Annotated in this window: 63 protein-coding genes (2 of these 63 cut by a window edge); 26 read left to right on the forward strand and 37 right to left on the reverse strand. The window is 62.2% G+C overall.

Annotated features, from left to right (window positions below):
• Positions 1–305: the 3' end of an ion transporter gene (locus tag KUD11_RS06925; RefSeq protein WP_109385404.1), read on the forward strand. It extends 508 nt beyond the left edge of the window; the window shows 305 of its 813 coding nt (coding positions 509–813); the start codon falls outside the window, past its left edge; its stop codon occupies positions 303–305.
• A 109-nt stretch (positions 306–414) separates the two neighbouring features.
• Here the strand turns inward: KUD11_RS06925 and KUD11_RS06930 are convergent, their stop codons facing one another.
• From KUD11_RS06930 to fghA, 7 genes are read right to left on the reverse strand one after another with little or no spacing between them, the layout of a single operon-like run.
• Positions 415–1,323 (reverse strand): alpha/beta fold hydrolase, encoded by a 909-nt coding sequence (locus KUD11_RS06930; RefSeq protein WP_109388113.1) that lies wholly within the window; start codon positions 1,321–1,323, stop codon positions 415–417.
• Positions 1,320–2,231, reverse strand: coding sequence for an ornithine cyclodeaminase family protein (locus tag KUD11_RS06935; RefSeq protein ID WP_109385402.1), 912 nt, complete (start codon positions 2,229–2,231; stop codon positions 1,320–1,322). Before KUD11_RS06935 ends, KUD11_RS06930 begins: the two co-directional genes overlap by 4 nt.
• Positions 2,228–2,845, reverse strand: coding sequence for an HAD family hydrolase (locus KUD11_RS06940; RefSeq protein ID WP_109385400.1), 618 nt, complete (start codon positions 2,843–2,845; stop codon positions 2,228–2,230). The genes KUD11_RS06935 and KUD11_RS06940 overlap by 4 nt, the downstream gene beginning before the upstream one ends.
• Before the next feature lie 3 nt (positions 2,846–2,848).
• Positions 2,849–3,811 (reverse strand): DMT family transporter, encoded by a 963-nt coding sequence (locus tag KUD11_RS06945; RefSeq protein ID WP_109385398.1) that lies wholly within the window; start codon positions 3,809–3,811, stop codon positions 2,849–2,851.
• 16 nt (positions 3,812–3,827) lie between these two features.
• Positions 3,828–4,274 carry a YaiI/YqxD family protein gene (locus KUD11_RS06950; protein ID WP_109385396.1) on the reverse strand — a complete coding sequence of 149 codons (447 nt, stop codon included), beginning with the start codon at positions 4,272–4,274 and terminating at the stop codon, positions 3,828–3,830.
• Positions 4,271–5,701 carry a Si-specific NAD(P)(+) transhydrogenase gene (gene sthA / locus KUD11_RS06955; RefSeq protein WP_109385394.1) on the reverse strand — a complete coding sequence of 477 codons (1,431 nt, stop codon included), beginning with the start codon at positions 5,699–5,701 and terminating at the stop codon, positions 4,271–4,273. Before sthA ends, KUD11_RS06950 begins: the two co-directional genes overlap by 4 nt.
• 4 nt (positions 5,702–5,705) lie before the next feature.
• Positions 5,706–6,539 (reverse strand): S-formylglutathione hydrolase, encoded by an 834-nt coding sequence (gene fghA / locus KUD11_RS06960; RefSeq protein ID WP_109385392.1) that lies wholly within the window; start codon positions 6,537–6,539, stop codon positions 5,706–5,708.
• Positions 6,540–6,741: 202 nt separating this feature from the next.
• Here fghA and KUD11_RS06965 point away from each other — a divergent pair, with 202 nt between their 5' ends.
• Complete coding sequence (locus KUD11_RS06965; RefSeq protein ID WP_109385390.1) at positions 6,742–7,365, forward strand: TetR/AcrR family transcriptional regulator; 624 nt, start codon at positions 6,742–6,744, stop codon at positions 7,363–7,365.
• A gap of 80 nt (positions 7,366–7,445) precedes the next feature.
• Here the strand turns inward: KUD11_RS06965 and KUD11_RS06970 are convergent, their stop codons facing one another.
• From KUD11_RS06970 to ffh, 16 genes are all read right to left on the reverse strand, one after another.
• On the reverse strand, positions 7,446–8,630 hold the full coding sequence (locus tag KUD11_RS06970; RefSeq protein WP_109385388.1) for an amino acid aminotransferase: 1,185 nt from the start codon (positions 8,628–8,630) through the stop codon (positions 7,446–7,448).
• Positions 8,630–9,487 carry a 3-mercaptopyruvate sulfurtransferase gene (sseA, locus tag KUD11_RS06975; protein ID WP_109385386.1) on the reverse strand — a complete coding sequence of 286 codons (858 nt, stop codon included), beginning with the start codon at positions 9,485–9,487 and terminating at the stop codon, positions 8,630–8,632. Before sseA ends, KUD11_RS06970 begins: the two co-directional genes overlap by 1 nt.
• Before the next feature lie 86 nt (positions 9,488–9,573).
• Positions 9,574–9,828, reverse strand: a complete 255-nt coding sequence (locus KUD11_RS06980; protein ID WP_109385384.1) for a hypothetical protein — start codon at positions 9,826–9,828, stop codon at positions 9,574–9,576.
• A 9-nt stretch (positions 9,829–9,837) separates the two neighbouring features.
• Positions 9,838–10,314, reverse strand: coding sequence for an SsrA-binding protein SmpB (smpB, locus tag KUD11_RS06985; protein WP_109385382.1), 477 nt, complete (start codon positions 10,312–10,314; stop codon positions 9,838–9,840).
• A 186-nt stretch (positions 10,315–10,500) separates the two neighbouring features.
• On the reverse strand, positions 10,501–10,722 hold the full coding sequence (gene rpmE, locus KUD11_RS06990; RefSeq protein WP_109385380.1) for a 50S ribosomal protein L31: 222 nt from the start codon (positions 10,720–10,722) through the stop codon (positions 10,501–10,503).
• Positions 10,723–10,733: 11 nt separating this feature from the next.
• Entirely contained in the window at positions 10,734–11,117 is a 384-nt protein-coding gene (rplS, locus tag KUD11_RS06995; RefSeq protein ID WP_109388111.1) for a 50S ribosomal protein L19, read from the reverse strand.
• A 246-nt stretch (positions 11,118–11,363) separates the two neighbouring features.
• Positions 11,364–12,197, reverse strand: a complete 834-nt coding sequence (gene trmD / locus KUD11_RS07000; protein ID WP_109385378.1) for a tRNA (guanosine(37)-N1)-methyltransferase TrmD — start codon at positions 12,195–12,197, stop codon at positions 11,364–11,366.
• Between the two features lie 187 nt (positions 12,198–12,384).
• On the reverse strand, positions 12,385–12,900 hold the full coding sequence (gene rimM / locus KUD11_RS07005) for a ribosome maturation factor RimM (RefSeq protein WP_109385376.1): 516 nt from the start codon (positions 12,898–12,900) through the stop codon (positions 12,385–12,387).
• Positions 12,897–13,040: a hypothetical protein gene (locus KUD11_RS07010; protein ID WP_181375362.1), complete on the reverse strand. Its 144-nt coding sequence runs from the start codon at positions 13,038–13,040 to the stop codon at positions 12,897–12,899. Before KUD11_RS07010 ends, rimM begins: the two co-directional genes overlap by 4 nt.
• 1 nt (position 13,041) lies before the next feature.
• Positions 13,042–13,671 (reverse strand): 5,6-dimethylbenzimidazole synthase, encoded by a 630-nt coding sequence (gene bluB / locus KUD11_RS07015; protein WP_109385374.1) that lies wholly within the window; start codon positions 13,669–13,671, stop codon positions 13,042–13,044.
• A 16-nt stretch (positions 13,672–13,687) separates the two neighbouring features.
• A complete protein-coding gene (gene rpsP, locus KUD11_RS07020; RefSeq protein ID WP_109385372.1) occupies positions 13,688–14,125 on the reverse strand; it encodes a 30S ribosomal protein S16 in 438 nt (145 codons plus the stop codon).
• A 48-nt stretch (positions 14,126–14,173) separates the two neighbouring features.
• Complete coding sequence (locus KUD11_RS07025; RefSeq protein ID WP_109385370.1) at positions 14,174–14,470, reverse strand: chorismate mutase; 297 nt, start codon at positions 14,468–14,470, stop codon at positions 14,174–14,176.
• A gap of 50 nt (positions 14,471–14,520) precedes the next feature.
• Positions 14,521–15,126, reverse strand: a complete 606-nt coding sequence (locus KUD11_RS07030; RefSeq protein ID WP_109385368.1) for a GNAT family N-acetyltransferase — start codon at positions 15,124–15,126, stop codon at positions 14,521–14,523.
• Positions 15,127–15,666, reverse strand: a complete 540-nt coding sequence (locus KUD11_RS07035; RefSeq protein WP_109385366.1) for a GNAT family N-acetyltransferase — start codon at positions 15,664–15,666, stop codon at positions 15,127–15,129.
• On the reverse strand, positions 15,663–16,232 hold the full coding sequence (locus tag KUD11_RS07040; RefSeq protein WP_109385364.1) for a GNAT family N-acetyltransferase: 570 nt from the start codon (positions 16,230–16,232) through the stop codon (positions 15,663–15,665). Before KUD11_RS07040 ends, KUD11_RS07035 begins: the two co-directional genes overlap by 4 nt.
• 130 nt (positions 16,233–16,362) lie before the next feature.
• Entirely contained in the window at positions 16,363–17,889 is a 1,527-nt protein-coding gene (ffh, locus tag KUD11_RS07045; RefSeq protein ID WP_109385362.1) for a signal recognition particle protein, read from the reverse strand.
• A gap of 305 nt (positions 17,890–18,194) precedes the next feature.
• Here ffh and KUD11_RS07050 point away from each other — a divergent pair, with 305 nt between their 5' ends.
• Entirely contained in the window at positions 18,195–19,079 is an 885-nt protein-coding gene (locus KUD11_RS07050; protein ID WP_109388109.1) for a LysR family transcriptional regulator, read from the forward strand.
• Between the two features lie 20 nt (positions 19,080–19,099).
• On the opposite strand, the gene KUD11_RS07055 is transcribed toward KUD11_RS07050, so the two are convergent.
• Positions 19,100–19,444, reverse strand: a complete 345-nt coding sequence (locus KUD11_RS07055; protein ID WP_109385360.1) for an ArsR/SmtB family transcription factor — start codon at positions 19,442–19,444, stop codon at positions 19,100–19,102.
• Positions 19,445–19,675: 231 nt separating this feature from the next.
• Here KUD11_RS07055 and KUD11_RS07060 point away from each other — a divergent pair, with 231 nt between their 5' ends.
• The 5 genes from KUD11_RS07060 (at position 19,676) to KUD11_RS07080 (ending at position 22,388) form a co-directional block, all read left to right on the forward strand.
• Positions 19,676–20,053 (forward strand): AtpZ/AtpI family protein, encoded by a 378-nt coding sequence (locus tag KUD11_RS07060; RefSeq protein WP_109385358.1) that lies wholly within the window; start codon positions 19,676–19,678, stop codon positions 20,051–20,053.
• Positions 20,043–20,828, forward strand: coding sequence for a F0F1 ATP synthase subunit A (locus tag KUD11_RS07065; protein WP_109385356.1), 786 nt, complete (start codon positions 20,043–20,045; stop codon positions 20,826–20,828). The genes KUD11_RS07060 and KUD11_RS07065 overlap by 11 nt, the downstream gene beginning before the upstream one ends.
• A 94-nt stretch (positions 20,829–20,922) precedes the next feature.
• Positions 20,923–21,159, forward strand: coding sequence for a F0F1 ATP synthase subunit C (locus tag KUD11_RS07070; RefSeq protein WP_109385354.1), 237 nt, complete (start codon positions 20,923–20,925; stop codon positions 21,157–21,159).
• Between the two features lie 92 nt (positions 21,160–21,251).
• Positions 21,252–21,809, forward strand: coding sequence for a F0F1 ATP synthase subunit B' (locus KUD11_RS07075; protein WP_109385352.1), 558 nt, complete (start codon positions 21,252–21,254; stop codon positions 21,807–21,809).
• A gap of 3 nt (positions 21,810–21,812) precedes the next feature.
• Entirely contained in the window at positions 21,813–22,388 is a 576-nt protein-coding gene (locus KUD11_RS07080) for a F0F1 ATP synthase subunit B (RefSeq protein WP_109385350.1), read from the forward strand.
• A 222-nt stretch (positions 22,389–22,610) separates the two neighbouring features.
• Here KUD11_RS07080 and KUD11_RS07085 read toward each other — a convergent pair whose 3' ends face one another.
• The 4 genes from KUD11_RS07085 to KUD11_RS07100 all read right to left on the reverse strand — a co-directional run bounded on the left by KUD11_RS07085 (position 22,611) and on the right by KUD11_RS07100 (position 26,705).
• Entirely contained in the window at positions 22,611–23,270 is a 660-nt protein-coding gene (locus KUD11_RS07085) for a LysM peptidoglycan-binding domain-containing protein (RefSeq protein ID WP_109385348.1), read from the reverse strand.
• Between the two features lie 282 nt (positions 23,271–23,552).
• Entirely contained in the window at positions 23,553–24,827 is a 1,275-nt protein-coding gene (locus KUD11_RS07090) for a bifunctional folylpolyglutamate synthase/dihydrofolate synthase (RefSeq protein ID WP_109385346.1), read from the reverse strand.
• Positions 24,824–25,753, reverse strand: coding sequence for an acetyl-CoA carboxylase, carboxyltransferase subunit beta (gene accD / locus KUD11_RS07095; protein ID WP_109385344.1), 930 nt, complete (start codon positions 25,751–25,753; stop codon positions 24,824–24,826). The genes KUD11_RS07090 and accD overlap by 4 nt, the downstream gene beginning before the upstream one ends.
• 61 nt (positions 25,754–25,814) lie before the next feature.
• On the reverse strand, positions 25,815–26,705 hold the full coding sequence (locus tag KUD11_RS07100; RefSeq protein ID WP_109385342.1) for a CPBP family intramembrane glutamic endopeptidase: 891 nt from the start codon (positions 26,703–26,705) through the stop codon (positions 25,815–25,817).
• A gap of 133 nt (positions 26,706–26,838) precedes the next feature.
• Here KUD11_RS07100 and ilvD point away from each other — a divergent pair, with 133 nt between their 5' ends.
• From ilvD to KUD11_RS07120, 4 genes are all read left to right on the forward strand, one after another.
• Positions 26,839–28,566, forward strand: coding sequence for a dihydroxy-acid dehydratase (ilvD, locus tag KUD11_RS07105; protein ID WP_109385340.1), 1,728 nt, complete (start codon positions 26,839–26,841; stop codon positions 28,564–28,566).
• On the forward strand, positions 28,547–29,293 hold the full coding sequence (locus KUD11_RS07110; RefSeq protein WP_146190845.1) for a hypothetical protein: 747 nt from the start codon (positions 28,547–28,549) through the stop codon (positions 29,291–29,293). Before ilvD ends, KUD11_RS07110 begins: the two co-directional genes overlap by 20 nt.
• Positions 29,294–29,356: 63 nt before the next feature.
• Positions 29,357–30,127, forward strand: coding sequence for a DUF6478 family protein (locus tag KUD11_RS07115; RefSeq protein ID WP_109385336.1), 771 nt, complete (start codon positions 29,357–29,359; stop codon positions 30,125–30,127).
• A gap of 14 nt (positions 30,128–30,141) precedes the next feature.
• Positions 30,142–30,516, forward strand: a complete 375-nt coding sequence (locus KUD11_RS07120; protein WP_109385334.1) for a hypothetical protein — start codon at positions 30,142–30,144, stop codon at positions 30,514–30,516.
• 314 nt (positions 30,517–30,830) lie between these two features.
• Here KUD11_RS07120 and KUD11_RS07125 read toward each other — a convergent pair whose 3' ends face one another.
• Positions 30,831–32,000: a DNA recombination protein RmuC gene (locus KUD11_RS07125; RefSeq protein ID WP_109385332.1), complete on the reverse strand. Its 1,170-nt coding sequence runs from the start codon at positions 31,998–32,000 to the stop codon at positions 30,831–30,833.
• Positions 31,997–33,856, reverse strand: coding sequence for a DNA mismatch repair endonuclease MutL (gene mutL, locus KUD11_RS07130; protein ID WP_109385330.1), 1,860 nt, complete (start codon positions 33,854–33,856; stop codon positions 31,997–31,999). Before mutL ends, KUD11_RS07125 begins: the two co-directional genes overlap by 4 nt.
• A gap of 92 nt (positions 33,857–33,948) precedes the next feature.
• On the opposite strand from mutL, the gene KUD11_RS07135 reads away from it, so the two are divergent.
• On the forward strand, positions 33,949–34,323 hold the full coding sequence (locus KUD11_RS07135) for a rhodanese-like domain-containing protein (protein WP_109385328.1): 375 nt from the start codon (positions 33,949–33,951) through the stop codon (positions 34,321–34,323).
• 33 nt (positions 34,324–34,356) lie between these two features.
• Here KUD11_RS07135 and KUD11_RS07140 read toward each other — a convergent pair whose 3' ends face one another.
• The 3 genes from KUD11_RS07140 to KUD11_RS07150 form a co-directional block, all read right to left on the reverse strand.
• Positions 34,357–35,544, reverse strand: coding sequence for an acyl-CoA dehydrogenase family protein (locus KUD11_RS07140; protein ID WP_109385326.1), 1,188 nt, complete (start codon positions 35,542–35,544; stop codon positions 34,357–34,359).
• A 181-nt stretch (positions 35,545–35,725) separates the two neighbouring features.
• Positions 35,726–37,054 carry an ammonium transporter gene (locus tag KUD11_RS07145; protein ID WP_109388107.1) on the reverse strand — a complete coding sequence of 443 codons (1,329 nt, stop codon included), beginning with the start codon at positions 37,052–37,054 and terminating at the stop codon, positions 35,726–35,728.
• A gap of 26 nt (positions 37,055–37,080) precedes the next feature.
• The gene (locus tag KUD11_RS07150; protein ID WP_109385324.1) at positions 37,081–37,419 is read right to left on the reverse strand and encodes a P-II family nitrogen regulator; all 339 of its coding nucleotides are present in this window, start codon (positions 37,417–37,419) and stop codon (positions 37,081–37,083) included.
• 260 nt (positions 37,420–37,679) lie between these two features.
• On the opposite strand from KUD11_RS07150, the gene KUD11_RS07155 reads away from it, so the two are divergent.
• The gene (locus tag KUD11_RS07155) at positions 37,680–39,845 is read left to right on the forward strand and encodes a transglycosylase domain-containing protein (RefSeq protein ID WP_181375288.1); all 2,166 of its coding nucleotides are present in this window, start codon (positions 37,680–37,682) and stop codon (positions 39,843–39,845) included.
• A 24-nt stretch (positions 39,846–39,869) separates the two neighbouring features.
• Here the strand turns inward: KUD11_RS07155 and KUD11_RS07160 are convergent, their stop codons facing one another.
• Both KUD11_RS07160 and KUD11_RS07165 read right to left on the reverse strand, forming a co-directional pair.
• Positions 39,870–40,469, reverse strand: coding sequence for an MlaC/ttg2D family ABC transporter substrate-binding protein (locus tag KUD11_RS07160; protein ID WP_109385322.1), 600 nt, complete (start codon positions 40,467–40,469; stop codon positions 39,870–39,872).
• On the reverse strand, positions 40,459–41,220 hold the full coding sequence (locus KUD11_RS07165; RefSeq protein ID WP_224380164.1) for an MlaA family lipoprotein: 762 nt from the start codon (positions 41,218–41,220) through the stop codon (positions 40,459–40,461). The genes KUD11_RS07160 and KUD11_RS07165 overlap by 11 nt, the downstream gene beginning before the upstream one ends.
• 331 nt (positions 41,221–41,551) lie before the next feature.
• On the opposite strand from KUD11_RS07165, the gene KUD11_RS07170 reads away from it, so the two are divergent.
• Genes KUD11_RS07170 through KUD11_RS07185 form a run of 4 tightly spaced genes read left to right on the forward strand, consistent with a single transcriptional unit; the run spans position 41,552 to position 44,324 of the window.
• Complete coding sequence (locus KUD11_RS07170) at positions 41,552–42,013, forward strand: RidA family protein (protein ID WP_109388103.1); 462 nt, start codon at positions 41,552–41,554, stop codon at positions 42,011–42,013.
• Positions 42,010–42,780, forward strand: coding sequence for a glycerophosphodiester phosphodiesterase family protein (locus KUD11_RS07175; protein ID WP_109385318.1), 771 nt, complete (start codon positions 42,010–42,012; stop codon positions 42,778–42,780). Before KUD11_RS07170 ends, KUD11_RS07175 begins: the two co-directional genes overlap by 4 nt.
• Before the next feature lie 48 nt (positions 42,781–42,828).
• Positions 42,829–44,028, forward strand: coding sequence for a GNAT family N-acetyltransferase (locus KUD11_RS07180; RefSeq protein ID WP_109385316.1), 1,200 nt, complete (start codon positions 42,829–42,831; stop codon positions 44,026–44,028).
• The gene (locus KUD11_RS07185; RefSeq protein WP_109385314.1) at positions 44,025–44,324 is read left to right on the forward strand and encodes a 4a-hydroxytetrahydrobiopterin dehydratase; all 300 of its coding nucleotides are present in this window, start codon (positions 44,025–44,027) and stop codon (positions 44,322–44,324) included. The genes KUD11_RS07180 and KUD11_RS07185 overlap by 4 nt, the downstream gene beginning before the upstream one ends.
• Before the next feature lie 79 nt (positions 44,325–44,403).
• On the opposite strand, the gene KUD11_RS07190 is transcribed toward KUD11_RS07185, so the two are convergent.
• Positions 44,404–44,892 carry a peroxiredoxin gene (locus KUD11_RS07190; protein ID WP_109385312.1) on the reverse strand — a complete coding sequence of 163 codons (489 nt, stop codon included), beginning with the start codon at positions 44,890–44,892 and terminating at the stop codon, positions 44,404–44,406.
• Between the two features lie 91 nt (positions 44,893–44,983).
• Here KUD11_RS07190 and KUD11_RS07195 point away from each other — a divergent pair, with 91 nt between their 5' ends.
• A complete protein-coding gene (locus KUD11_RS07195; RefSeq protein ID WP_109385310.1) occupies positions 44,984–46,195 on the forward strand; it encodes an NAD(P)/FAD-dependent oxidoreductase in 1,212 nt (403 codons plus the stop codon).
• A complete protein-coding gene (gene rsmD, locus KUD11_RS07200) occupies positions 46,192–46,755 on the forward strand; it encodes a 16S rRNA (guanine(966)-N(2))-methyltransferase RsmD (protein WP_109385308.1) in 564 nt (187 codons plus the stop codon). The genes KUD11_RS07195 and rsmD overlap by 4 nt, the downstream gene beginning before the upstream one ends.
• A 3-nt stretch (positions 46,756–46,758) precedes the next feature.
• Here the strand turns inward: rsmD and KUD11_RS07205 are convergent, their stop codons facing one another.
• Positions 46,759–48,066, reverse strand: coding sequence for a glycerate kinase type-2 family protein (locus tag KUD11_RS07205; protein ID WP_109388101.1), 1,308 nt, complete (start codon positions 48,064–48,066; stop codon positions 46,759–46,761).
• 124 nt (positions 48,067–48,190) lie between these two features.
• Between KUD11_RS07205 and crcB the strand changes: the two genes are divergently transcribed.
• The 6 genes from crcB to KUD11_RS07235 form a co-directional block, all read left to right on the forward strand.
• Positions 48,191–48,568 (forward strand): fluoride efflux transporter CrcB, encoded by a 378-nt coding sequence (crcB, locus tag KUD11_RS07210; protein ID WP_109388099.1) that lies wholly within the window; start codon positions 48,191–48,193, stop codon positions 48,566–48,568.
• The gene (locus KUD11_RS07215; RefSeq protein WP_109385306.1) at positions 48,565–49,605 is read left to right on the forward strand and encodes an RluA family pseudouridine synthase; all 1,041 of its coding nucleotides are present in this window, start codon (positions 48,565–48,567) and stop codon (positions 49,603–49,605) included. The genes crcB and KUD11_RS07215 overlap by 4 nt, the downstream gene beginning before the upstream one ends.
• On the forward strand, positions 49,602–50,285 hold the full coding sequence (locus KUD11_RS07220) for an HAD-IA family hydrolase (RefSeq protein WP_109385305.1): 684 nt from the start codon (positions 49,602–49,604) through the stop codon (positions 50,283–50,285). The genes KUD11_RS07215 and KUD11_RS07220 overlap by 4 nt, the downstream gene beginning before the upstream one ends.
• The gene (locus KUD11_RS07225; RefSeq protein WP_109388097.1) at positions 50,282–50,995 is read left to right on the forward strand and encodes an ATP12 family chaperone protein; all 714 of its coding nucleotides are present in this window, start codon (positions 50,282–50,284) and stop codon (positions 50,993–50,995) included. The genes KUD11_RS07220 and KUD11_RS07225 overlap by 4 nt, the downstream gene beginning before the upstream one ends.
• A 211-nt stretch (positions 50,996–51,206) precedes the next feature.
• Entirely contained in the window at positions 51,207–52,226 is a 1,020-nt protein-coding gene (locus tag KUD11_RS07230; protein ID WP_109388095.1) for an amino acid ABC transporter substrate-binding protein, read from the forward strand.
• A 203-nt stretch (positions 52,227–52,429) separates the two neighbouring features.
• Positions 52,430–53,058: the 5' portion of an amino acid ABC transporter permease gene (locus KUD11_RS07235; protein WP_109385304.1), read on the forward strand. Its footprint extends 592 nt past the window's final position; only the first 629 of its 1,221 coding nucleotides appear in the window; its start codon is at positions 52,430–52,432; the stop codon falls past the right edge of the window.

A 53,058-nucleotide genomic window follows, 5' to 3' on the forward strand; every position in this document is an offset into this window, starting at 1 on the left:
GTTACACGCTTTTCCAGATTATGACGCTTGAGAGTTGGTCTATGGGGATCGTGCGGCCGGTGATGGAGACCTACCCTTGGGCGTGGGCGTTCTTTGTGCCGTTTATCATGGTCACGACTTTTGCCGTAGTGAACCTTTTGGTGGGTCTGATCGTGAACTCCATGCAAGATGCGCATCAGGCAGAGGCGATCGCTTCCACGGACGCCTACCGCGACGATGTGATTGCGCGGCTGGGGGAGATGGAAGAGAAGCTGGCGCTTTTGTGTGACCGGCAGGGTGTTGGCGACGCGGGCAAACGCGACTAAAGCGTTTTGAATTATACTTGCGGCACGAAGATAATTTGAAACGCAGGCGGACCCTATATGTTGCGAGCGTTTCGAGAAAAGCTGTGCCTCTGGTTTGTCTCGAAATACGTTAGCGGATCAGGAATTCGTTGAGTGCGGATGTGACCGCATCGGTGTTGGCGAAGGGCAGGTTGTGGCCTGCGTCGGGCACGACGCGGTGCTGGGCTGAGGGGTTCCACTCTGTGAGCTTGTCTTGGCCGCTGAGCGGGATGATTGGATCCTGCGCGCCCCACAGGGCCAAAAGCGGCAGGCCATGGGCGGCGATTGCGCAGTGGCGATCCTCAAACTGCTCATCAAGGATACCGCGCAGCGATGACAGGACTGCGCCGCGAAAGCCGCGTCTGCGGAGCTGCGCCAGTTGCAGATCTGTGATGTTTTGCACGGTGCTGGGCTGGTCGCGTTCCGCTTCGAGTGCGCGGCGCAAGGAGCGGCCATAAACGGCGTGCATCGCCCAGCTGCCCAAGAGCCCGGTTTGGGCCATCAGCCGCCCCGCAGGGCCCAGATCATGGCCGAGGCCGGCCGGAGCGATGAGGACCATCTGGCGTATTTTTCTCATATTTTCAGCGGCATAAGCCGGTGCGATCATGCCGCCCATGGAGTATCCCAGAAGGGTGATGTCGTGCGTGATGCCTTCGTGGTCCAAAAGATCGCCAAGCTGCCGTGTGAAAAAAGCACTGTCTTGCAGGCCGCGCGGGGCGCTGGAATATCCCCGCCCATAGAGGTCATAGACCAGCACGCGAAAGCCCATCTCTCCAAGCGCACGAGCCACCGGACCCCAGACGAAGCTGGGCGTGGAGAGGCCATGGACGCAGACCGCCACGGGGCCTTTGGAGGCCCCTAGCCATTGATAATGCGTCTGCCCTTGGGAGAGGGTGGCGAACTTGCCGGGGGCGTCTTTGAGGCGCGGGCCGGGCCGCAGGGTTTCGCGTGCAAACGGGGCCAGCGCCGCCGCAGCGACGAAGGCCAGCGGCCAGATCACGCCGCCTGCCACGCGTCGAGGATGTAGCGCGAGGTCATCAGATCCAGATGCGCGCCCCCGCCGTTTTTGAAAAGCGTGATCTCGTCATCGCTTTGCCGGATGAAATCGCCCTCGTAATAATCCGCAAGGATATGGTCGCGCGCAATCGCGCCTGTCTCAAGCGGGATCTTGATCTCGCCGATATGGCCCAGCGTGGTGTCGAAGCTATCAACGAAAACGCGGGCGCGCATGAGGGCGGTGTCGTCCACCTCGCGCATATCGGGGCGGTATGCGCCGATGAGGTCCACATGCTGGCCGGGGCGCAGCCAGTCACCATGGATTAGCGGCTCGGTGCTCATCGTGGCCGAGGTGATGATGTCGGCGGCGCGCACGGCGGTCTCTAGATCGTCGGCCACCATCATGCCGGGGCAGGCTTCGGCCATTGCGTCCGCATTTGCCTGGGTGCGGTTCCAGAGGGTGAACTCGGCACCCGGAAACCCTGCACGATAGGCTTGCCAGAGATTGCGGCCCACCGTGCCTGCGCCCACGATCAGGATCTTGCGGCTATCGCGACGCGCAAGGCGGCGGGCGGCAAAGAGGCTGTCACCGGCTGTTTTCCACTTGGTCACGAGGTGAAAGTCGATGATCGCGGCGAGCGTGCCGCGCGCATCGTCGAAAAGGCTCACCGCGCCGTTGATCATAGGCGCGCCTTGTGCCGGGTTGCCGGGAAAGACGGTCGCGCATTTCACGGCCAGCCCAACGCCGTCGATCCAGGCCGAGCGGTTCAGCAGCGTGTCATCGCCGCGATAGAGAAACGTATCGGCGATCTCGGCCTTGGGCAGGGCGTGGCCACGCTCAAAGGCCTCGCAAAGCGCCAACCAGTCGAGCTTGGCCTCTCCTTCGGCAAAGGGGATCATGGTGACGGTCATTGCGCATCCTTCTCGGGCAAAAGGCCGCGCGCGACGAGCGTTTGCGCAAAGCCTTCGGGGGTTTCAAAGAGGTGCGTCTGCCATCCGCGCGCGGCGGCTGCGGCGATATTCTCCCCCCGGTCATCGGTGAAGAGAAGTGCCCCGGGCGGCAGGGCGCAATCGGCCTCGACGGCTGCATAGATGGCGGGGTCGGGCTTTCGCATACCCATGGCACCGGAGATATAGCTGCGATCAAAGAGGCCCAGGGACGGGAACTGCGCCACGCTGAGTGGGAAGTTGTCGGCGCCGAAATTGGACAGGGCAAAGACGGGGATATGCCGCGCCTTTAGGGCCTTCAGGAGGCGCACGGATCGGGGGATTTCGGGCTGCGCCATGTCGGTCCAATGGTCACGGAAATGCAGGATTTCAGCCGAAAATTCGGGGTGCACCTGCGCGGTGCGTGCAACCTCCCCGGCGAAGTCAGCGCCTGCGTCGATCCGGTCCATCATCGCGTGCAGGTCCACGTCGGCGAACAGCGCGCGCCTGCGGGCCTCGCCCACCACGCCATCGAAATAGCACTCGGGCTGCCATTCGATCAGCACGTTGCCAATGTCGAAGATCACGGCTTGGATCATACGCTACCTCGGCGGTTGGGGCGATTTAGGCGTCTTGTCCTGCGCCGTCTCGCGCCACACCAGATAAAGCCCCGAGACGAGGATGAGCGCGATCCCGAACCACGCATTGGCCGTGGGCCATGTGCCAAACACCGTGACGCCCCACATGATCGCGAGCGGCATGGCGACATATTCGGATGGGGCGGCAAAGGCGGCCTCGGCCAGACGGTAGGCCTGCGAGATCAGCATCCCGCCCATCACACCCGTGACCCCCAGCATGATGATGATGGGGATGTCGCCGGGTGTCACCGGCGCCCATGCCCGCAGCAGAAATGACAGCGACGGGTGCGCGCCGGTCTCGAAATTGCCATGGCCGAAGGCAAGGCCGAACGCGGCGGAGGCGACAAGGAACGTGAAGAGGATGTAGAATGTCATGGTCGCGGCACTTTCGGTGCCACGGATCTTGCGGGTCAACATGTGCATTGAGCCGTAGAGAAGTGCTGCGAACGCGGGCAGCAGCGAGGCGATCTGAAACGCCGAGGTGCCGGGCTGCACGATGATGATAACGCCGACGAACCCGATGGCGATGGCCGCCCAGCGGCGCGGGCCGACCACTTCACCCAGCACAAAGACTGACAAGACAGCGATCAGCAGAGGCGAGACAAAGAAGATCGCGATGGCATCCGCGATGGGCAGGGCGGCAAGGCCCAGAAAAAGGCTCATATTGGCGAAGACCACAAAGCCGCCGCGCAGCAGATGCGCCTTGATCCGTGTCGTGCGGATCAGCCCCAAACCGCCTGCGAAAGGCATGATGGCGCAGGCGAAAAAGGCGAGGCCCACAAGGGTGCGCAGGAACACGATCTGATGCAGCGCGTAGGTGTCGCTGAGAAATTTGATGCCCATGTCATTGAACGAGAAACACACGATTGCGCAGAGCGCGCAGGCCGCCCCGATCAGGTTGTTGCGTCTTATCTCGACAGTGGACATTTACCCTCCCGGCGTCTCAGCGGGCGGCGATGCGCAGTGCCCGTTCCAGAGCATCCAGAAAGCGCGAGCGGTCGGCCTTTGTAAACCCCTTGCCGCCGCCCATGCGGAACGGATCGGCGGCGCGCAGATCGGTCATCAGATCGCGGGTCGCCAGCACATTGCCGATATTGGCCGCCGTCAGCGCCTCGCCATTATGTTTGAGCACCTGCGCGCCCGCTGCGACGCATTTCGCGGCCAGCGGGATATCCCCCGTGATCACAACATCGCCCGCGCCCGCGCGTTCGGCGATCCACATATCGGCGATGTCCGGCCCGTCGGGCACGATCACCGTCTCCACGAGCGGGTTTTGCGAGGGGCGCAAACCGCCGTTGGAGACCACATAGATCTGCACCTTGTGGCGGGTGCCGACCTTCTCCACCTCGGCCTTCACAGGGCAGGCATCGGCATCGACATAGATGCTCACTCGGCGGCCTCGTGTGGGCGTTTGACCTTGTATTCCTCGGGGATTGGCATCCGGTTGAACGCATCAAGCCCCGCGATCTTGTAGGCCTCGGCGAGGGTGGGATAGTTGAACGTGTTCTGCACGAAGTAATCCACCGTGCCTTTGAGGTTCAGCACCGCTTGGGCGATATGGATCAGCTCGGTTGCGCCTTCGCCCACGATCTGCACCCCCAGAACCCGGCGGGTTTTGAGTGAGAAGAGCATCTTGAGCATGCCATGCTCCAGCCCCATGATATGGCCCCGGCTGGTCTCACGAAAGCGGGCGATACCGACCTCGTAAGGGATGCCGCGCTCCTGCATTTCCTCTTCGGACATGCCGCAGGTGCTGATCTCGGGGACGGAATAGATGCCATAGGGAAACCACGGGCTCTCGGGCAATGTCGGCACATTGAGCGCATGGCACGCAGCGATACGCCCTTGCTGAACGGAGGTAGAGGCAAGGCTCGGGTGCCCAATCACGTCGCCTGCGGCATAGATATGCGGCTGCGTTGTCTGATAGGTCTTGCGGTTTACCTCGATGCGCCCGCGATGATCCGGCTCAAGCCCGGCCTTGTTCAGCGCAAGCTTGTCGGTGGCCCCCATCCGCCCGGCGGCAAAGAGCAACATTTCGCTACGCACGTGGCGGCCATTGCCAAGCGTCACTTCCACATGCCCGCCCGCATCCTCAATCCCCTCGATGGTCGAGCCGAGGCGCAAATCCACACCGTTCTCGCGGATCTGGTGGGTGAAGTCCTGAATGAGGGTCTTGTCGATGAAATCCAGAAAGCTGTCGCGCGGCTCGATCAGGGTGACGCGCACATCGAGGGCCGAGAACATGGTGGCGTATTCCACCCCGATCACGCCCGCACCGATAACCGTCAGACTGCGCGGGATGGTGGCGAGGTCAAGAAACTCATCGCTGTCCACGATGGTGCGACCATTGAAAGGCACGGTATCGGGGCGGTGCGTGCGCGTGCCGGTGGAGATAAGGAACTTGTCAGCGGTGAGGCGGGTCACATCATCCGCCGCCGTGGCGACCTCGATCTCATGGGCGCTGACAAAGCGCGCGAGCCCATAAAGCGTGTCCACATGGTTGCGGTTGAAATGATGCTCCAGCACGTCGACCTCGTAATCGAGCGTCTTGTGCAGCCGGGCTTTCAGATCGCCCGCGTCGATATCATCCTTCACCCGGTAGGAGCGCCCGTAAAAGCTCCGCTCGCGCCAGCCAGAGAGGTTCAGAACCGTCTCGCGCAGGGTCTTGGAGGGGATCGTCCCGGTATGCACCGAGACGCCGCCCAGACGGTCCTTGCGGTCGATGACCAGCACGCGGCGGCCCAGCTTTCCGGCTTGAATGGCAGCAGAGCGGCCCGAGGGGCCAGAGCCAATGATGATCAGGTCATAATGGCTCATGGCGTCAAACCGCGTAGAGCGCTTCTGCGTGGAAGGCGATGTGATCTTCTATGAAGCTTTGGACGAAGAAATAACTGTGATCATAGCCGGGCTGCATGCGGATGCTGCCTTGCTGGCGGCGTTTGGCTGCGGTCATGGCGAGGGTTTCGGGACGCAAAAGCTCTAGGAACTGATCGCTCGTGCCTGTGTCGACCAGCATCGGCCCGTCAAAGCCCTCAGCCTCCATCATCAGGCTCGCGTCATGTTTGGCCCATTTGGATGCGTCCGCACCAAGATAGGCCGTGAGCTGTTTGCGGCCCCAATCGGACGCCGCCGGGTTGCAGATCGGCGAGAAGGCCGAGACAGAGGCGAACCGCCCCGGCAGGCCCATCGCAAGCGTCAGCGCGCCATGCCCACCCATTGAGTGGCCGGTGATGCCTTGGCGCTCCATATCGACGGCGAAATTGGCCGCAATGAGCGCGGGAAGCTCCTCTGAGACATAGCTCCACATGTTGAAATGTGGGGCCCATGGGTCTTGGGTCGCGTCCACATAGAACCCGGCCCCCTGGCCCAGATCGAAGGCGTCGTCATTGGCCACACCTTCGCCGCGCGGGGAGGTGTCGGGAAAGACCAGTGCGATACCCTGCTCTGCGGCCCAACCTTGGGCACCCGCCTTGGTCATGGCGTTCTCATGGGTGCAGGTCAGGCCCGAGAGATACCAAAGTACCGGAACCGGGCCGAGCTTGGCCTCCTCGGGCAGGAAGAGGCCGAAAGTCATGTCCGTCTGGCACGCCTCGGAGCGGTGGGAATAGACGCCCTGCACGCCGCCGAAGCAGGCATTCTCGGATTGGGTTTGCATGGTGTGACTCCGCCGTTGGATAGTTTGACACCCTCGGTGTAGCAGCGCGGGGCGAAGGGGGAAACAGATGAATATCTGTTGAAGTCGTCGCGGGTGCGCGCACGTCTTATGGTTTGTGACGTGGTGCGATTTAGCACATCGGCGGGTTGCCGGGCAGCGGTGCGGGGGAGTAAGCTAAGGTGGCCCAAACGGGAGGCAGCCGATGACCGCACAGGCGGCTCAGATCAAGAAGGGCCGGAAATTCGACCAGGTGCTGGAGGGCGCGCGGGTGGTTTTCATGCGCGACGGATTTGAAGGTGCCAGCGTTGACGACATCGCGCGCGCGGCGGGCGTCTCCAAGGCGACGCTCTATAGCTACGTGCCCGACAAGCGGCTCTTGTTTTCCGAAGTGGCGCGTATCGAGTGCAACAGGCAAGCCAGTGCGGCGATTGAGGTGATTGACCCGGACGCCCCTGTGGACGAGGCGCTGCGCATGATCGCGGACCGGGTGGTGCGGTTTTTCCTGTCGGATTTTGGTACGCAGATGTTTCGGATTTGTGTGGCCGAGGCCTACCGCTTTCCCGAACTGGGCCAGCGGTTTTATGACAGCGGCCCCGCCTTGTTGCGCGCCCGGATGGGGGTGGTGCTGGAGGGTTACATCGAGCGCGGTGTGCTGGAGATTGATGATCTGCACATGGCTGCGAGCCATTTTGGGGAGCTGTGCAAATCAGATCTCTTTGTGCGCAAGCTCTGTGGGGTAGCGACCGATTTCTCCGAGCAGGAGATAGCAAAGGTCGTGGCCTCGGTCGTGCGGATGTTCCTGGCGCGCTATGCGGTGCGGACCTGACCTTGCGCACAGCGCAGGCATTGGGTCGGGTGCTGCGCGGCCTGCGTGAGCGCCATCATTTCTGACGCGCGCAACGCGGCCTAAACGCCCGCGTCAATCATCGCCTTGGCGAGGATCGGCACGGTTTCTGCGTTGAGCCCCGCGATATTGATACGGCTATCCCCGACCATATAGATCGCGCTCCGGGCGCGCATCGTCTCCACCTGCTCGGGCGTGGCGCCAAGGCGCGAGAACATGCCGCGATGCTGGGCAATGAAGGCAAACCTGTCCGAGCCCGAGAGGCGCTGCAGCTCTGCCGCCAGACCCTCGCGCAGCGCCAACATCCCCGTCCGGACCTCTTCCAGCTCGGCCTGCCAATCCGCGCGCAGGGCCGGGTCGGTGAGCACCCGCGTCACCAGCCGCGCGCCATGATCCGGCGGAAACGAGAAATTCTGCCGGTTGAGATGGGCAAGCGTGGCCTGTGCGAGCGGTGTCTTGCCGCTGTCTTGCGTGGTGGCGATCAGGAGGCCCGTCCGCTCGCGGTAGATGCCGAAATTCTTGGAGCAGCTGGCCGCGATCAGCGCCTCGGGGCTTTGTGCGACGACCCTGCGGGTCGCGGCGGCATCCGCGTGCAGCCCGTCGCCGAACCCCTGATAGGCCAGATCGACCATCGGCAGGGCGCGTTTTTCGGTGATCACGGTGAGGACCGCCTGCCATTCAGCGGTGTTGAGGTTCGCGCCGGTCGGATTGTGACAGCAGCCATGCAGCAAGACCACGTCGCCGGGGCGCAGCTCCGCAAGGCGGTCGAGCATGCCTTGCGCGTCTACACCGCCGGTCGCGCTGTCGAAATAGCGGTAGGGGATGGCCGTCATGCCGAGATGGTCAAGGATGCTGAGATGATTGGGCCATGTGGGATCCGAGACGAAAACACGCGCCTCCGGGTTTGCCATCTGAACAAGCTCGAACGCCTGCCTGACAGCGCCCGTGCCGCCGGGAGTGGCGGCAGCAGCGATATGGCTGCGCGGCAGGGTATCGGCGAGAATGAGCTCGATCATCGCATCCGCAAAGCCCGGATCGCCCGCAAGCGCGGTATAGACCTTGGTGCCCTCCTCCTCCCACCAGAGCTTTTCGGCGGCTTTGACCGCGCGCATAATGGGCGTGCGGCCTGTCGCATCTTTATAGACGCCCACACCAAGGTCGATTTTGACCGGCCGCGGGTCCTCGCGGAATTTCTGCATCAGCTCGAGGATTTTATCGCCCGGTTGGGCGGTCAGCTTACCAAGCATCAGGCGTCTCCAATGGACACGGGCACAGTTGGAAAGGCCCCCCATTCGGTCCACGAGCCGTCATAGAGCGCATGATCCGTCACGCCGATCCGCTCCAGCGCGAGGTTGATGATCGCGGCGCTGATGCCGGAGCCACAGGTGGTGATCACCGGCTTGCTCAGGTCCGCCCCGGCGGCCTCCAGCACGGAGCGCAGATCGTCCGGGCCCTTCATCGTGCCACGTTCGGTCAGAAGCTCGGTATAGGGCACGCTCTGCGATCCGGGGATGTGGCCCGCGCGCAGGCCCTCGCGCGGCTCAGGCGCCTCGCCCCGAAACCGGGCCGTGGCGCGGGCATCGAGGATCGTGGCGCTGCCGAGCTTGGAGGCGGTCGCGACTTGGGTCACATCGCGCACACGGTGGTTCTGGCGGCGCACGGTCATGTGGCGGTCGCGGATCATCGGCGGCATGTCCTCAACGGGGCGGCCCTCGGCCTGCCATTTGGGCAGACCGCCATCCAGCACCGCGATATTGTCTTGGCCCATCAGTTTGAAGAGCCACCAAACGCGCGGCGCGGAGAAGATGCCGTGGCTGTCATAGACCACCACCTGATGCCCGTCGCCCACGCCCATGGCGCGCATCCGGGACATGAATTTTTCCGTGGGTGGGACCATATGGGGCAAGTCCGAACGTGCGTCGCTCAAATCGTCGATATCGAAAAAGCGCGCGCCGGGGATATGGGTCTCGGCATATTCCGCGCGTGGATCGCGGTCGGTGCCCGGCAGGAACCAGCTTGCATCCAGCAGACGCAAATCGGGGTCCTTGAGATGGGCGGCAAGCCAATCTGTGGAGACTAGAATTCTGGGATCGTCCTGCGCCATGATGCCCTCCGGACCGGGAAAAAAAGTAGCGGAAAAAACGCTATCTGGTTACCGCGCAGGGGCGCGCGTGGCAAGCCCGCGTGGCCCTATTTGGACCCCATGCCGCGCGCGAACCCGGCCACAAGCAATAGACCAGCCCCGCCCGCAGCCCCGATGCCAATGGCCCAGAGCACCGTCCCCGGCCCCTCGGCCGCACGCCCCAGAAGCGGCAGAACCTGCACCGCAAGCCCCCCGCCCAGCATCCCCAGAAGCGTCTTGGCCCAAAGCGCAAATCGCGCGCGGCGCCGCCCTGCCAGAACGCCACCCACGCCGCCTGCGATCAGGGCAATAAGCAGATCCATCCCGCGCCCTCAGCCGTGATCTTTCAGAAGCCGCTGCTTCTGACGGGCCCAGTCGCGCTTGGCCTCGGTCGCGCGTTTGTCGACGTTCTTTTTGCCTTTGGCGATGCCGATCTTCATCTTGGCGATGCCGCGATGGTTGAAATAAAGAACCAGCGGCACAAGGGTCATCCCCTTGCGCTGCGTATCACTCCACAGGCGGGCAAGCTCGCGGCGCGACACCAACAGCTTGCGGCGGCGTTTTTCCTCGTGACCGAAGGTCTTGGCCTGTTTGTAGGGGGCGATATAGCTGTTCACGAGCCACAATTCGCCATCCTCGACCGAGGCATAGCTCTCGGCTATATTCGCGCCGCCCTCGCGCATGGATTTGACCTCGGACCCCTCAAGGATGATACCGCATTCGAGATCTTCCTCGATCGCGTAATCATACCGCGCGCGCCGATGCTCGGCGATGACCTTGTAGTTTCCGTCTTCTTTTACCTTTGCCATGGGGCGCATCTAAGCATGCGGGGCCGCACTGTCCACCCGGCGCAGGGCCAAGACACTCTCAGCCTTCTTTTTAGCAAAAATACTCCCGCCGGAGGCGTCCGCGCTCGGCTCCGCGCGGGCGGTCACAAAAAAACGCCGCCCGGCGGGATGCGAGGCGGCGTTTTAACACTTGGCAGAAAGACTGGCTTAGAAGCCGAGGCCTTCGTATTTCTTTTTGAACTTCGACACACGGCCGCCGGCATCCATAAGACGCGTGCCGCCACCCGTCCATGCAGGGTGCACGGTGGGGTCGATATCCAAAGAGAGCGTGTCGCCCTCTTTGCCATAGGTCGAGCGCATTTTCAGGATCGTTCCGTCGGTCATTTTGACGTCGATCATGTGATAGTCGGGATGGATGTCTTTTTTCATGGCTGAGATCCTTACGCTTTTGCGCCCGACTTGGGCTTGTAGTTGGATACTTCTGCGATCCGGGCCGATTTGCCGCGACGCGCGCGCAGATAGTAAAGCTTGGCGCGACGGACACGACCACGGCGGACCACGGTGATGCTGTCGATGTTGGTCGAATAAAGCGGGAAGACCCGCTCCACGCCTTCACCGAACGAAATTTTGCGGACCGTGAACGATCCCGCGATGCCGGTGCCGTTCTTGCGGCTGATGCACACGCCTTCAAAGTTCTGGACCCGGGTGCGGGTGCCTTCGGTCACTTTGAAGCCGACGCGGATGGTATCCCCGGCCTTGAAATCGGGAAGGTCTTTCCCGAGGGCGGCAATTTGCTCCGCCTCGATCTGAGCGATAATGTTCATCGCCATTCTCCTAATGTTGCTTGCGGTTATCGTCCGCAAAGTGTTTTGGCGCCTCAGAGCTCTCGGTCTTCGTTCGGGTCCCTTGGGCGCAGTTGCGTCCAAAGCCCGCCAGAGATCAGGTCGTCTTTATGTCGGTCTTCCAAAATGCCTGCCCATGATGGCCGTGACGCGTCTCCGGTCGAAGTGGACGGAATCGCCATTGGCCGGGCCTGCCCGGAATGCTGGGCGTAAAACAGGTCTGCGTGTTTATTTCAAGCGTTTTGTGCCGGGCTTTGCGGGGCTTCTGGCCTCATGCGCAGCCCAAAGGTCGGGACGGCGCTCTTGCGTCAGTGCCTCGCCTTGCGTGCGCCGCCATTTGGCAATCTCGCCGTGATGGCCAGACATCAGGACGGGCGGGATTTCGCGGCCCTGCCAGAGAGCGGGTTTGGTGTATTGTGGATGCTCCAGCAGGCCGTTGGTGTGGCTTTCGTCGGCCGCACTCGCCTCATTGCCCAAGATGCCGGGGCGCAGCCGCAGGGCCGCGTCTATCATGGCTTGCGCTGCAATCTCGCCACCGGTCAGTACGTAGTCCCCAAGGCTCACTTCACGCGCTCCGTAATGGTCGATCACGCGCTGATCAAGCCCCTCAAAACGCCCACAGATCAATGTCAGGCCCGGAGTTTGCGACAGCTCCTCGGCCATGGCCTGGTCAAACCGTTCGCCGCGTGGGCTGAGGTAAATGAGCGGCACGCCGGGGGCCGCGGTTTTGCGCGCGCTCTCGATGGCAGCGGCCATGACATCTGCGCGCAACACCATGCCCGCGCCGCCGCCGGCGGGTGTGTCATCGACATTGCGGTGACGGCCCTCGCCAAAGCGGCGCAGGTCAATCGCATCGAGCGACCACAGCCCGTCCTGAAGGGCGCGCCCGGTCAGGCTTTCGCCCAGGATGCCGGGGAATGCCTCGGGCAAGAGGGTGATCACCTGCACCGCCCACGCATCCTTGAGGCGCGGCGTCGGGGTGATCAACTCCTGCGGCTGCGCGTTTGCGCGGATGGACTTGCGGCCATAGGATTTCGTCAAAGGTTTGGGGGCGTCGCTCATGCCGGGTCGATACAATGTGCGCGGCGGGCTGGCAAGGATGGCGCGCCCGGGCAGGGATGCCCGTGACGGAAAAGTCCGGCCTTGGTCTTTGCCAATAACGGATAGTGCCATGTGCCGGGTACGCCCGCATCGCCGCGGATTCGCCCAGTGTGGCACAAAGCCCGGAGAAGTCCCGCTCGCTCGCGACTCAGCTTTCGGGCAAAAGCCCCTCTGGCGGGTCCGCGACAATGCGGCGTGACGCCAGATCGACGGTGGGCACAGCGCGCTTGGTGAAGGGCAAAAGCACCGTGTCCGCCCCGCCGGGCAGGGTCAGTTCCAAAAGGTCAGACGCGCCGTGGTTGAGCACAGATTTCACCCGGCCCAGAGGCACGCCGCCCGTGTCGAACACATCCAGCCCCACGAGGTCGGCATGGTAATATTCATCATCCGGCAGGCTGGGCAGCTTGGTGCGCGCCACAAAAAGCTGCACGCCGCGCAGGGCGTCGGCCTCCTCGCGGGTGCGCACGCCCGAGAGCTTCGCGGTCAGGCCGTTCTTGGCCTGCCCGGTGATGGTGGCGCTGAACGCGCGGCTGCCATCTTCAAGGCCAAGAGGGCCATAGCCCGCGATATCTTCGGGCCGCGCCGTGAAGCTCTTGAGCCGCACCTCGCCATGCACACCAAAAGCGCCCGCAATGGCACCCACACAGATCATATCATCGCTCATTGTGCGCCTCCCTGACAGATGCCGCTCGAGACGCTGCCGCCAATGGCGGTGCAGCGCTCGGAATGTTTGTATTTCTCATAGGCAAGCCCGGCCACAAAGACTGCACCAAGCAGCATGAGCGTGCGGATGGGGCGAAACATCTCAGCGCTCCTCCACGGTGAGGCTCTGGGTCCGGTCTTCCCAGCCTGCAATCTCAAGCTCAGGCGTGAGGCCCGTTGTCTCGGGCCAGCCGACACAGAGATAGGCCACAAGATCCCAGCCTTCAGGCACATCCAGATCGGCCGTCAGCCGCACCGGATCAAGGATCGACACCCAGCCCACGCCCAAGCCCTGCGCGCGCGCCGCGAGCCAGAAATGTGTGATCGCGCCCACCACCGAATAGCGGCGCATCTCGGGCATGGTGGCAGCACCAAGGCCGCTGCCTTTCGCGGTATCTTCGTCACAGAAGACGGCGAGTTGCACGGGGGCTTCGCGCATACCAGAAAGCTTCAAGCCGCTGTATATCTTTGATTTATCGCCGTGATAGCCGCTGAGCGCCTCGGCATTCGCGGCCTCGTAATTGGCCAGAGCCTTGGCGCGCGCCTCTTGCGATTTCACACGGATCACGCGCCACGGCTCGCTAAGCCCCACAGATGGAGACAGCATAAACGTATCGAGGCACTGCGCCAGCAATGCCTCGTCCACGTGGTCCGTGCGGAAGCGGCGCACATCGCGCCGCCACCGCATCAGATCAGCCAGGTCAGTTTGGAAATCCGGCGAGAATTGCGCCATTTCCCCTAAGCCCTGCTTAGCTCTCTGCCGCCGCGTCCTCGGACGGCGCTTCTTCTACGGGGGCCTCTTCGACAGGGGCCTCCTCGGCGGCGGGTGCGGCGGCTGCTTCTGCCGCTGCGGCTGCCTTGGCAGCTTTCTCTTCAACACGGTCCTGCGCCTTCTTGCCGGGTGTCCCTTTGTTGGGGTTGTTGCGATCTTTCTTCGCAATCACGCCAGCGGCTTCCAGCATACGCGACACACGGTCGGTAGGCTGTGCGCCTTCGTTCAGCCAGTACTGGATGCGCTCCATGTTCATTTTCACGCGCTCTTCGCTGTCTTTGGGCAGCAGGGGGTTATACGTGCCCAGCTTTTCGATGAAGCGGCCATCGCGCGGCATGCGGCTGTCGGAAGCGACGATCCGGTAGAAGGGGCGTTTTTTGCTGCCGCCGCGGGCGAGACGAATTTTCATGGCCATGTGAGGTATCTCCTATTGAATGGCTAACTGTAGGGGCGGAAATCCGCCCTACGATTGGTGGCTTTTGTGATGCTGAATGACTTCAGCGATGATGAAGTTCAGGAATTTCTTGGCGAATTCCGGGTCGAGGTCGGCCTCAAGGGCCAGGTCTTCGAGCCGTGCGATCTGCCGCGCTTCGCGGTCAGGATCAGACGGGGGAAGGTCGTGTTCGGCTTTCAGCTTGCCCACCGCTTGGGTGTGCTTGAACCGCTCGCCCAGAGTGTAGACGAGGATGGCATCGAGCCGGTCGATACTGTCGCGGTGGCCTTTGAGAAGGCCCTCTGCGCGGGTGCTGTCATCGGACATGGGATGTCTCCATATATGTCTCCGAGGCGGCATTGAACGGGGATGCAAGCTTAGTCAACGGGCATTCCCTTCGGACGCAGGGCGGGATCGCAGTAATGGTTGATCTCAAGCTCGATCCCGTCGGAAAGCTGCCCTGAGCGCAGGCGGTCCGGCGCGGGGTGGCGGTAGACCGCGTCATTGCCGTCGATTGTTTGGGCCGCATGGTCCTTCACAGCGCCCAAACGCTCGGCCAGTCGGATACTGTCGAGGTTCTTGGGGTCGATGTAGCTCACCGCCCCGTCCCAGCCCATGTGGTCGTAAAGGTGCCGGCGGGCGGCATGGGTAGCCTCCAGCGCATAGCCCTTGCCCGCTTCACCGGGCCAGATGATCCACGCGATCTCGCGCTCGGGCCAGCCCGCGGGGGACCAGCCGCCGGCCATGCCAAGCGTGCGGTCACTCTCGCGGTCATGGATCATCCACATTCCGAAGCCCCTGATGGACCAGTGGCCAATCTCGGCGGCGTAAAGCATCCACGCCTCATACTTGTTGAGCGGCCCGCCCATGAAGCGCGAGCGATAGGAACTGAACGTGGCTTTGAAATCGGGGTAATCCTCGGTCTCGGGCGCGCGCAGGATGAGGCGGCGTGTCTCGATCACTGGAATGTTTTGCGTGGGCATCTAGAGCGCCTCCGGGCTTGGATGGCGATAGACGAGCGTGCCGTCCCAATCGGGAAGCTGCGGCAAGGGGGCAGCTTTGTCGAGCGTGCAGCCGAGCCGCTTGGCCAGCGCGATGGAGGGTGCGTTGTCGGGGTCGATATAGCTGACGGCGGTGGTCCAACCTAGTGTCCCGTAGGCGTGTGCGCGGGCAGCAATTGCGGCCTCCTCAGCATAGCCGTTACCTTCATGAGCGGCGTCCCAAATCCCCCAGCCCAGCTCATGTTCGGGCCAGCCGTAGGGGAAGAAGGGGCCAACATCGCCGATGGCTGTGTCGGTGCCTTTGAGGCAGAATGAGAAGAGGCCAAAGCCATGTACGGCCCAATGGCCGATGAGCGAGCATGCATGCTCCCACGCGGCATCAGGTGCATAAGGCCCGCCCATGTATTTGGACCGCTCGGATGTCAGGAAGGGCTGAGATGTGGCCACGTCTTGAGCCGCAAAAGCCCGCAGGGTGAGGCGATCTGTTTCGATCACGGGGGTGTTCGGCAGATGGAGGCTCATGTGGTGGCCTCCGGGCTGCCATCTATATCGGCGGTGAGGCCCAGATCGGCGGGTGAGGGGTGACGGTAGAGGTCATCCTCACCCATCTGCACGTTCACATATGTGCGCTCATAGGTGCAGCCCAACCGCTTGGCCAGCGCCACGGAGCGCGTGTTGCCCGGCACGATATTGGAGGTGAGCGTGCTCAGCCCAAGCTCGGTATAGGCCCATACCCGCGCGCGGGTGGCGGCCTCATGGGCGATGCCGCGGCCCTCATAGCCTGCATAGACGACCCAGCCCAGCTCCGGCTCGGGCCAGCCTTCCGGGTTCCAGACGCCGGTGAGGCCGCAAGGCTGGTTCGTGGCGGTGTCCACGATGGTGAAATAGCCATATCCGCGCAGCGCCCAGTGGCCGATATTGAGCGCGAACCAGCGCCAGGCCTGCGGGCGATCATCCTCGGCCCCAAAGCCGCCTGCACGCTCGTGATCCAGAAGGAACGCACAAAGCGGCTCGAAATCAGCCGCTTGCGGCCCGCGTAGGGTGAGGTTTTCGCTGTGCAGCGTTGGGAATTTCAGCTCAAGCGTCATGGCGTGACCTCAAGGACGCGCTGCCGCGCGGCTTTACACAAGGCTTGTCGGTCGCGTCGCGTCATCGTGTGCGTCCGGGCCTGTGGTGCCGTGGTATTGGATATTTGGGACCAAGAAAAAGTCATGAGTGTTATTTCTTTTTCCCGAAGCCGGAGAGGCCGGGGGGCAGGCCGCCACCCATGCCGCCGAGGCCGGGCAATCCGCCCATGCCGCCCATGCCGCCGGGCATCTTACCCATCTGTTTGGCCGCCTGTTCAAGCGCCTTGGTATCCATGCCTGCGGCCATCTCCTCGGGCGAGGGGCCGTCTTTGCCGAACATGCCTTTCATGGCCTGTTTCAGCATGCCGCCTTTGCCCATCTTGCCCATTTTCTTCATCATGTCGCCCATCTGACGGTGCATTTTGAGGAGTTTGTTGAGCTCGGACACGTCTTGGCCGGAGCCGCGCGCGATGCGCTTTTTGCGGCTGGCCTGAAGGAGTTTGGGGTTGGCGCGTTCTTTTTTCGTCATCGACTGGATCAGGGCGATCTGTCGGGTGATGATTTTGTCGTCGATCCCGGCTGCGTCCATCTGTTTCGACATCTTCGCGGCGCCCGGCATCATGCCCATGACGCCTTCCATGCCGCCCATTTTCTGCATCTGCTCAAGCTGCATCTTAAGGTCGTTCATGTTGAACTGACCCTTGGTGAAGCGGCGCATCATGCGTTCGGCCTGTTCGGCCTCAATCGTGTCTTGGGCTTTTTCGACGAGCGACACGATATCACCCATGCCAAGGATACGGCCCGCGATCCGTTCTGGCTCGAAAGTCTCGATGGCGTCCATCTTTTCGCCCAAGCCCACAAAGCGGATTGGTTTGCCGGTGACGGCGCGCATCGATAGGGCTGCACCGCCGCGTCCGTCGCCGTCCATCCGGGTGAGGACCACGCCGGTGACGCCGATCTTGTCGTCGAATTCTGTGGCCACGTTCACGGCGTCTTGACCCGTGAGGCCATCGACCACCAGAAGCGTTTCGCGCGGGTTTGCCACGTCGCGCACGGCGGCGGCCTGCGCGATCAGTTCTGCGTCGATATGCAGGCGGCCCGCAGTGTCGAGCATGTAGACGTCATAGCCGCCGAGGCCCGCTTGGGTTTTGGCGCGTCTGGCGATGGCAACGGGGTCTTCGCCCTTGACGATGGGCAGTGTGTCGACGCCGATCTGGAGCCCAAGGATGGCCAACTGCTCCATCGCGGCGGGGCGGTTCACGTCGAGTGAGGCCATGAGGACGCGTTTGCCCTCACGCTCTTTGAGGCGTTTGGCGAGTTTTGCGGTCGTGGTAGTTTTGCCAGAGCCTTGCAGGCCGACCATAAGGATTGGTGCAGGCGGGTTGTCGATCTTGAGCGCGCCGGGGTCTTCGTCGCCGCGCAGTACATCCACGAGCGCATCGTTGACGATCTTGATGACTTGCTGGCCGGGTGTCACGGATTTCGTGACCGCTTGGCCCGTGGCCGCGTCCTGCACCCGTTTGACGAAATCGCGCGCAACTGGCAGCGACACATCCGCCTCAAGCAGGGCCACGCGCACTTCGCGCAGCGCGGTTTTCACATCATCCTCGGAGAGCGCGCCTTGCTTGGTCAGCCGGTCAAAGACACCGGAGAGGCGCTCAGAGAGATTTTCAAACATCGGGCGCGGGCCCCTTTCGGTTTGCGCCCTGGCCCAAGAGGTGGGGCACGGCGCGGCGGGTTCTCAAATGCTCCATAACAAGGCTTGCCCCCGTGGGCGCAACGCGCTGACGAGGGGCGATCCCGGCATGGGGCCAAGGGACCGGAAAGCATTGGTTTCCGGGATATGTGCTGCGCGTTTAGGCGCTCCGCGCAGGTGAGTCAAGCCGAGGGTGCGGTGGAGCGGTATTGCAAAATTGAACACTTTTAGGGACAATCACTCCCGGCGTGCGCAAATGCGCAGACATCTGCAATGGGAGATCTGGCTTGGACAATTGGGATGAAATCCGCACCGCATATAATGTGGCGCGTGTTGGCACTGTGAGCGGGGCCGCTAAGGTGCTCGGCGTGCACCACGCCACCGTGATCCGCCATATAGATGCGCTGGAGGAGCGGCTGGGTGTGAGGCTTTTTCAGCGCCATGCGCGCGGCTACACACCCACAGAGGCTGGCGATGATCTCTTGCGCGTGGCGCAAGCCACCGATGATCAGTTCGCGCAGCTCGCCGGGCGCATCAAAGGGCAGGGTGATGCGGTCTCGGGCGAGTTGGTCGTGACCTCACTGGGCGTGCTCAGCCATCTTTTGGTCCCCGTGCTGGCGGCGTTTCAGCGTGCATACCCTGAGATCATCGTGCGCTATCTCACGGGTGACAGGCTCTTCCGGCTGGAATACGGCGAGGCGCATGTGGCGATCCGCGCAGGCTCGGTCCCCGATCAGCCTGACAATGTGGTGCAGCCGTTTTTCACCCAGCAAACCTCCCTTTTCGCCTCGGAGGCCTATGTCGCGGCCCATGGCAAGCCCGACACAGTGGCCGAGATGAGCACGCACCGCTTCGTGAGCTTCGATGACCCCAAAAGCCGCGCGCCCTTTGCTAAATGGCTGCGCGAGGCGGTGCCAGCCTCCGCGATAACCTTTCGCAGCGATGATGTTCATGCGCTGCGCTGCGCTATCTCGGGAGGGGCCGGGATCGGCTTCATGTCGCGTATTCGCGCGCAGGAGATGGGCGGGCTGGTTGAGGTGCATCCGCCACTGCCCGAATGGAACACACCGCTCTGGCTGGTCACACATATGGACCTGCACCGTACTACCAAGGTTCAGACCTTTCTGGCCTTCCTCAAGGATCATGCCGCTGCGTGGGAGCAGCCTTGCTGAATGCTGCTCGGCTACCCGCGTCAGCGGTCTTCGATATCCACGTCTGCGCTAAGCTCGGCGGCCAAGAACCGCTCGAAATCATCGAGGTTCACAGGCTCAAACTGCCCAAACCCCTGCATCCAGACCGACGCCGCCTTCATCGCGCCCGGCTCCAGCTTGCACCATTTGACCCGTCCGCGCCGTTCCTGACTGATCAGGCCCGCGCGGCTCAGAATGCCCAGGTGCTTGGAAATTGCGGCAAGGCTCATCCCGAACGGCTCGGCCACATCCGTTACGGCCATATCGTCCTCGAGCAGCATCGCGAGGATCGCGCGCCGTGTCGGATCGCCGAGGGCTGCAAAGACAAGATCAAGCGATTGGGTCATAAGCCCGCCTAACCAAGCCCCAGAGAAAGATCAACCAAATGGTTGAATAACGTGTGGCGGCAAAATTGAGTCGCATCGCGCAGGTTCACCTCTGACGTGTTGCCTTCTTCTTAGAAAAAATACTCACAAAAACAGCGCTCTAACCAAAGTGCCGCACCGTCTGAGGCGCGCTTGACTCAATGCTCGTCGCGCAATAGCACTACGCCTACGTCCAACGGGGGAGAAGCGCGCGTGGATGACCGGGATCATAGCGAGCGCCTTGCGCAGCTGGAGGACCGAATTAAGGCGCTCAAAGCTCCGCAAGAGCAAAAACCCCACACGGAGGAGCATTATTCTCAGGCGCAGCATGCTTGGCGGATGGTGATCGAACTTGTCGCCGGTCTCTTGATCGGTTTTGGCATCGGATACGGGCTCGACAGTGTCTTTGGCACGCTCCCGATTTTTCTGGTGCTCTTTACATTGCTGGGGCTCGCCGCGGGCATCAAAACGATGATGCGCAGCGCTGAGGAGCTTCAGAGGAACCAGATGGCTCAGGGGGATGAAACCCGCCGAGCTGAACAAGACGCGGCCAAGACGGACGCAGACGAGAGGGCGAAACATGGCGACTGAGACACAAGGCGCGGAAAAGGCTCTGGAGCTGAAATTCTACCCGCTGGATCAGTTCATGGTCGAGCCGCTCTTTGGCGATGGCCCCGTTGGCCTTTTCACCGTGACAAACGTGACCCTCTGGATGGCTCTGGCGATCCTCGCCACGATTGGCCTTTTGGTGTTGGGCACGTCCAGGCGCGCCACGATCCCCTCGCGGGTTCAGTCTTTGGCAGAGCTTTCCTACGGGTTTATCCGCAAGATGGTTGAGGACGTGGCGGGCAAAGATGCGCTGCCGTACTTCCCTTATATTTTCACGCTCTTTATGTTCATCCTCTTCTCGAACTTCCTTGGGCTCATCCCCGGGGCGTTCACCACCACGAGCCATATCGCCGTGACAGCCGTTCTGGCCATGCTGGTCTTCCTCACCGTCACCGTCATGGGCTTCGTGAACAACGGTGCGACCTTCCTCAGCCTTTTCTGGGTGTCGTCCGCGCCTCTGGCGCTCCGCCCTATTCTGGCGGTGATTGAGGTGATTTCCTATTTCGTGCGCCCCGTCAGCCACTCTGTCCGCCTCGCAGGCTCCATGATGGCGGGCCACGCGGTGGTGAAGGTGTTTGCGTCCTTCGCACCCATGATCCTGATCTCGACCGGTATCGGCATCCTCGTGACGCCGATGTCGATCCTTGCCATCACGGCAGTCTATGCGCTGGAGGTGCTCGTATCCTTCATTCAGGCGTATGTCTTTACAATCCTGACCTGCGTCTATCTCAAGGACGCGCTGAGCCCACACCACTAGGCGCTCGCCGGGAAACCCAGAACAATCCCGGCGGGCCATCCTGCCGGGCAGACGATCAAACGAAACACCAAATTCCAACGTAAGGAGAAATCAAATGGAAGGTGATATCACACAAATGGGCCAGTTCATCGGCGCTGGTCTCGCATGTGTCGGCATGGGTGGCGCGGCCATCGGTGTGGGGAATGTTGTGGGCAACTATCTGTCCGGCGCCCTGCGCAACCCGTCTGCGGCTGCTGGTCAGACCGCGACAATGTTCATCGGTATCGCATTCGCGGAAGCTTTGGGGATCTTCTCGTTCCTCGTGGCCCTTCTGCTGATGTTCGCCGTCTAAGACCAAGCGACCGTTATCCTTACGGCCGGGTGGGCGCGCATGTCGTGCCCACCCCGCGCATACCGATAGCATCCCCGTAGGAGGAGCATATAATGGCAAGCGAAACCAGCGATCTCGCACAGTCTGCGGTCAGTAAGTGTATTGGCCCTGATGGCGGCGCCATCGGCATGCCCCAGCTCTGCGTGGAGTGGTTCGGAAATCAGATTTTCTGGCTGGCGATCACGCTGGTCATCCTCTTCTTCGTTCTGTCGCGCATCGCCCTGCCACGCATCGCGGCCATTCTGGCCGAGCGTCAGGGCACAATAACAAATGACATCGCCGCCGCGGAAGACCTCAAGGCCCGCGCCGTCGAGGCGGAAGAAGCCTACCAAAAAGCCCTCGTTGATGCCCGCGCAGACGCGCAGACCATCATCACCGAGACCAAGGCCGAGATCAAATCTGATCTTGATGCGGCCATGGCCAAGGCAGACGCGCAAATCTCTGCCCGCGCGGCAGAGGGTGAGAAAGCCATTGCCGAGATCCGCGCCAACGCGCTGCAAAGCGTGACCGCAGTGGCCAAAGACACCGCGAAAGAGATCGTGTCGGCCATGGGTGGCAAGGCAGATGCAAAAACCGTAACCGCGGCTGTGACCGCCCGGATGAAAGGCTGAGCCATGCGCAAGACTGCAAACACTCTGACCCTGACGGTGGCCTCCGTGATGCTGGCCACACCGGCCCTCGCGAAGGGGGATTATGGTTTTGTCTCCCTCCAGAACTCGGACTTCGTGGTTCTGGTCGCCTTCCTCTGTTTCTTTGGGATCCTCTTCTACCTCAAGGTGCCGGGCAAGATCGGCGGGATGCTGGACAGCCGCGCCGACGGGATCAAGTCCGAGTTGGACGAGGCCCGCGCTCTGCGCGAAGAGGCCCAGAGCCTTCTGGCGAGCTACGAGCGCAAGCAAAAGGAAGTGCAGGAGCAGGCGGCCCGGATCGTGGCGCAGGCCAAGCAAGAGGCCGATGCCGCCGCCGAGCAGGCCAAGGCGGATCTCAAAACCTCCATCGCGCGCCGCCTTCAGGCCGCCGAGGACCAGATCGCCTCAGCCGAAGGGGCTGCGATCAAGGAGGTGCGCGACCGTGCCGTGATTATCGCCATCGCCGCCGCGCGTGAAGTGATCGCGAAACAGATGACCGCGGCCGATGGCAACAAGCTGATCGACGATGCGATCGCCACTGTGGACGCCAAGCTGCACTAAGCCTCGGCTCAGAGCCAAGAAACAAAGCCCGCGCCTGGATTGGTGCGGGTTTTTTCGTTTCCGGTGAGAGGGTATAATGGTTCGGCGCGGATGGTTTCCGGCTCCGCGCCCGGCCTCTCTGGCCTGCCCTAAGACGTGAAAGGGGGCCGTTGGGTCGGCCCCTCAATCACTCTCGCTCGATAGTCTGCGCCGTTTGCCTGTCGTCCGTTGTTCATGTTTCCCTCAGAGCGCTGGCATGACCAGCGTCTGCCCAACCTTGAGTTGGGCCATTGCGCCCAATGCGTCGCGGTTGGCGTTGAAAATCTCCGTGCTGTACCTTGTCTGGCCGTAAAAGCGGTATGCGATCGTGGCGAGCGTATCGCCCGGCTGAACCACATAAAGTCCTGCGCCCGGCCCCTCCGTCAGGGCCCTTTCGGTGAGCGCGCTCAGCATAGCATTCGTGTTCACGCGTCCATCCGATGTGACGAGATCGCTCGGCATGGCCATGTCGCCGTCACGTGCCGCTTGATTGACCAGCGCGTCGATATATCCCTCCGACTGGCCCTGTTTCAGCGCGGTCATGATGATGTCTTCCAGCCCTGCGTCTATCGCGAGTCCGGTGGTGGTGGCTTCGGGGGCTGGTGCGGCCTGAGGCGCGGCTTCTGGGATCAGAGCAGGCTCGGGCACCAGAGTTGGTTCACTGCGGGCGGCGATCACACTGTTGACCTGCGGGATATTTTCCTCGGCCAAGACCGTATCAAGCCCTGTGTTGGCGCGGGTCACGCCTATTGCGGGGCCGGCAAGATCAGGGCTGGGCGCGCGAATACCCGCTGTGGGCTGAAACACGATCAGAGCGAGGGTAATGGCAAAAAAGCCGGCACTTATAAGAGCGATACGGATCATTTCGCCGCGCGGCCTGTCGGTAAGATGGCCATGCGGCCGCGCTTTGCTACGTGATGCATCGTGTCCGCTCCCCCTTAATTGCCACACTGTACAAGATCTTTGCGCCGGCCTGACCACGGTTCGCGCAAGTGGGGCAACATATAGGCGAAATGTCTTGAAACCGTCAATATAAAGTAGGGTCGCATAGGACGCGAAACCTCATGTTTTTCTCGTTCTTTGGGAAAAACTGAGTCGTTTCGGTAGCTTGCCAGTAACGGCTTCATGGCGAAATTTTACGTCAGCCTAGCCGTTTTCGCGCAAAATATAGCCTGCAAGGTAAAGAGAGCCGCAAATCAGCACGCGCGCTTTGGGATCTTGGGCGATGATTTGCGCCAGAGCGGTGCCCACATCAGGCGCCTCGGAGGCGGGCAGACCCACGGCGCGCGCGGCGGCTGCGGTGACATCTGCGGGCAAAGTGTTCGCCTCGCCGGGGATGGACACGGCGGTGAGGCTGGCGGCTTGTGCGGCGAGCGGGGTGAGAAAGCCTGCGATATCCTTGGTGTTGAGCATCCCGCAAATGAGGTGCGTGGGCCTTGGCGCGAGCGTCGCCATATGCGCGCCCAGAGCCTTGCCCGCAGCGGCGTTGTGCCCACCATCGAGCCATAGTTCCGCGTCGCGTGCGGCGGCAACCAGCGGGCCGGTCGCCAGACGCTGCATCCGGGCAGGCCACTCGGCCTGCGTCACCGCACCGTCAAATGCGGCTTCGTCCAGCCCTATATGCCGCAGCGCTGCCAGTGCGGCCCCTGCGTTCTCGATCTGATGCGCGCCGGGCAGGTTCGGCAGGGGCAGGTCCAGAAGCCCGGTCTCGTCCTGATAGATCAGGCGGCCCCGCTCCTCGCTGACATGCCAGTGCTGGCCATATGCCAAAAGCGGCGCGCCGAGGCTGGCGGCTGTGCTCTCGATTACTTCGGACGCGGCATTGTGTTGCGGCCCGACGATGCAGGGCACACCACGCTTGATGATCCCAGCCTTCTCACCTGCGATTTTCGCAATAGTGTCGCCAAGGAATTGTTCATGATCCATCGACACGGGCGTGATGATGGTGAGCGCGGGCGCGGGGATCACGTTGGTCGCATCGAGCCGCCCGCCGAGGCCGACCTCCAGCAAGGTGTAATCCGCCTTGGTGCGCGACATGGCCAAGAGGGCCGCGCAGGTGGTGATCTCGAAATAGGTGATCGTCTCGGCATTGTTGGCGGCATAACATTCATCCAAAGCCGCCGTCAGCGCGTCCTCGGTGATCAGCGTCCCAGCAAGGCGGATCCGCTCGTGAAACCGCGCGAGATGCGGCGAGGTATAGGCGTGCACGCTTTGCCCCGCTGCCTCAAGCCCTGCACGCAGCATGGCTTGGGTGGAGCCCTTGCCATTGGTCCCGGCGATATGAATCACGGGGGGCAGGGCATCCTGCGGATCACCCAAGGCATGCAGCAAGCGCCACATCCGGTCCAGCGTCAGGTCGATGATCTTGGGGTGGAGGGCCATCATCCGTTCAAGGATGACGTCAGAGGCTTGCGCGCTCATGCCTTTGGAGGCTCCTCAGGGGTGCGGGGCTCCATCTCCTCAAGCGTGGGAGGGGGCAGATCGCCCACCACGGCAGGGGGAAGGTCCAACAGCATCCGGGTGATCGTGATCAACTCTTCCCGCATCAGGGCGCGAGGCGTGACGCGGTCAAGCATCCCGTGATCAAGGAGGTATTCCGCGCGCTGGAACCCTTCGGGGAGCTTTTCGCGGATGGTCTGTTCGATCACGCGGGGGCCAGCGAAACAAATAAGCGCGCCCGGCTCGGCAATCTGCACATCGCCCAACATGGCATAGGACGCGGTGACGCCGCCCGTTGTGGGGTGCGTGAGGACCGTGATGTAGGGCAGGCCCGCTTCTTTCAGCATCTGCACCGCCACGGTGGTGCGGGGCATCTGCATCAGGCTGAGAATACCCTCCTGCATCCGCGCACCGCCTGCGGCGGAGAAAAGGATAAGCGGGCGGTTGAGCTTCACAGCCTCTTCTGCGGCGGCGATGATCGCATTGCCCACATACATGCCCATGGAGCCTGCCATGAAGGTGAAATCCTGTGCGGCGGCCACGATGGGCGTGCGGCCCATCTCGCCCGTGGCGACAAGCATCGCCTCGGCCTCACCCGTGGCCTTTTGAGCGGCCTTCATCCGGTCGGGATATTTCTTCTGATCGCGAAAACCCAAAGGGTCGGCAGGTGGCAGGGGCACGGCCACCTCGTTGAAGATGCCGCCGTCAAAGAGCGTACTGAACCGTGCGCGCGGCGTGATGTTCATGTGGTGGCCGCAATTGGAGCAGACGTTGAGATTTTGGCTCATCTCGCGGTGAAAGAGCATCGTCCCGCATTCGTCGCATTTGGTCCAAAGGTTCTCGGGTATCTCGCGGCGCGAGAAGATCGAGTTGATGCGCGGGCGCATGTAGTTGCTGATCCAGTTCATACCGGTCTGGTCCCTTTGATTGGCCTCGCTCTGAGATAATCGCCGCCGTCTGGAATTGCAATCAAACGCGCAACGCCACGCGTACCGCAAGCCATGAAGTGAAGATCATCAAGATCTCCACAGGCATCCATGCGCGCAAGAGCGCCATATCGGCCGTATCGAATGGCACAGTATAAAGCGCCAGCCCATCCAGATAGCCCTCGGTTCCGGTGATAAGAATACCGACAAAATTATTCACGAAATGCAGCGCGATGGCAGGGCCGAGCGTGCCTGTGCGCGCCGTGATATCCGCCGCCGCCACCCCAAAGAGCGCGGCCCAGATGGCGATCCATATCGCGCCCTCGCCCATGACGGACGGATCGTAATGCAGCGCCCCGAAGAGGATCGAGGGCACGATGATCCAGACCCAAGGAGGGGAGAACCGCGCGGCAAGCTGGCTCTGAATATAGCCGCGAAAGACAAGCTCTTCGGCACTGACCTGAATGAGCAAGCCCAGAAGGGCGAGGGGCAGGAGCAATAGCCACTGACGGCCACTCAGGCCCGCGGTGAGCGCCATCTCCTCTGGCATCGGCAGAAGCGAAACCACCCCGTACAAAAGCGCCAGCGCCGCCAAAGCGCGCACTCCTTGCCGCACGGCCGACCCCAGCGGCCCAATAAGCGACAGCATCCCGCGCCGATGCAGTAAAAGTGTCGCACTCCAAAGGGCGAGGATCATTGGCGCGAAGACAAAAAGCGTGGCCAGCGCACCCTCAGGGGTCGTGCCAAGGTCCATGCCCGTGCCATCCGGGCCCCATGCTTCGGGCGACAACATGCGCCGGACCAACCCGCTGTAGAAGACTGCAAGCCCTAGAAAAAGCGCCGTTGCGAGGGCAAGCCCCACCACAAGCCGCCAGAGCGCGGAGGTGCCGCGTGCCGGGGCGATCAGGGACTGGTGAGGCTCATATCCGTGCATGGATTATAGCTAGGGCATCGGGCCGGGTCATTCAAACGGCCAAACGGCGCTTTCAATCGGTCCGGTCTTGCTTGCGCGCCGCGCGCACCTCGCTTATTCCGAATAAAACTCCAGCTTTGCGAGGCCTCTTCAGATGACCAAGTTCGACAAATCCAAACTGCCCAGCCGTTATGTGACCGAAGGCCCTTCCAAGGCGCCGCACCGGTCATTTCTCTATGCGATGGGCCTCACGGAGCAGGAAATCCACCAGCCTCTGGTTGGCGTCGCCACCTGCTGGAACGAGGCCGCACCGTGCAACATCGCGCTGAACCGTCAGGCGCAAGCGGTCAAGGCTGGCGTGAAGACCGCCTTTGGGACACCACGCGAGTTCACCACGATCACGGTGACGGACGGGATCGCGATGGGCCATGAAGGGATGCGCAGCAGCCTCGCCAGCCGCGAGGCGATTGCAGACACGGTCGAGTTGAGCATGCGCGGCCATGCCTATGACGCGATTGTGGGCCTTGCGGGCTGCGACAAATCCCTTCCAGGGATGATGATGGCGATGGTGCGCCTGAACACGCCGTCCGTGTTCATCTATGGCGGGTCGATCCTGCCGGGCCGCTTTGAGGGCCGCGATGTGACCGTCCAAGATGTGTTCGAGGCCGTGGGTCAGCATCAGGCGGGGAACCTTTCGACATGCGAGCTGGAGAAGCTTGAGGCCGTGGCCTGCCCCTCGGCGGGCGCGTGCGGCGGGCAGTTCACAGCCAACACCATGGCCTGTGTATCAGAGGCGATTGGCCTTGCGCTGCCCAATTCGTCGGGGATGCCAGCGGTCTACGAGAGCCGCGACCAATATGGCGAGGCCTCGGGCCGGGCTGTGATGAACCTTCTGGAGAAAAACATCCGCGCGCGCGATATCGTGACCCGCAAAAGCCTTGAGAACGCCGCGCGCGTTGTCGCCTGCACCGGCGGGTCAACCAATGCGGGCCTGCACCTCCCGGCGATTGCCCATGAGGCGGGGCTGGAATTCTTCCTCGAAGACGTCTGCGACATCTTCAAAGACACGCCCTATTTCGTCGATCTCAAACCTGGCGGGCAATATGTGGCCAAAGACCTCTATGAGGTGGGTGGGATCATGGTCGTGATGAAGGAACTGCGCAAAGCGGGCCTGATGCACGAAGACTGCATGACGGCCACAGGGCGCAGCATGGGCGAAGAGCTTGACATGATCGAGCGCGAGGCGGACGGCAAAGTGATCCATCCCGTCTCCGCGCCGCTGACCAAGACGGGCGGCGTTGTGGGCCTCAAAGGCAACCTTGCGCCCGAAGGGGCTATTGTGAAGGTCGCAGGCATCGCCACGCAGCACCAGATTTTCAAAGGCCCTGCGCGGGTGTTTGAATGTGAGGAAGATGCGTTTGAAGCCGTGCAGTCGCGCGGCTATTCCGAGGGCGATGTGATCATCATCCGCAACGAAGGCCCCGCAGGTGGGCCGGGCATGCGCGAGATGCTCTCCACGACCGCTGCCCTCTCTGGCCAAGGCATGGGCAAGAAAGTGGCCCTCATCACCGATGGGCGCTTCTCGGGGGCCACACGCGGCTTCTGTGTGGGCCATGTCGGGCCGGAAGCAGCACTTGGCGGGCCGATCGCCCTCGTGCAGGATGGTGACGAGATCACGCTCGACGCGATCGCCGGGACAATCAGCATGGACGTCACCGACGAAGAGCTTGCTGTGCGCAAGGCCAAATGGAAAGGTCCGCGCAAGACGATCTATTCCTCCGGTGCGCTGTGGAAATACGCGCAGCTCGTCGGGGCCACCTATAAGGGCGCTGTCACCCATCCCGGTGCAGAGGCCGAAAGCCATGTCTACATGGACATCTAGGGTTCGGCGCATCGCGCTGGCGCTGGGGCTGATCCTGCCATTGGCGGGGTGCCTTGGCGCAAGCAGCGGTGTGATGAGCCTGCGCCCCAGCGAGCCGCTCAGGCCGGGTGGCGCGGCCACTGTCGGCTTTTTCAAGGGAGAGGTCGTCGTGCGTGCGCCCAAAGGCTATTGCGTGGACTCCAACAGCGTTCAGCGCAGAGGGAGTAGCCGGTTTGTCTTGCTCACCAGCTGTGCGCATCTCAGACAGAACGCGCCCCATGAGGTGCCCGCCTCGGTGATCACCGTCTCAGTTTTGCCGCGGGTGGCAGGTGCTGAGCAGCCCTCGTCGCGCGAGATGGCAGAAGCGGCGGGTGGCGGTGTTCTGAGCGCTGAGGACGGGGACGGGATCGCGCTGATCCATCTGGCCAATGGTGGATCGGGTGTGATCAATGGCGGCGCGGACGCACATTGGCGCGCGGCGATGGTCATAAACGAGCACCTGATTGGTCTGGCGGCCTATAGCCGGCCCGGCGGCGTGGCGACGGATGCGGGCGGGCGCGATGTGCTGATCGATCTGACGGAAGAAATGCGCGACGCGAGCCCGGTTCGCCTGCCGTGCGGCGCACCCGAAAGCGTTCAGGTGGAAGCTCTGACACCCGCTGCGAGCGGCGCTTCAGAGCCGCGCACGCCCGTGCCTGCGGGTGGTCTCCGGTCACTCTTGTCTGGATTGTTTCAAAATCCTGGTTAATCATCTGGCAGGATTTATACAGGCATATTAGAAACAAAGCTCAGGCAACAGGAAGCAGACACCATGCAATTGCGAACTGCATTGGTCGATTTGATCGTCCATCGCCGAGGAGTGCGCCGCTGGGCCAAGGCCGCGCGGCGGGCGGTTGACATGCCGCTGAGCGAGTTGCGGCGTGAGCGATCTCTGGCTCGTAAGCTGCTTTATTCGCTTACAGAAGTCGTTGCGGTGGCGGATAATCGCCTCTCCCTGCCGATGATCGGATCGAACGCGTTCCCGAAGCCTCATGGAACCGATTGGTCATGGCGTCCGTCGCTGTGGTGCCTGCCTTTGCCGAGCCCCGGACTGTCCTCGGCCCCAAGCAAATCTAAGCTGGGTGAGGAGCTCACATTGTTTCATGATTGCATGCAATCAGAGCTGACGTTACGGCAATTGCGCAATACGCGCGAGGCGGATCTGGCGCCTTACGGGCTTCGGATGGATGTTTTTGCCTTCGATGGATCGTTCCTTTCGGTGGTGCTTGATTTGCCGCAAGGGGCTGTGAACGGGCTAGAGAAGCGGCATTTGCTGCGCATGACAACGATCGTGGAGATGGAAAAACCGCTGGAGATTTTTGCCCGGCTGAACATCAAGCACGGCCCCAATACGGAGCAGATCGTCCGCGAATTGCCACTGCACCAGGATGAGATCATGGTGGAATTCGATCTGGCCTATTCCAACCTCAATGAGAAACGGATTGAGCGTGTGTGGATCGACCTGATCTTCGAAAACCCGGAAATGAGCCAGGTCGTGCTGCGAGACGTGACCCTGAGCCGCCGCCCGCGCGCGGAATTTTGAGAAAGGCCCCTGCGATGAGCGATCTGATACTGACGAAAACGCGGCTCTTTGAAGGGGTCTGGGAGGGGGTTTTGAGCCATCAAGGCGACGGCAATATCCAACCCAAGATTGAGGTCACGCATCTGGAAAAGCCGCTCTCAGGCGTTGAGGTGATGGAGCTTGAGGATCGCAGTTGGGCGCTTCGTGTGCCGATCCCGGCTGAGGTGATCACTGATGGCGTGCAAACATTCCTGATCCGGGAGGTGGTGCGCGATGAGACGCTGGGAAGTTTCGCCCTGATGTCCGGTGATGCGCTGGGCTATGATATCCGCGCCGAGGTGACGCTTCTGCGCGAGGAGCTCGACATGCTCAAACGCGCGTTCCGGCGCCATTGTCTTGAGACGACCTGAGATCAGATTGCGACGAGCCATGCCGTAAGATCCCAAAGCTCGGCGGAGCGGGCGACGTCCGTGGCCTTGGGCGCAAGGCCCAGCGATGGGACGGCGTGCTCTCCGCCTTTTTCGGGTCGCAAACTGCCATGATCACGCGACAGCCTTCACGGATCACCGCTGTCGCGCTGTGCAGGCTCATGCCAGAGGAAGCGCCGGTGGATAATGGCGAGCGGTTCGGCGGCTTGTGTCATGCAATGCGCTCCGAGGGCGGGTCAATGCGTCAGATGAAGTTGATACAATTGATGAGCCTGTTTTCAAAAATTGAAACTGGATCACTCATCTTTGATCAAAGCAGGCATAGTCGGCTCCACATCTGGCGCAATCTCCTCAAAATCGAAATTGTCCAGACGGCGCGCACGGCGGCCTGCCTTGTCGGATGAAATTTTGATGTCGCTGATGTCTTTCGCCGCCTGCCCAAAATGACGATCAAGGTTTTCGACGCGGGTGCCGAGGCGCTCCATATCCTTGTAGAGAAGGCCCAGCTCGCGCCGGATCGCGCCCGCCTGCTCGCGCATCCGTGCGTCCTTGAGGATCGCGCGCATCGTGTTGAGCGTGGCCATGCAGGTGGTGGGCGACACGATCCAGACCTTCACCTCAAATCCCGCGCGCACCAGCTCGGGGAAATTCGCATGCAGCTCCGCATAGACCGCTTCTGACGGCAGAAACATCAGCGCGCCATCGGCGGTGTCACCATCCAGAATGTATTTTTCCGAGATATCGCGGATATGCTTGCGCACAGAGGTGCGGAGCATCTTGGCCGCCTCGTTCAACTCCCAATCCGTCTTGGCGCGGCGGAGCGCTTCATAGGCCTCAAGCGGGAATTTGCTGTCGATGACGATGGGGCCGGGCGGGTTTGGCAGGTGGATGAGGCAATCGGCCCGCCGACCATTCGGGAGCGTATGTTGCAGGCTGTAGCTGTCGGAGGGCAGCGCCTTGGAGACGATATCGTTGAGCTGGATCTCACCAAAAGCCCCGCGCGTTTGCTTGTTGCTGAGGATGTCCTGAAGGCTGAGCACATCGCCGGACAGTTTGGAGATATTCTTTTGCGCCTCGTCGATGGTCACCAGCCGTTGTTGCAGATCGCCCAAGGATTGCGCCGTGCGCCGCGATGAGCCTTGCAGGTTCTCATTCATCCGCTCTGATACTGTGGCGAGGCGCTCTTCCATCAGGCGCAGCATGTTGGCCTGAGCCGCTGATTGCGCCTCGGCCACATGGGTGAGGCCACCTGCAAGTTGGTGCTGCCCGTCGCTAAGTCCTTGAACACGCTGTTCCATCTGGCCAATTTGTTGCGCAAGCGGTGCGGCAAGATTGGCGGTGCGGCCCGCGGCACGCACGGCGGCGATCAGGAGCAACAAAAACAGCAAGATAATAAGCGAGCCGGCCAGAACGGCCAGAACGATGGGGTCGGTAAGCGCATATTGGCTGCCGCCAAAGCTGATCATGTGCGTCCAAAGAGCCGTTCAATATCGGGCAGTTTCAGCTCCACGTAAGTGGGGCGGCCATGGTTGCATTGCCCCGAAAGCGGCGTCGCTTCCATCTCGCGCAGGAGCGCGTTCATCTCATCAGGCTGCATACGGCGGCCAGTGCGGATGGAGCCATGGCAGGAGATGCGGCTGAGGATCGCATCAATACGGGTGCGTATTGTGTCCGAGCTGCCTTGGTCGCTCAGCTCATCAATTATGTCGAGGACCATCGCGCGCGCATCGACATTGCCGAGGATGGCCGGCGTTTCTCGCACGGCGATGGCGCCGCCGCCAAAGGCCTCAATGGTGAGGCCAAGCGGGGAGAGATCCGGTGCTATGGCGAGGATCGCGGCGCAATCGCCCACGGAGAGCTCTACGATTTCGGGGATCAAGAGGGCCTGCGCGGGGACGGAGCGGGTGGCCATTTGCGCCTTGAGTTTTTCATAAACCAACCGCTCATGCGCCGCATGGCCATCGACGATGACGATGCCATCTGCGGTCTGGGCGATGATGTAATTCTCATGCACCTGCGCGCGGGCGGCCCCAAGGGGGGCGTGCTCGGCAGGGCTTTCCTCCAGCCCTTGGGGGTTGTCCTCAAAGGGCTCCGTCCGGGCGCTGAGCGCGGATTGCATTTCGGCGAAGCCTTCAGGGGCTTGGCCTGAATAGCTGGCCGCGCGAGCGGCGGCAGTGGGGCGATCCATCTGGTAGACGCGCGCGCCGGACGGCGCAGGTGTCTCCGGGCGGAACGCGCCCAAGGTCGCTCCGGCCACGGTTGTGGAGGCGCGGTGCCCGGCCTCGGCCAGCGCATGACGCAAGCCTGAGACGATCAGGCCCCGCACGGTGCCGGGATCGCGAAAACGCACCTCGGATTTGGCGGGATGCACGTTCACGTCCACAAGGGTTGGATCACATTCGATAAAGAGGGCCGCCGCCGGATGCCGGTCACGGCTGAGCACATCGCGATAGGCGGCCCGCAGCGCCCCAAGCAGCATCTTGTCGCGCACGGGGCGGCCATTAACGAAGAGAAACTGCGCCACTGCCGCGCCACGCGAATAGGTTGGCAGGGCGGCATATCCGGTCATCAATATGCCCTCGCGCTCCGTCTCTATCTTTAGTGCGTTCTCGGCAAATTCGCGGCCGAGCACGGTTTTGAGCCGCTCGTGCAGGGCGTCGAACATATCGCCGGTTGCCGCATCGGCGCGGAAAGTGACGCGCCCCTCGCCGCCGCCCGTCACGTCACGCAGGGTAAATGCGATGCTTGGCTCTGCCATGGCGAGGCGTTTGACTGTGTCAGTGATCGCTTGGGTCTCGGCCCGGTCGGACCGCATGAATTTAAGCCGTGCAGGCGTGGCGAAGAAGAGATCACGCAAGGTTATCACGGTGCCCGCGCTGAGCGCTGCGGGCCGGGGCGCGGTGATGTGGCCACCCATCGCGCTGATCTCGGCGGCGTCATGGCCCGGCGCGCGCGACGTGATCGTGAGCCGCCCAACCGCCCCGAGGGAGGCCAGCGCCTCACCGCGAAAGCCGAAGCTGTGGATGTTCAGAAGATCCGATCCATCGATCTTGGAGGTGGCATGGCGCGCAAGGGCCAGAGGCAGATCGGCAGGGGACATGCCGCAGCCATCATCGCTTACCCGGATCAAGGTTTTGCCACCATCGGCGTAGGCGACCTCGATCCGGCGCGCGCCTGCGTCGATGGCGTTCTCAACGAGTTCCTTAACAGCCGATGCGGGCCGCTCGACCACCTCGCCCGCCGCGATACGGTTGATCGCCGCCTCACCGAGCTGGCGGATTTGCGGGCGTGTTTCGCTTATATGGGGGGCGGGTGCGCTCATGCCACAAGGTTTAGCATGAGGAGCGGCGATTCTGGAAGGTGCAAAGCTGTGGTTGCATTGCTAGGATGCCCCAAGCGCAGAGGAGTACAGCGATGCAGGTTGATCAGGTGGATGGCAAGGTATTGGAGACATGGGACGCGGGTGAGGTTCATGCTGCATTTGAGGCAGGCGAGGTGGTGATCATTGATGTGCGCAGCCCGCAGGAATTCATGCTGGAGCATATTGGGGGATCGCTTTTGATGCCGATGTCCTCGTTTGAGGCGGCGGGTTTGCCGGGGCAGGGTGATAAGCGGATTGTGTTGATGTGTGCTGGCGGTGTGCGCTCAGAGCGGATGGCGCGTGTCGCGCTTGACGCAGGCTTTGATCGGATTGCGCATATGGGTGGCGGGTTCGGCGCGTGGAAGGCGGCAAAGCTGCCCTATCTGGGCACAGATTTTACCACTGGCGCGACGAAGCAGGTGAGATAGGCGGCGCCCCTCGTGAGGGGCGCGCCGAAAGTCCTAGGCCTCGCCGTGGCCTTTGGGGATCGGCAGGGGCGCGAGGGTCTTCGCACGTTTCTGCAAATGCCGCCCGATGACAACGCGGCTGATCTCGGTCGTGCCGTCCACGATCCGCAGCATCTGCGCAAGACGCGACAGGCGGTCCAATCCGTAGGGCTGCAAAAGGCCCATCCCGCCCAGCACTTGCGTGCAGGTATTGGCGGCCTTCAGCGCCGCATCCGGCACGAAGCGTTTGGCATGGGCGGCCATAAGCGGGCCTTCGTCAGTGCCGAGCGCTTGGGCGGCGGCGCGGTAGAGCAAACGCGAGGCTTCCAAGTCGGTCGCAACCTCGCCCAGCATCCATTGGATACCATCCAGATCGAGGTTTGTGCCGCCAAACATCTTGCGGTTGGACGAATAGGCCAGCGCGGTATCCAGCGCCGATTGCATCAACCCGCAGCACCCCGATGCGATGGAGACACGGGCGATGTCGATGGCCATGAGTGAGCCTTGCAGGCCTTGGCCCTCGGGCAGGATGATGTTGTCGGCGCTGACGATCACATCCTTCATGTACATCTCGGACATGGGCAGGAAATTATACGATGGCGTCTCGTAGAGCGGACCGAAGCTGAGGCCTTTTGCATCCGCTGGAATGGCGATCATCGCCATGTCCTTGTGGCCTGGCGCATCGGTCATCTTGACCACTGTGAAGTAGATATCCGCCTCGCCCGCGAGGCTCACCCATGCCTTGGCGCCGTTGATCGTGTAGGTGCCGTTGCCATTGTCCACGGCGCGCGAATACATATTTACCGGGTCGGAGCCTGATTGTGGCTCGGACAATGCGAAATTGGCCAGCTTGGTGCCTGATGTCAGGCCCCGCGCCCACTCTGCTTTGAATGCATCAGTGCCATATCCGCAGCCTGCGAACGTGCAGATATTGTGCATCGAGAGGGCAAATGCATAGGCACCATCGCCGCGCCCCAGCTCCTCATAAACGCGGATGCCTTCCGACAGGGGAAGGCCTTGGCCGCCAAACTCAACCGGGGCATAAAGCCCGGTGAGGCCCATCGCGCCCGCCTTGGTCGAGGTGTCGCGCGGCCATTTGGCGGTGCGGTTCCACGCGTCTACATTCGGGATCACGTCCTCGGCGCAATGTTTGCGCGCGGCGGTGATGACGGTGTCGAGGGTGTGGGGTGATTGAAAGCTCATCTCAGCGAATCCATGTATTTGTCTGACAATTAATTGTCTGACATATGTTTTTACCCGTGGCGAGCAAAACTATTTGGCTCCGGACCACTTGTCGCAGGGCTTTGGCTGGTGGCAAAGAAAAAGGCCCCGAGCATATGCGCCCGGGGCCTCAGGTTTCTCATGGCCGTCTCAGGGAGGAGTATCAGCCTTTGGAGAACTCAGGATAGGCTTCCATGCCCAGCTCTGTGGTGTCGAGACCGTTGACTTCGGCCTCTTCGCTGACACGGATGCCGATGGTCGCCTTGAGCACGATCCACAGGATCAGGCAGGCCCCGAAGGTGAACACACCGTAGGCGAAGATGCCCAGAAGCTGCGTCATGAGGTTCGCATCGCTGTTGTAGAACACAACCGCGATGGTGCCCCAGATCCCCGCAAAGAGGTGCACCGGGATCGCGCCAACAACATCGTCGATCTTGAACTTGTCCAGCATCGGCACCGTGAGAACCACGATGATACCGCCCACTGCACCGATCCAGAGCGCACCGAAAAGCGACGGCGCCAGAGGTTCGGCTGTGATGGACACGAGACCGGCCAGCGCGCCGTTCAGCACCATGGTGAGGTCGATCTTTTTGTAGACCAGTTGCGTCATGATCAAAGCGGCGGCTGCACCGGCGGCTGCGGCCATGTTGGTGTTGGCGAAGATGCGGCTGACGTCAGAGATGTCGCCCACGGTGCCCGCGGCCAGTTGCGAGCCGCCGTTGAAGCCAAACCAGCCGAGCCACAGGATGAACGTACCCAATGTGGCAAGCGCAAGGTTGGAGCCCGGGAACGGGTTCACTTTGCCCTCTTTGGTATATTTGCCCAAGCGCGGCCCAAGGATGATTGCGCCCGCCAAAGCCGCCCAGCCACCCACGGAGTGCACAACTGTGGAGCCCGCAAAGTCCGAGAAGCCCGCTTCAGACAGCCAGCCGCCGCCCCACTGCCACGAGCCCGAGATTGGATAGAAGACGCCCGTCAGCACCACGACGAAGATCAGGAAGGGCCAAAGCTTGATCCGCTCGGCCAAAGCACCCGACACGATTGAGGCGGTGGCGGCCACGAAGACCAGTTGGAAGAAGAAATCTGACCCGATGGAGGCATAGCCCAGATCGGCGTCCGCCGCGGCGATGCCCACAGGGTCCAGCACGGTCTGGTCAAAGAAAGGCCCCACCCAACCTGCGATGGTCCAACCATCGCCGGGATACATCAGGTTGAAGCCGATGAGCCAATACATGATCGCGGCAAATGAGAAGAGCGCTATGTTCTTGGTCAACTGCATCGCCACGTTTTTGGAGCGCACGAGGCCCGCCTCCAGCATGGCAAACCCTGCGGCCATGAAGAAAACCAGAAAGCCCGCCACGAGAAAGAGCAGCGTGGTCATGATGTAGGGGCCGATTTCGTCGAAAGTTGGCGCAGGCGCATCCTGTGCCAGCGCCATGGACGGGAGCGCAAGAAGTGCTCCGCCCAGCGTCAGTGTCTTGAAGGTGTTCATTGTCATGTCCTTTCCCCGCGCGCCGTTCACAGCGCGTCCTCATTGGTCTCGCCGGTGCGCACGCGCATGGCCTGATTGATGTCCACCACGAAGATTTTACCGTCCCCGATCTTGCCGGTCTTGGCGGCGGCGGCGATGGTTTCGACCACTTGGTCGGCCATGCTGTCGGCCACGCCGATCTCCAGCTTGATCTTGGGCACGAAATTCACGGCATATTCAGCGCCGCGATAGATTTCCGTATGGCCCGATTGGGCACCGAACCCCTTGATCTCGGTGACCATCATGCCGCGCACGCCGATACCCGTCAGCGCTTCGCGGACTTCTTCAAGCTTGAAGGGCTTGATTGTCGCAATGATGAGTTTCACGTCCCACTCCCCTTATTTTGCCCGCAGATGTGCAGGCATTGTGCAGGTGCAGCAAAGGCTCATGGTGAGGGATTCTCAAAGGCAGAGCGGGGTATTTTGGCGGGCTCGCCTGGGGTGATCGTCTAAATTTTGTGCAAAATGACACCAGCGCACAAAATTTGGGCGGACGAAAAAACGCAAAGCCGGGTGCATCGCCCCTCTACTTTTGTCGCGGGGGCGGGTAGTGTCTTGCAAAATCAAAGGCTCCGGGCAGGGGTGGCATGAGCAATACAGGACGGCGTAAACCCCCCTTGGTGGCGGATAAGCGCAAACCCAAATCCAAACCTAAACCCAAGCCGGCGCCGAGGCGTAGGCGGGCCACCCCGCGCGCCAAGGGTGGCATTCTGCGCCGCCTCTTCGGCGGGCTTTTGCGCTGGATCTGGCGGATCGTGTGGGGCGTAGGCTGGCGGGTGGCGGTGTTTGTGGGGCTCATTGTTGGGCTGGCCACGGGATATACCTATACAACGCTGCCGGATGTCTCGGCGCTTCTGGACGGGCGCGCGCGTGGCTCTGTGACCTTGCTCGACCGGGATGGGGATGTGTTTGCGTGGCGCGGGGATCAGTTTGGTGGGGCGGTGACGGCGGAATCTGTGTCGCGCCATTTGCGCAATGCGGTGATCGCGGTCGAGGACAGACGCTTTTATAGCCATTTCGGGATCAGCCCGCGCGGCGTAGCCTCGGCGGTGCGTATCAATATGAGCGAGGGGCGCGGGCCGTTGCAGGGCCATGGCGGCTCCACCATCACGCAGCAGACGGCGAAGCTTCTCTGCCTTGGCGTGGAATATGTCGAATCCGAATGGGAGAGCGAGCGTGAATATGTGCGCGATTGCCGCCGTGGATCGCTGGCGCGCAAGGCCAAGGAGGCAATTTACGCACTGGCGATGGAGGTCAAGTATTCGAAGGATGAAATCCTGTCGATTTACCTCAATCGTGCCTATCTGGGGGCGGGCGCATATGGGGCCGAGGCCGCTGCACAGCGCTATTTTGGTAAACCGGCAGTGGCGCTGGACCCTGCCGAGGGCGCAATGATTGCGGGGCTTTTGACCGCCCCCTCAACCCTCGCGCCCACCTCCAATATTGAGCGCAGCCAGAACCGCGCGGCGACCGTGCTGCGCCTGATGGCCGAGCAGGGATATCTGAGCGCGGATGAAGCGCGCGAGGCGCAGGCCAACCCGGCAGAGCTTTCCGACGCCGCCGCCCGGCAGGCAGGCGGGTACTTTGCCGATTGGGTCATGGCCTCGGGTCCTGAGTTTTTCACCCGTGACACGACCGAGGATGTCATCATCCGCACCACGCTGGATCAGCGGTTGCAAACAGCCGCCGAAGACGCGCTGCGCGTTATTTTCGAGACCAAAGTGCGAGAAGGGTCCAAGGCCCAGGCGGCCATTGTGGTGATGAGTGCGGATGGCGCGGTGCGCGCCATGGTCGGCGGGCGGCAGAGCAAGATATCGGGCGGGTTCAACCGCGCGACCCAAGCGAACCGTCAGACCGGGTCGAGCTTCAAACCCTTCGTTTATGCCACAGCGCTTGAGCTTGGCTATTCCAGCCAGGACACGATTGTGGACGAGCCATATTGCCTCAACATCGCAGGCTCGGGCGCGTGGTGTCCGAGCAATTACGACAACCGCTTCCATGGCCGTGTGACCCTGACCGAGGCGCTGGCGAAGTCTTATAACATTCCTGCGGTGAAGATATCGGAGAGTGTGGGCCGTGACCTCGTGCGCAAAGTGGCCAGCGATTTTGGCATAGCAAGCGATCTGGCCGATGGCCCTGCTCTGGCGCTGGGCGCGTCCGAGAGCACGCTTCTGGAGATGTCGGGCGCTTATGCGGGGATACTCAACGGCGGATCGTCGGTCACGCCTTATGGCCTCGTGGAGCTGCGTCTTTTGGGGCAGGATGAGCCGCTGATGGGCACGGGCGGCGGTATTGGAGAGCGGGTGATCCGCCAAGAGGCCGCCGAAGAGCTAACCTATATGATGCACCGCGTTGTGCATGGCGGCACGGGCGGGCGTGCCCTGCTTCCGGGGCGCGAGGCGGCGGGCAAGACCGGCACGACACAGGCTGCGCGCGATGCGTGGTTTCTGGGCTTTACCGCCGATTACGTGGCGGGCGTCTGGATGGGCTATGACGACAACACGCCGCTCACGGGTGTGACGGGTGGGGGCCTTCCCTCCGAGATCTGGCACGAGGTGATGGTGCGTGTGCATGAAGGATTGCCCGCGCGCCCCCTGCCAATGATCCGCGTGCCCGATAGGCCTGTGGCAGACGGCTTCGGCTTTGGCGATGGCCAGCAGGGCGTACCGGCAGGTCAGGAGCGTCCCGCGTGGCAAGAGGACCGCAACGGGCCTATCGAGAATATTCTGAGGAAGCTCTTGGGCGGCGGGTAGACAGCAGCGCTTGGATTACTGCGCTTAGCCGGCAGTTTTCAGATCCGCGATAAGCCCGTCAATATCGCCGTTGCGACGATCCAGCATGGAGCCGATTTCCGTCCGCTCGCTCAGGCGCAGGCTGATGCCTTCGATCACCATATCGAAGAAGAGATCCTTGCCCGACCGGTCAGAGACCAAAAACCGCACCTCGAAGGGCGATTCGCCCCGCAGATAGACTGTCGAGCGGACCTCATGCCAGGATTTGACCTCGCGCACGTCTTTCACTTCGATCCGGCCGCCGACAAACTCGTTGAACCGCTTGCCGTATTTGCGCGCGACATAGCCGCGAAACGCGTCCGTATAGGCACGCATCTGTCCGGCGCTTGCGCGGCGCGCATCCGCGCCAAGGGTTGATTGGGCGATGATGTTCACATCCGCATAGCGGGTGAAAATACGCTCGAACTCTTTGATCATCGCGTTGAGACCACGGCCCGAGGCGATGACGCCGTTGATCTCCTCCACGACCTTATTCACCAGCGCCTTGGCGGACGCGTCGGTCAAGGCGACGGCGGGCATGGGGGCTGCCATCGCGACCGCGGCGGCACCGCCAAGAACAAAACGACGCGTAAGATTATTGGTCATATGGGTCCTCATACGGGTCTGAAACTGCGGATGCTCCGCTATCATATGGGTCGGCGAACCCTTCAGAGCCACCCCCGCTCACCTTGAAACGGCGGTTTTGCAGATAAATTGAGCGGGTTGCCGCGTAGCTGTCGGCGGATTCGTACAAAACACTGTCGATTGTATCGCTGAACTGCCCTCGATTGGTGAGGCTGGACGAGGCTGACGCGGCAGTCCCATAGAACCTTTCTGGCGATTCGACCGCATAGGAGAGCGGATTGGTAAACAGATCCACCACTTTGCCCACTGCGTCACGCGTTGTGGCTGCGCCCAAGAAAGGAAGCTCTACCAGTGGGCCTTCATGCACGCCCCACACATAGAGGGTCTGGCCGAAATCAGCGCCGGATTTTCGCGGCATGTTGAGGTCGGTGGCTGTATCAAAAAGCCCGCCGAGACCAATCGTGGTGTTCACAATGAAGCGGTAAAGATCCGTGCTCATCGCGCGGCCATTGCCTTGGAGCGCACTGTTCACGATGGCCGAGGGAAGCGACAGGTTGGTCGCAAAGTTGCTGACCAGCGTTTCCACATCATCTGGAATGGCCTTGGCATACCCAACCCCGGCAGGGCGCACGATGGCCCGGTCAACGGAGCGGTTAAACTCGTGCATCTTGCGGTTTTCGGCCTCATAGGGGTCAAACGGCTCGCCCCGCGTGAGGGCCGGGTCGGGCGTGCCGCAAGCCGCAATCAAAAGGGTCGCTGCCAATGCAAGCACAGGGCGCCTGCACCAAGGCTCGGAAGGGTTTGGGTGTTGGCTCACAGGCGGCATTCCAGTTTTAAATCGTTTCGGGCGTGGATTACGTTAGTATTTGGGTCGTGTCGGGCCGTTGCAGGCACCAGATAGAATCACCCAGACCCTAGCACAGAGCAGAACAGATTCACCCAAATGCATGGAGCGAATTAGCTCTTCACCGGGTTCGATGCAAGCTATGGGGACCAGATGGGGCCCATGTGTGACTTTTCCCACGGGGTGCGGCATTTGGCGTTTCCTTCGTCGCGGGCGCGCGGTAGCGTCCAGTGAAACATAGATATTGAAGGACGCGATGATGGGTCAATTTGAGACAAAACTGGCGGCAATGGGGGTGGCTTTGCCGGATGCCCCGGCGCCCGCCGCCAATTATGTGCCATACGTGCAGGTGGGCGATATCGTCTACGTCTCGGGCCAGATCAGCCAGAATGAGGCGGGTCTGATAAAGGGCAAGCTGGGCGATGATATGAGCACTGAAGCGGGTGCTGAAGCTGCGCGCGCCTGTGCGATCTCGCTTTTGGCGCAGGTCAAGGCGGCGTGTGGCGGCGATCTGGACCGGCTCGTGCGGGTCGTGAAGCTCACGGGGTTCGTGAACTCCACGCCCGATTATACCGAGCAGCCGCAGGTGATCAACGGCGCGTCCAACCTCATTGGTGATGCGCTGGGCGATGTAGGCAAACACGCCCGCGCGGCCGTTTCGGCGGTGGCACTTCCACTGGGCGTCGCGGTGGAAATCGAAGGCATCTTTCAGATCAAATGAGGCTCCATCCGGCGTTTTTGCACGCGCCGCTGGCGCATCGTGCACTGCACGATAAGGGCGCAGGGCGGCCTGAGAATTCGCGCCGTGCTATAGAGGCGGCGATATCGGCGGGCTATGGCATCGAAGTGGACGTACAGCTGTCCTGCGATGGTGTGGCCATGGTCTTTCACGACTATGCTTTGACGCGTCTGACGGGTGCCGACGGGCTTGTTGCCGAGCGTAGCGCCGCAGAGCTGGGCCAGATGCCGCTTTCGGGCGGTGCGGAGGGCATCCCGACACTTGCCGAGGTTCTGACGCTTGTTGATGGGCGTGCGGCGCTTTTGGTGGAACTGAAGGACCAGCATGGCGCGATGGGAGCTGGGGATGGCGCGTTGGAGCGGGCTGTGGCGCGCGACGTTGCGGGTTATGCCGGACCACTGGCCGTGATGTCGTTTAATCCGCACATGGTGCTGGCCTTGCGGGATTTGGCCCCGGACGTGCCGCGCGGGATCGTCACCAGCGCCTATGACCCGAGCGATGTGGATTGGGCGCAACTGCCCGCCGCCACGCGGGACCATTTGCGCCAGATTGCCGAGTATGACGAGGCGGAGTGCAGCTTCATCAGCCATGAGCGGGATGATCTGGCGCGGGGGCGCGTGGCCGATCTGAAATCGAAAGGGGCGGCAGTGCTGACATGGACCGTGCGCAGCGCTGAGCAGGAACGACAGGCGCGCCGCGTGGCGGATAACATCACCTTCGAGGGCTATCTCGCGCCGCATCCGGGTTGATCCCCCGCGCGGGCGCGCCATTTTGTAAGGCCTGAGCAGGGGCACCCGATGACTGAGACCGAAGCTGAGACCGAGATCATCATCCGCGCCTATGGCTCCATCGCCGAGATCGGGCCGGAGGCATGGGATGCCTGCGCCTGCCCCGAGGCGGCGGGCGGCGCGCGGGCCGAAGACCCATTCACGACCTATCGTTTCTTGCAGGCGTTGGAGGAGAGCGGATCGGTCGGGCCCGGCACCGGCTGGCAAGGGCAATACCTGACCGCCGAGCAGAGTGGCGAGATTATTGGCTGCGCGCCGCTTTATGCAAAATCGCACAGTCAGGGCGAATACATCTTCGATCACAACTGGGCCCATGCCTATGAGCGGGCGGGTGGGCGCTATTATCCCAAATTGCAAATGGCTGTGCCGTTCACGCCCGCGACGGGGCGGCGCTTGCTTGCGCGGCCCGGTTTTGAGGACATGGGCCGTGCGGCTCTGGTGCAAGGCGCGGTGGGGCTTGGCGAGCGCAATGGGCTGTCCTCGCTGCACATCACGTTTTGCAGCGAGGAGGAGGCCGACAGCGCCGCTGACTTGGGCCTTATGCCGCGCCGGAGCCAGCAGTTTCATTGGGTCAACGAGAATTATGGCGATTTCGATGGCTTCCTCACCGCGCTCAGCGCCCGCAAGCGCAAGAACATCCGCAAGGAACGCGCCCGCGCGCAGGGTTTCGGCGGGGAAATCGTGCAACTCACCGGCGACCAGATCGAGCCGCACCATTGGGATGCGGTCTGGGAGTTTTACCAAGACACCGGCGCGCGCAAATGGGGCACGCCATACCTGACCCGCAGGTTCTTTGATCTGGCGCAGGAGCGGTTGCGCGACGATATCCTGCTGATTTTGGCCATGGACGGGGATCGTCCGGTGGCGGGTGCCGTGAACTGGATCGGGGCCTCGGCGCTATATGGCCGCTATTGGGGCTGCGTCGAGGACCACCCGTGCCTGCATTTTGAGCTGTGCTATTATCAGGCGATTGACTATGCGATTGTCCACGGTTTGGCCCGCGTGGAGGCGGGCGCGCAAGGCGAGCACAAGCTGGCGCGCGGCTATCTGCCCGTGGCCACACATTCGATGCACTGGCTGCGCGATCCGGGGTTTGCGGAGGCGGTGGCAGATTATCTTCGGGCCGAGGCGCGGGCGGTGGAGGATGATATTGACATCCTCACCTCCTACGGCCCATTTCGCAAATCAAACATGGAGGATCACCAATGACCGAACGTCTGAGCGAGACCGCCCGAGAGACCATGATCGAGCCGCTTCTGGCCAATGGATGGGCCATGGAAGACGGGCGCGACGCGATCCGCAAAGAGTTCAAATTCGCCGATTTCGCCAGTGCGCTGGGATGGATGGTGCAGGCAGGGGTCTGGGCCGAGAAATGGGACCATCACCCCGAATGGAGCAACGTCTACAGCCGTGTGAGCGTGGTGCTGACCACCCATGATGTGGACGGTCTGAGCGCGCTGGATGCCAAGCTTGCGCGGAAGATGGATAAGCTTTTCGGCGGGTAGCGTGCCGCAGGCCGGGTGATATTGGGTATTTAGACCAAGAAAAAGCCGCAGGCGCGATATGTGCCTGCGGCTTTGACTTTTACAGAGCGGCGACGATCGCCTCGCCGGCGGAGACTTCGCAGGCGCCGGGATTTTCTTCTTCGTGCAGCAAGGTGACTTTGCCGTCCTCGACCACCATCGCGTAGCGTTTGGAGCGCTCCATCAGGCCGACGGGGGCTGCGGAAAACTCCATCCCGATGGCTTTGGTGAAGGTGCTTTCCGCATCGCCAAGCATAGTGATGCCCGCGGCAGACGCGCCTGTGACCTCGCCCCATGTGCCCATCACAAAGGGGTCGTTGACGGAGATGCAGATCACCTCCTCCACGCCCTTGGCGCTGAGCGCGTCCTTGGTGCGGATGAAGCTCGGGACATGGGCCGAGTGACAGGTGGGGGTGAACGCGCCGGGCACGGCGAAGATCACGACCTTGCGGCCGCTCAGCTTTTCCGACAGCTCAATCTGCTCGGGGCCGTCCTTGCCCATATGGGTGAGGGTTGCGTTGGGAAGTGTGTCGCCTTTTGAAATGGTCATGGGTCGCATCCTGTCTGGTCATGAGGTTTGATTGTCGCGTAGATATAGGCCGCGTGGCGCGGTGGCTATGGGAAATTTTGGAAGGATTGTTATGGGGCATGTGGTTGTGATTGGCGCTGGGCAGGCCGGGTCGGCCCTTGTGGCGCGGCTGCGCAATCGCGGTTTCGAGGGCGAAGTGACGTTGATCGGGGCCGAGGCGGTGCCGCCCTATCAGCGCCCCCCCTTGTCGAAGAAATACCTTCTGGGCGAGATGGATCTGGAGCGGCTTTATCTGCGGCCCGAGAGTTTTTATGCCGAGCACTCGATTGATATGCGCCTTGGGGTGGCGGTGACAGGCATCGACCGTGCCGCGCGCGAGGTGCATCTGGGGGCCGCGCGCCTGAGCTATGACCATCTGGTACTGACCACGGGGTCCACGCCACGCCGCCTGCCCGCAGCCATCGGCGGCGATCTGGAGGGCGTGCATGTGGTGCGCGATCTGGCGGATGCGGACGCGATGGAGCCGCGTTTTGTCTCTGGGGCGCATGTGCTGATCGTCGGGGGGGGCTATATCGGGCTGGAGGCGGCGGCGGTGGCGGCCTCCAAGGGCCTGCGTGTGACGTTGGTGGAGATGTCGGAGCGGATCTTGCAGCGTGTCGCGGCCCCCGAGACGTCGGATTATTTCCGCGCCTTGCACGGCGCGCATGGGGTGGATATCCGCGAGGGCGTGGGGCTTGAAACCTTGCTGGGGGAGGGGCGTGTGCGGGGTGCGCGCCTGTCGGACGGAACCGAGATCGACGTGGATTTTGTCATCGTCGGCGTGGGGATTGCGCCCGGCACTGGGCTGGCCGAGGCGGCGGGGCTGGAGCTTGACAATGGCATCCGCTGTGACGCGCAGGGGCGCACCAGCGATGCGCATATCTGGGCCGCAGGCGATTGCGCGAGCTTTCCCTACCGCGCGAGCCAGCTTCGCCTTGAGAGCGTGCCCAACGCGATTGATATGGCGGAATGCGTGGCCGACAATATCATGGGCGCGGATACTGCATATGTCCCGAAGGTGTGGTTCTGGTCGGATCAATACGACGTGAAACTTCAGATCGCGGGGCTCAATACCGGCTATGATCGCATCGTGACGCGCCCCGAGGAGGCGGAGGGGGCGGTGTCCTATTGGTATTACCGCGGCAGCACCCTTCTGGCGGTGGACGCGATGAACGCGCCGCGCGCCTACATGGTGGGCAAGCGGCTGATCGAGAGCGGGATGTCGCCCGATCCTGCGCTTGTGGCTAATACTGGCGTCGCGTTGAAATCGCTTTTGTCCGCGTGAGGATCATTGCCGGAGAGTGGCGCGGGCGGCGGCTGGCCTCGGTGGGGGCGGGCGACGCGGGCGCGGCGCTACGGCCCACGGGCGACCGGGTGCGCGAGAGTGTGTTTAATGTGCTGGCCGGTGCCATGGGAGACCCTGTGCCGGGCGCGCAGGTCCTGGACCTTTTTGCGGGCACGGGGGCCTTGGGGCTGGAGGCGTTGTCGCGGGGGGCGGCGGAGGCTGTTTTTGTGGAAAACGGTGCGGCGGCGCTGAAGCTCTTGGACGAGAATATCACGCTTTTCCGGGCGGGCGCGCGGGCGCGGGTGCTGCGCCGGGATGCGCGAGCGCTTGGGCCAGTGCGTGAGGGGCCAGTGCCTGCGACCTTGGTTTTCCTTGATCCGCCTTATGGGCGCGGCCTCGGGGAGGAGGCGCTTGAGGCGGCCCTAAAGGGAGGATGGATCGCGCAAGGCGCGTTGATCGTCTGGGAAGAGGGCGCGCCGATCAGGCCGCCTGCGGGGCTGAGGCTGCGCGATGCGCGGCGCTATGGGGCGGCGACACTCTCGATCCTTGAGAAGATCTGAGGCTTAGACCCGCTCGATCAGGATCGCCCTGAAATCATTGACATTCGTGAGGGTCGGCCCCGGTACGACCTGCGCGCCGATCCGTGCGAAAAAGCTGTGGGCGTCGTTTTTGTCCAGCGCATCTGCCGCATCCGGGCCAAGGCGGAGCGTGTCCGGCCCGATGATGGCTCCCGCCACTTCCGCCGCACCATCCACCCCGTCCGTGTCACAGGCGATCGCGTGAATGCCGGGCGCGCCCTTGAGGGCCAGCGCGAGGGCCAGCGCGAATTCCGCATTCGGTCCGCCGATCCCGGTGCCCCGGTGGGTGACGGTCAGCTCGCCACCCGACATGAGCAATATGGGCGCGTCCGAGCTGTGCAGCGTGGCCTGAAGCTCCAGCGCCTCGCGGGCCTGTGCGGCGGCCACATCGCGCGCCTCGCCCTCCAGAGCGTCGCCAATGATATGCACGCTGATCCCTTCGGCGCGTGCCATCTTTGCGGCAGCGGCGAGCGATTGTGACGGGGCGGCATAGATCACATTCTCGACCCGGCTGAGGCGTTTGTCGCCCGGCGCAAGGGGCGCGCCGCCTGCCTTGAGATAGGCCCCGATGGCCTCGGGCGGCGTGACGTTGAAGCGCTCCAGTAAGGCTAGCGCCCCCGCTGCATCGCCGGGATCGCCCACGGTCGGGCCGCTTGCGATTTCCGCAGGATTGTCGCCCGGTACATCCGAGATCATCAGCGCGAGCATCCGTGCAGGATAAGCCGCTGCCGCAAGCTTTCCGCCTTTGACGTCAGAGAGCTGCTTGCGGATGGAGTTCATCGCCCCGATGGGCGCGCCGCTGGCCAGAAGCGCGTCGGTGAGCGCGCGTTTCTCCTCCAGCGTTATGCCGCCCGAGGGCGCGATCAAAAGCGCCGATCCACCGCCAGAGATAAGCGCGAGCACGAAATCATTCTCCCCAAGACCTTCCAAGAGGGCCAGCATCCGCTTGGTGGCCTCCACCCCAGCGGCGTCCGGCACCGGATGTGCGGCCTCGACAATCTCGATACCTTTGCAGGCACGGGCATAGCCATAGCGCGTGATCACCAGACCTTCGCAAGGGCCCCATTCGGCCTCCACCGCTTCGGCCATCCGGGCCGAGGCTTTGCCCGCACCGATCACCACCACACGCCCCTCCGGGCGGGGGGGCAAGGCAGCGGCGAGGCTTTGCATCGGGTCGGCCACGGCGACCGCGCGGTCAAAAAGGCGGCGCAGGAGGGCTGCGGGGTCTGAGATATGCGTCACAATGTTGGGCTTTCGGCTTGGTGTCGGGATCGCATCTGCGAATTTGCGCATCATGTTAGCGGTCACGCGGGCGGGCCAAAAGCGGATTTTGTGCGGTTTGCGGCAAAATCTGCACGCAGCGGCACAGGTGACGCCATGGTTGACAATGGGCGGTGCGCGCGCGACAGACCGGGCCATGATCATGACGTTTCTCCAAGTGGGCCTCGGCGGGGCCATCGGCGCGATGCTGCGCTTTGGCGCGGGGCTGTTGCTTAGCCGCACGGGCGGGCAGGGGTTTCCCATCGCCATGCTCAGCGTAAATGTGCTCGGCTCGTTCCTGATGGGGCTGTTCTTCGTGTGGTCGCTGCACCGGGGTTTTGAGGGGCTCACCCCCTTCGTCATGGCCGGAATTTTGGGTGGGTTCACCACCTTCTCGGCCTTCTCTCTGGAGGCGTTTACATTGTTCGAACGCGGGCAAGTGGGCGCGGCCGCAGCTTACGTGGCGCTGTCGGTGGGCCTGTCGATTGGCGCTCTGGTGGTTGGCATTTGGGCCGCGCGGGGGGTGCTGGCATGAGCCGGGTTCAGACAATTTACATCGCCAAGGGCGAAGCGGATCAGCGGCTGGACCGGTGGCTGCGCCGCCGCTTTCCGAACCTGCGCCAAAGCCAGATCGAGAAGATGTGCCGCAAGGGGGATCTGCGGATCGAGGGTGGGCGGGTGAAGCCCTCCACCCGGCTGGAAGAGGGGCAGATCGTGCGCGTGCCGCCGATTTCAGACGCGGCCCCGGTGCATGAGGGGCCACGGCGCGTGACGGATGCCGATGCGGCGATGATCCGGGCCTGTGTGATCTACCGCGACGATCATGTGATCGCGCTGAACAAGCCACCCGGCCTGCCGGTGCAGGGTGGATCGAAACAACATCGCCATGTGGATGGTCTGGCCGAGGCGTTGCGCTTTGATCTGGATGAAAAACCCCGGCTCGTGCACCGTCTCGATAAGGATACGTCCGGTGTTTTGATTCTGGCCCGCACCCGTGAGGCGGCCAAGGGCCTGACGGCGGCGTTCCGGCACCGGGCCACGCGCAAGATATACTGGGCCGCGATTGCGGGCGTGCCTTTGCCGCGTATGGGTACGATCAAATACGGGCTTTTGAAAGCGCCGGGGCATGGGGCCAAGGGCGAGGGCGAGAAGATGCATTGCATCCATCCCCGCGAAGTGCACAGCACCGAGGGCGCGAAACACGCAACCACCGATTACGCCGTGCTTGAGGCGGCGGGCAGCCGCACGTCATGGGCCGCTCTGGTGCCGGTGACGGGCCGCACGCACCAGCTTAGGGCGCATATGGCCGAGTTGGGCCATCCCATCATCGGTGACGGGAAATATGGCGGGTCGGGGCAGGAAAACCTGGGCGACGGCTGGGGCGCACAATTGGGCGGCGATATCAGCCGCAAGCTGCACCTGCACGCGCGCTCGCTGAAGATTGAACACCCTGTGACCAAGGCGATGCTGCATATCACGGCCCCCTTGCCCGCGCATATGGAGCATACGTGGGAGACGTTCCAATGGCGTGCGTCTGATGTGCCAGCGGACCCGTTTGAGGACATGGAATGAGTGGTCGGCTTCGGCTGATCCTCTTTGATGTGGACGGCACATTGGTGGACAGTCAGGGCGATATCGTGGCCGCGATGAATGCGGCCTTTGCCGCCCAAGGGCTGGACGCACCGGGGCGCGCCGAGATCCTCAGCATTGTTGGTCTGTCGCTGGAGGTGGCGATCCCGCGTCTGGCGCCCGCTCTCGATCCGGCGCGGCAGGTGGCGATGGTTCAGGGCTACAAGGATGCATACATGGTGCTCAGGGCCAAGTCTGGCGCGGCGGAATCCTCGCCGCTCTATCCCGGTGCGCGGGCGGCGTTGGAACGGCTATCCCTGCGCCCCGAGACTATCCTTGGCGTGGCCACGGGCAAGTCGCGCAGGGGTTTGGACAAATTGCTGGAGGGGCATGGCTTGCAGCGCATGTTCACTACACAGCAGGTGAGTGACCACCACCCGTCAAAACCGCACCCGTCGATGATCCACGCGGCCCTGCATGAAGCCGGTGTTGAGGCGCAGGACGCGGTGATGATCGGCGATACCAGCTTTGACATGGACATGGCGCGCGCCGCAGGTGTGGCCGCGATTGGTGTCGCGTGGGGCTATCATCCGGTGGACGCGCTGGGATCGGCGCACCATATCATTGAGGATTTTGGCGCGCTGGACGGCGTGCTTGAGGCTCTGTGGGAGGCGGCACGATGAGTGAGTGGAGACCCAAACGATTCTGGGAGACCGCGCATGTGGCCGAGGCCGAGGGTGGGTTTGAGGTGCTTTTGGACACGCGCCCTGTGCGCACCCCGGCCAAGGCGGCGCTCAGGGTGCCCACCCGCGCGATGGCCGAGGCCGTGGCCGCCGAATGGGACGCGCAGATCGAAAAGGTGGACCCCGCGTCCATGCCCGTCACGCGGTCGGTCAATGCGGCGATTGACAAGCTGAGCATACAGCGCGCCGAAGTGGCAGACATGATCGCGGGCTATGGCGACACGGATTTGCTGTGTTACCGCGCCGAGAGTCCGCAAGAATTGGTCGAGCGGCAGGCGTCACTTTGGGACCCGCTTCTGGATTGGGCCGATTCGGATCTTGGCGCGCGACTTCGGCCCGTAAGCGGTGTCATGCACACTCCGCAGGACGTGGGCGCGCTCGAAACCTTGCGGCAAATCGTGCATGGCTTTGATGATTTTGAGCTGACGGCGCTGCATGATCTGGTGGGGCTTTCAGGGTCTATCGTGCTTGGCCTGGCGGCGGTGCGTGGGGCGCAAGATATTGAAACCCTTTGGGATTTATCGCGCTTGGACGAGGCTTGGCAGGCCGAGCTTTGGGGCACGGATGATGAGGCCGAGGAAATGGCAGCCATAAAGCGTGAGGCATTTTTGCACGCTTTGCGGTTTTTCCACCTCGCACAGGCGCGCTGAGCCTGCCTCCGTTATAACCTGACGTTAGGTCAAGAGGGGGGCGAAGTATCTTTTTTCGTGATACGACCCTTGACCTTTGTGAATGAATCCTTCCATTCTCCAACGCGCTGAGCGGGCTTTTGGCCTGGTCATGCGTAATTCGATCTGGCTCAAACAATTGAGCTGAATGAACCACCCCCCTGAATGGGTGGATAATCAGGAAGAGGTAAACATGAAAAAATCCGTATTTCTTGGCGCGCTGACCGTCGCTGGCGTGACCGCTGGTGTCGCTGCCGCCGGTACGCTTGACGATGTCAAAGCACGCGGCACGCTGAACTGCGGCGTTACAACCGGTCTCATCGGCTTCGCAGCCCCCGACGCAAACGGCGTCTGGGACGGCTTCGACGTTGGCGTGTGCCGCGCTGTTGCTGCTGCTGTGCTGGGCGATGCCACGGCGGTGGAATTCGTTCCCACAACCGGCAAAACGCGCTTCACCGCACTGGCTTCGGGCGAAATCGACATGCTGGCGCGTAACACCACATGGACCTTCAGCCGCGACGTCGATCTGAAGTTCGAATTTGTCGGCATCAACTATTATGACGGCCAGGGCTTCATGGTTCCCAAGGCGCTGGGCGTAAGCTCCGCCAAGGAACTGGACGGCGCGACCGTTTGTATCCAGACTGGCACAACGACCGAACTGAACCTTGCGGACTTCTTCCGTAAGAACAACATCAGCTACGAGCCCGTGCCGATTGAAACCAACGCCGAAGGCCAGCAGCTCTATCTTGCCGGCGCGTGCGACACCTACACGACCGACGCTTCAGGCCTCGCCGCAACACGTGCCGCGTTTGAGAACCCCGCAGATCACGTCGTTCTGCCCGAAATCATCTCGAAAGAGCCGCTCGGCCCGCTGGTCCGTCACGGTGATAACGAGTGGGCAGACGTTGTGCGCTGGACGCTGAACGCTCTGATCGCAGCAGAAGAGTTGGGTGTGACCTCCGCTAACGTGGCCGATATGGCCGCTGCAGCAGGCGACAACCCTGAGATCAACCGTCTGGTTGGCACCGAGGGCAACCTTGGCGAGCAACTGGGACTTGACGCAGACTGGGCCGCGAAAGCGATCATGGTTGGCGGCAACTACGGTGAGCTGTTTGAGAAAAACATTGGTGAGAACACTCCGATCGGTCTGGCCCGTGGCCTGAACGCTCAGTGGACCGATGGTGGCCTGCTCTACACACCGCCCTTCCGCTAAACCGGGATTGTGTCTTGAAGGGCGCGGCAATCGCCGCGCCCTTCTCACTTGAAGCGACCGCAGCGGAGGCATCACATCTGGTGCCTTGCGCCAAGACGACTAGCCGACCAAGACAACAATTACCAATACGCGAACGAACAGGCCCTCGGCGCAAAAAAGACGCCAGCTTAAGCATCGGGCCGACATGACGGGGAACACTCAAGATGACCGCTCTCACCGACCCTCCTAAGGAGTCGTTTCGTATCGGCATGTTGCTGAGCGACACACGCTACAGATCTTTGACGTTTCAGGCGATTGCCCTGCTGGTTTTGATCTACTGCATTGCGACGCTCGCGAACAATCTGGTGACGAACCTTGCTGCGGCCGGGCTGAACATCTCGTTTGATTTTCTGAATGCGCCCTCTGGGTATGATATCAACCAGACCCTTATTCCTTACACCAGCCAGTCGACCAACCTTCAGGCCGCATGGGTGGGCATCATCAACACGCTTCTGGTGGCGGTTCTGGCCTGTGCCACCGCGACGATCTTTGGTGTGATCGCAGGCGTTTTGCGCCTGTCGAACAACTGGCTCGTGCGCAAGCTCATGTCCTTTTACGTCGAGATCTTCCGCAATATTCCGGTGCTGATCTGGATCATCATCATCTTCACCATCATCACCGCCGCCCTCGACAGCCCGCGGGCTTATCTGGGCGATGACCCGTCCAAGCAATTGGGTCTTGGGTATTTCGCATTCACCAACCGGGGCATCTATGTGCCGCTGCCGGTGTGGGGTCCGGGATCGGGCATTGTGGTGGGTGTGTTCTTTGCCTCCATCATCGGCGTGTTCGCCTA

This window comes from Roseovarius carneus (assembly GCF_020141465.1).
GTDB classification, from domain to species: Bacteria; Pseudomonadota; Alphaproteobacteria; order Rhodobacterales; family Rhodobacteraceae; genus Roseovarius; species Roseovarius carneus.

What these genes read in the sequence shown, in the direction of transcription:
- KUD11_RS07170 (WP_109388103.1), top strand. Translation starts at nt 41,552, where the DNA reads ATGGGTCAATTTGAGACAAAACTGGCGGCAATGGGGGTGGCTTTGCCG.
- KUD11_RS07230 (WP_109388095.1), top strand. Translation starts at nt 51,207, where the DNA reads ATGAAAAAATCCGTATTTCTTGGCGCGCTGACCGTCGCTGGCGTGACC.
- KUD11_RS07025 (WP_109385370.1), bottom strand. Translation starts at nt 14,470, where the DNA reads ATGTCCGATGACAGCACCCGCGCAGAGGGCCTTCTCAAAGGCCACCGC.
- KUD11_RS06935 (WP_109385402.1), bottom strand. Translation starts at nt 2,231, where the DNA reads ATGACCGTCACCATGATCCCCTTTGCCGAAGGAGAGGCCAAGCTCGAC.
- KUD11_RS07180 (WP_109385316.1), top strand. Translation starts at nt 42,829, where the DNA reads ATGACTGAGACCGAAGCTGAGACCGAGATCATCATCCGCGCCTATGGC.
- KUD11_RS06980 (WP_109385384.1), bottom strand. Translation starts at nt 9,828, where the DNA reads ATGGATCTGCTTATTGCCCTGATCGCAGGCGGCGTGGGTGGCGTTCTG.
- ffh (WP_109385362.1), bottom strand. Translation starts at nt 17,889, where the DNA reads ATGTTTGAAAATCTCTCTGAGCGCCTCTCCGGTGTCTTTGACCGGCTG.
- KUD11_RS07140 (WP_109385326.1), bottom strand. Translation starts at nt 35,544, where the DNA reads ATGAGCTTTCAATCACCCCACACCCTCGACACCGTCATCACCGCCGCG.
- KUD11_RS07110 (WP_146190845.1), top strand. Translation starts at nt 28,547, where the DNA reads ATGTCTACATGGACATCTAGGGTTCGGCGCATCGCGCTGGCGCTGGGG.
- KUD11_RS07190 (WP_109385312.1), bottom strand. Translation starts at nt 44,892, where the DNA reads ATGACCATTTCAAAAGGCGACACACTTCCCAACGCAACCCTCACCCAT.
- KUD11_RS07115 (WP_109385336.1), top strand. Translation starts at nt 29,357, where the DNA reads ATGCAATTGCGAACTGCATTGGTCGATTTGATCGTCCATCGCCGAGGA.
- KUD11_RS07080 (WP_109385350.1), top strand. Translation starts at nt 21,813, where the DNA reads ATGCGCAAGACTGCAAACACTCTGACCCTGACGGTGGCCTCCGTGATG.
- bluB (WP_109385374.1), bottom strand. Translation starts at nt 13,671, where the DNA reads ATGGCGCAATTCTCGCCGGATTTCCAAACTGACCTGGCTGATCTGATG.
- KUD11_RS07030 (WP_109385368.1), bottom strand. Translation starts at nt 15,126, where the DNA reads ATGCCCACGCAAAACATTCCAGTGATCGAGACACGCCGCCTCATCCTG.
- mutL (WP_109385330.1), bottom strand. Translation starts at nt 33,856, where the DNA reads ATGAGCGCACCCGCCCCCCATATAAGCGAAACACGCCCGCAAATCCGC.
- KUD11_RS07100 (WP_109385342.1), bottom strand. Translation starts at nt 26,705, where the DNA reads ATGCACGGATATGAGCCTCACCAGTCCCTGATCGCCCCGGCACGCGGC.
- KUD11_RS07090 (WP_109385346.1), bottom strand. Translation starts at nt 24,827, where the DNA reads ATGAGCGCGCAAGCCTCTGACGTCATCCTTGAACGGATGATGGCCCTC.
- accD (WP_109385344.1), bottom strand. Translation starts at nt 25,753, where the DNA reads ATGAACTGGATCAGCAACTACATGCGCCCGCGCATCAACTCGATCTTC.
- KUD11_RS07075 (WP_109385352.1), top strand. Translation starts at nt 21,252, where the DNA reads ATGGCAAGCGAAACCAGCGATCTCGCACAGTCTGCGGTCAGTAAGTGT.
- KUD11_RS07205 (WP_109388101.1), bottom strand. Translation starts at nt 48,066, where the DNA reads ATGCGCAAATTCGCAGATGCGATCCCGACACCAAGCCGAAAGCCCAAC.
- smpB (WP_109385382.1), bottom strand. Translation starts at nt 10,314, where the DNA reads ATGGCAAAGGTAAAAGAAGACGGAAACTACAAGGTCATCGCCGAGCAT.
- KUD11_RS07010 (WP_181375362.1), bottom strand. Translation starts at nt 13,040, where the DNA reads ATGTTTCGCCCCATCCGCACGCTCATGCTGCTTGGTGCAGTCTTTGTG.
- KUD11_RS07215 (WP_109385306.1), top strand. Translation starts at nt 48,565, where the DNA reads ATGAGCCGGGTTCAGACAATTTACATCGCCAAGGGCGAAGCGGATCAG.
- KUD11_RS07035 (WP_109385366.1), bottom strand. Translation starts at nt 15,666, where the DNA reads ATGAGCCTCCATCTGCCGAACACCCCCGTGATCGAAACAGATCGCCTC.
- rplS (WP_109388111.1), bottom strand. Translation starts at nt 11,117, where the DNA reads ATGAACATTATCGCTCAGATCGAGGCGGAGCAAATTGCCGCCCTCGGG.
- KUD11_RS07225 (WP_109388097.1), top strand. Translation starts at nt 50,282, where the DNA reads ATGAGTGAGTGGAGACCCAAACGATTCTGGGAGACCGCGCATGTGGCC.
- rimM (WP_109385376.1), bottom strand. Translation starts at nt 12,900, where the DNA reads ATGAGCGATGATATGATCTGTGTGGGTGCCATTGCGGGCGCTTTTGGT.
- KUD11_RS07120 (WP_109385334.1), top strand. Translation starts at nt 30,142, where the DNA reads ATGAGCGATCTGATACTGACGAAAACGCGGCTCTTTGAAGGGGTCTGG.
- KUD11_RS07175 (WP_109385318.1), top strand. Translation starts at nt 42,010, where the DNA reads ATGAGGCTCCATCCGGCGTTTTTGCACGCGCCGCTGGCGCATCGTGCA.
- trmD (WP_109385378.1), bottom strand. Translation starts at nt 12,197, where the DNA reads ATGAGCGACGCCCCCAAACCTTTGACGAAATCCTATGGCCGCAAGTCC.
- KUD11_RS07040 (WP_109385364.1), bottom strand. Translation starts at nt 16,232, where the DNA reads ATGACGCTTGAGCTGAAATTCCCAACGCTGCACAGCGAAAACCTCACC.
- KUD11_RS07085 (WP_109385348.1), bottom strand. Translation starts at nt 23,270, where the DNA reads ATGATCCGTATCGCTCTTATAAGTGCCGGCTTTTTTGCCATTACCCTC.
- KUD11_RS06965 (WP_109385390.1), top strand. Translation starts at nt 6,742, where the DNA reads ATGACCGCACAGGCGGCTCAGATCAAGAAGGGCCGGAAATTCGACCAG.
- KUD11_RS07125 (WP_109385332.1), bottom strand. Translation starts at nt 32,000, where the DNA reads ATGATCAGCTTTGGCGGCAGCCAATATGCGCTTACCGACCCCATCGTT.
- KUD11_RS06945 (WP_109385398.1), bottom strand. Translation starts at nt 3,811, where the DNA reads ATGTCCACTGTCGAGATAAGACGCAACAACCTGATCGGGGCGGCCTGC.
- KUD11_RS07065 (WP_109385356.1), top strand. Translation starts at nt 20,043, where the DNA reads ATGGCGACTGAGACACAAGGCGCGGAAAAGGCTCTGGAGCTGAAATTC.
- ilvD (WP_109385340.1), top strand. Translation starts at nt 26,839, where the DNA reads ATGACCAAGTTCGACAAATCCAAACTGCCCAGCCGTTATGTGACCGAA.
- KUD11_RS07055 (WP_109385360.1), bottom strand. Translation starts at nt 19,444, where the DNA reads ATGACCCAATCGCTTGATCTTGTCTTTGCAGCCCTCGGCGATCCGACA.
- KUD11_RS06970 (WP_109385388.1), bottom strand. Translation starts at nt 8,630, where the DNA reads ATGCTTGGTAAGCTGACCGCCCAACCGGGCGATAAAATCCTCGAGCTG.
- KUD11_RS07070 (WP_109385354.1), top strand. Translation starts at nt 20,923, where the DNA reads ATGGAAGGTGATATCACACAAATGGGCCAGTTCATCGGCGCTGGTCTC.
- KUD11_RS07135 (WP_109385328.1), top strand. Translation starts at nt 33,949, where the DNA reads ATGCAGGTTGATCAGGTGGATGGCAAGGTATTGGAGACATGGGACGCG.
- KUD11_RS06940 (WP_109385400.1), bottom strand. Translation starts at nt 2,845, where the DNA reads ATGATCCAAGCCGTGATCTTCGACATTGGCAACGTGCTGATCGAATGG.
- rpsP (WP_109385372.1), bottom strand. Translation starts at nt 14,125, where the DNA reads ATGGCCATGAAAATTCGTCTCGCCCGCGGCGGCAGCAAAAAACGCCCC.
- sseA (WP_109385386.1), bottom strand. Translation starts at nt 9,487, where the DNA reads ATGGCGCAGGACGATCCCAGAATTCTAGTCTCCACAGATTGGCTTGCC.
- KUD11_RS07160 (WP_109385322.1), bottom strand. Translation starts at nt 40,469, where the DNA reads ATGACCAATAATCTTACGCGTCGTTTTGTTCTTGGCGGTGCCGCCGCG.
- rpmE (WP_109385380.1), bottom strand. Translation starts at nt 10,722, where the DNA reads ATGAAAAAAGACATCCATCCCGACTATCACATGATCGACGTCAAAATG.
- KUD11_RS07220 (WP_109385305.1), top strand. Translation starts at nt 49,602, where the DNA reads ATGAGTGGTCGGCTTCGGCTGATCCTCTTTGATGTGGACGGCACATTG.
- fghA (WP_109385392.1), bottom strand. Translation starts at nt 6,539, where the DNA reads ATGCAAACCCAATCCGAGAATGCCTGCTTCGGCGGCGTGCAGGGCGTC.
- KUD11_RS07185 (WP_109385314.1), top strand. Translation starts at nt 44,025, where the DNA reads ATGACCGAACGTCTGAGCGAGACCGCCCGAGAGACCATGATCGAGCCG.
- KUD11_RS07155 (WP_181375288.1), top strand. Translation starts at nt 37,680, where the DNA reads ATGAGCAATACAGGACGGCGTAAACCCCCCTTGGTGGCGGATAAGCGC.
- sthA (WP_109385394.1), bottom strand. Translation starts at nt 5,701, where the DNA reads ATGAGCCATTATGACCTGATCATCATTGGCTCTGGCCCCTCGGGCCGC.
- crcB (WP_109388099.1), top strand. Translation starts at nt 48,191, where the DNA reads ATGATCATGACGTTTCTCCAAGTGGGCCTCGGCGGGGCCATCGGCGCG.
- KUD11_RS07145 (WP_109388107.1), bottom strand. Translation starts at nt 37,054, where the DNA reads ATGAACACCTTCAAGACACTGACGCTGGGCGGAGCACTTCTTGCGCTC.
- KUD11_RS07195 (WP_109385310.1), top strand. Translation starts at nt 44,984, where the DNA reads ATGGGGCATGTGGTTGTGATTGGCGCTGGGCAGGCCGGGTCGGCCCTT.